Source organism: Simplicispira metamorpha (genome assembly GCF_004341365.1).
Taxonomy (GTDB): domain Bacteria; phylum Pseudomonadota; class Gammaproteobacteria; order Burkholderiales; family Burkholderiaceae_C; genus Simplicispira; species Simplicispira metamorpha.
Genome location: NZ_SLXH01000009.1, coordinates 1 through 57671, shown reverse-complemented (window position 1 = coordinate 57671; position 57671 = coordinate 1). Strand labels below are relative to the sequence as shown.

The 57671-nt window shown below is 59.7% G+C and carries 50 protein-coding genes, 2 tRNA genes and 3 rRNA genes (1 of these 55 running past the window's edge); 13 read left to right on the top strand and 42 right to left on the bottom strand.

All coding sequences use genetic code 11. The features are described from left to right. Window positions 1-561, top strand: partial view of a bifunctional diguanylate cyclase/phosphodiesterase gene (locus EV674_RS06550; RefSeq protein ID WP_119012785.1) — the final stretch only. Its footprint begins 2388 nt before the window's first position; the window shows 561 of its 2949 coding nt (coding positions 2389-2949); its start codon lies beyond the left edge, outside the window; the stop codon is at window positions 559-561. A gap of 81 nt (window positions 562-642) precedes the next feature. Then, a complete protein-coding gene (locus EV674_RS06545) occupies window positions 643-2871 on the top strand; it encodes a sensor domain-containing protein (RefSeq protein ID WP_119012786.1) in 2229 nt (742 codons plus the stop codon). 93 nt (window positions 2872-2964) lie between these two features. Here the strand turns inward: EV674_RS06545 and glmM are convergent, their stop codons facing one another. From glmM to EV674_RS06525, 4 genes are all read right to left on the bottom strand, one after another. Beyond that, the gene (gene glmM / locus EV674_RS06540) at window positions 2965-4299 is read right to left on the bottom strand and encodes a phosphoglucosamine mutase (protein ID WP_119012787.1); all 1335 of its coding nucleotides are present in this window, start codon (window positions 4297-4299) and stop codon (window positions 2965-2967) included. Window positions 4300-4360: 61 nt separating this feature from the next. Then, entirely contained in the window at window positions 4361-5203 is an 843-nt protein-coding gene (folP, locus tag EV674_RS06535; RefSeq protein WP_119012788.1) for a dihydropteroate synthase, read from the bottom strand. A gap of 71 nt (window positions 5204-5274) precedes the next feature. Beyond that, a complete protein-coding gene (ftsH, locus tag EV674_RS06530) occupies window positions 5275-7194 on the bottom strand; it encodes an ATP-dependent zinc metalloprotease FtsH (RefSeq protein ID WP_119012789.1) in 1920 nt (639 codons plus the stop codon). A gap of 155 nt (window positions 7195-7349) precedes the next feature. Next, the gene (locus EV674_RS06525) at window positions 7350-8012 is read right to left on the bottom strand and encodes an RlmE family RNA methyltransferase (protein WP_119012790.1); all 663 of its coding nucleotides are present in this window, start codon (window positions 8010-8012) and stop codon (window positions 7350-7352) included. A 623-nt stretch (window positions 8013-8635) separates the two neighbouring features. On the opposite strand from EV674_RS06525, the gene EV674_RS06520 reads away from it, so the two are divergent. The 9 genes from EV674_RS06520 to EV674_RS06480 all read left to right on the top strand — a co-directional run bounded on the left by EV674_RS06520 (window position 8636) and on the right by EV674_RS06480 (window position 15967). Then, complete coding sequence (locus tag EV674_RS06520; protein ID WP_119012791.1) at window positions 8636-9706, top strand: replication initiation factor domain-containing protein; 1071 nt, start codon at window positions 8636-8638, stop codon at window positions 9704-9706. After that, entirely contained in the window at window positions 9703-10014 is a 312-nt protein-coding gene (locus tag EV674_RS06515; RefSeq protein WP_241524903.1) for a single-stranded DNA-binding protein, read from the top strand. Before EV674_RS06520 ends, EV674_RS06515 begins: the two co-directional genes overlap by 4 nt. 136 nt (window positions 10015-10150) lie before the next feature. After that, a complete protein-coding gene (locus EV674_RS06510; RefSeq protein ID WP_119012792.1) occupies window positions 10151-10348 on the top strand; it encodes a major capsid protein in 198 nt (65 codons plus the stop codon). A 364-nt stretch (window positions 10349-10712) separates the two neighbouring features. After that, the gene (locus tag EV674_RS06505) at window positions 10713-12140 is read left to right on the top strand and encodes a virulence factor TspB C-terminal domain-related protein (protein ID WP_119012793.1); all 1428 of its coding nucleotides are present in this window, start codon (window positions 10713-10715) and stop codon (window positions 12138-12140) included. Further along, window positions 12137-12418, top strand: a complete 282-nt coding sequence (locus tag EV674_RS06500) for a DUF2523 family protein (protein WP_119012794.1) — start codon at window positions 12137-12139, stop codon at window positions 12416-12418. The genes EV674_RS06505 and EV674_RS06500 overlap by 4 nt, the downstream gene beginning before the upstream one ends. Next, the gene (locus tag EV674_RS06495) at window positions 12415-13500 is read left to right on the top strand and encodes a zonular occludens toxin domain-containing protein (protein ID WP_132750388.1); all 1086 of its coding nucleotides are present in this window, start codon (window positions 12415-12417) and stop codon (window positions 13498-13500) included. Before EV674_RS06500 ends, EV674_RS06495 begins: the two co-directional genes overlap by 4 nt. Window positions 13501-14003: 503 nt before the next feature. Further along, window positions 14004-14603 carry a recombinase family protein gene (locus EV674_RS06490; protein WP_119012796.1) on the top strand — a complete coding sequence of 200 codons (600 nt, stop codon included), beginning with the start codon at window positions 14004-14006 and terminating at the stop codon, window positions 14601-14603. A 133-nt stretch (window positions 14604-14736) separates the two neighbouring features. After that, a complete protein-coding gene (locus EV674_RS06485) occupies window positions 14737-15213 on the top strand; it encodes a YhbY family RNA-binding protein (protein ID WP_119012797.1) in 477 nt (158 codons plus the stop codon). Window positions 15214-15217: 4 nt separating this feature from the next. Continuing rightward, window positions 15218-15967: a glycosyltransferase gene (locus tag EV674_RS06480; RefSeq protein ID WP_119012798.1), complete on the top strand. Its 750-nt coding sequence runs from the start codon at window positions 15218-15220 to the stop codon at window positions 15965-15967. Window positions 15968-16013: 46 nt separating this feature from the next. Here the strand turns inward: EV674_RS06480 and EV674_RS06475 are convergent, their stop codons facing one another. The 20 genes from EV674_RS06475 to rpsB all read right to left on the bottom strand — a co-directional run bounded on the left by EV674_RS06475 (window position 16014) and on the right by rpsB (window position 36780). After that, the gene (locus EV674_RS06475) at window positions 16014-16460 is read right to left on the bottom strand and encodes a DUF4149 domain-containing protein (protein WP_119012799.1); all 447 of its coding nucleotides are present in this window, start codon (window positions 16458-16460) and stop codon (window positions 16014-16016) included. Window positions 16461-16483: 23 nt separating this feature from the next. Further along, on the bottom strand, window positions 16484-16960 hold the full coding sequence (greA, locus tag EV674_RS06470) for a transcription elongation factor GreA (RefSeq protein ID WP_119012839.1): 477 nt from the start codon (window positions 16958-16960) through the stop codon (window positions 16484-16486). 157 nt (window positions 16961-17117) lie between these two features. Then, window positions 17118-20363, bottom strand: coding sequence for a carbamoyl-phosphate synthase large subunit (gene carB / locus EV674_RS06465; protein WP_119012800.1), 3246 nt, complete (start codon window positions 20361-20363; stop codon window positions 17118-17120). Further along, the gene (gene carA, locus EV674_RS06460; RefSeq protein WP_119012801.1) at window positions 20363-21538 is read right to left on the bottom strand and encodes a glutamine-hydrolyzing carbamoyl-phosphate synthase small subunit; all 1176 of its coding nucleotides are present in this window, start codon (window positions 21536-21538) and stop codon (window positions 20363-20365) included. The genes carB and carA overlap by 1 nt, the downstream gene beginning before the upstream one ends. Before the next feature lie 197 nt (window positions 21539-21735). Next, window positions 21736-22512, bottom strand: a complete 777-nt coding sequence (locus EV674_RS06455) for a TrmH family RNA methyltransferase (protein ID WP_119012802.1) — start codon at window positions 22510-22512, stop codon at window positions 21736-21738. Then, entirely contained in the window at window positions 22509-23144 is a 636-nt protein-coding gene (rnhB, locus tag EV674_RS06450) for a ribonuclease HII (protein WP_119012803.1), read from the bottom strand. Before rnhB ends, EV674_RS06455 begins: the two co-directional genes overlap by 4 nt. Beyond that, window positions 23116-24276, bottom strand: a complete 1161-nt coding sequence (gene lpxB, locus EV674_RS06445) for a lipid-A-disaccharide synthase (RefSeq protein ID WP_119012804.1) — start codon at window positions 24274-24276, stop codon at window positions 23116-23118. Before lpxB ends, rnhB begins: the two co-directional genes overlap by 29 nt. Window positions 24277-24285: 9 nt before the next feature. Continuing rightward, window positions 24286-25074, bottom strand: a complete 789-nt coding sequence (gene lpxA, locus EV674_RS06440) for an acyl-ACP--UDP-N-acetylglucosamine O-acyltransferase (RefSeq protein WP_119012805.1) — start codon at window positions 25072-25074, stop codon at window positions 24286-24288. Window positions 25075-25095: 21 nt separating this feature from the next. Then, complete coding sequence (gene fabZ, locus EV674_RS06435) at window positions 25096-25536, bottom strand: 3-hydroxyacyl-ACP dehydratase FabZ (RefSeq protein ID WP_119012806.1); 441 nt, start codon at window positions 25534-25536, stop codon at window positions 25096-25098. Beyond that, a complete protein-coding gene (gene lpxD / locus EV674_RS06430; protein ID WP_119012807.1) occupies window positions 25533-26528 on the bottom strand; it encodes a UDP-3-O-(3-hydroxymyristoyl)glucosamine N-acyltransferase in 996 nt (331 codons plus the stop codon). Before lpxD ends, fabZ begins: the two co-directional genes overlap by 4 nt. Window positions 26529-26555: 27 nt before the next feature. Then, window positions 26556-27080, bottom strand: coding sequence for an OmpH/Skp family outer membrane protein (locus EV674_RS06425; RefSeq protein WP_119012808.1), 525 nt, complete (start codon window positions 27078-27080; stop codon window positions 26556-26558). Next, the gene (gene bamA / locus EV674_RS06420; RefSeq protein WP_119012809.1) at window positions 27080-29377 is read right to left on the bottom strand and encodes an outer membrane protein assembly factor BamA; all 2298 of its coding nucleotides are present in this window, start codon (window positions 29375-29377) and stop codon (window positions 27080-27082) included. The genes EV674_RS06425 and bamA overlap by 1 nt, the downstream gene beginning before the upstream one ends. Window positions 29378-29422: 45 nt before the next feature. Then, on the bottom strand, window positions 29423-30784 hold the full coding sequence (gene rseP / locus EV674_RS06415; protein WP_119012840.1) for an RIP metalloprotease RseP: 1362 nt from the start codon (window positions 30782-30784) through the stop codon (window positions 29423-29425). A gap of 14 nt (window positions 30785-30798) precedes the next feature. Continuing rightward, window positions 30799-31980 carry a 1-deoxy-D-xylulose-5-phosphate reductoisomerase gene (ispC, locus tag EV674_RS06410; protein ID WP_119012810.1) on the bottom strand — a complete coding sequence of 394 codons (1182 nt, stop codon included), beginning with the start codon at window positions 31978-31980 and terminating at the stop codon, window positions 30799-30801. After that, window positions 31977-32837 carry a phosphatidate cytidylyltransferase gene (locus tag EV674_RS06405; RefSeq protein WP_119012811.1) on the bottom strand — a complete coding sequence of 287 codons (861 nt, stop codon included), beginning with the start codon at window positions 32835-32837 and terminating at the stop codon, window positions 31977-31979. Before EV674_RS06405 ends, ispC begins: the two co-directional genes overlap by 4 nt. A gap of 9 nt (window positions 32838-32846) precedes the next feature. After that, window positions 32847-33590 carry a polyprenyl diphosphate synthase gene (gene uppS / locus EV674_RS06400; protein WP_119012812.1) on the bottom strand — a complete coding sequence of 248 codons (744 nt, stop codon included), beginning with the start codon at window positions 33588-33590 and terminating at the stop codon, window positions 32847-32849. Between the two features lie 17 nt (window positions 33591-33607). After that, entirely contained in the window at window positions 33608-34165 is a 558-nt protein-coding gene (frr, locus tag EV674_RS06395) for a ribosome recycling factor (protein ID WP_119012813.1), read from the bottom strand. A gap of 63 nt (window positions 34166-34228) precedes the next feature. Continuing rightward, the gene (gene pyrH / locus EV674_RS06390; RefSeq protein ID WP_119012814.1) at window positions 34229-34951 is read right to left on the bottom strand and encodes a UMP kinase; all 723 of its coding nucleotides are present in this window, start codon (window positions 34949-34951) and stop codon (window positions 34229-34231) included. A gap of 53 nt (window positions 34952-35004) precedes the next feature. After that, entirely contained in the window at window positions 35005-35928 is a 924-nt protein-coding gene (tsf, locus tag EV674_RS06385; protein ID WP_119012815.1) for a translation elongation factor Ts, read from the bottom strand. Between the two features lie 96 nt (window positions 35929-36024). After that, window positions 36025-36780, bottom strand: a complete 756-nt coding sequence (gene rpsB / locus EV674_RS06380; RefSeq protein ID WP_119012816.1) for a 30S ribosomal protein S2 — start codon at window positions 36778-36780, stop codon at window positions 36025-36027. Between the two features lie 165 nt (window positions 36781-36945). Here rpsB and EV674_RS06375 point away from each other — a divergent pair, with 165 nt between their 5' ends. Then, a complete protein-coding gene (locus EV674_RS06375; RefSeq protein ID WP_119012817.1) occupies window positions 36946-38316 on the top strand; it encodes an amidase in 1371 nt (456 codons plus the stop codon). Window positions 38317-38366: 50 nt separating this feature from the next. After that, window positions 38367-39251, top strand: a complete 885-nt coding sequence (locus EV674_RS06370) for a M23 family metallopeptidase (protein ID WP_119012818.1) — start codon at window positions 38367-38369, stop codon at window positions 39249-39251. 133 nt (window positions 39252-39384) lie between these two features. Here EV674_RS06370 and EV674_RS06365 read toward each other — a convergent pair whose 3' ends face one another. The 18 genes from EV674_RS06365 to EV674_RS06280 all read right to left on the bottom strand — a co-directional run bounded on the left by EV674_RS06365 (window position 39385) and on the right by EV674_RS06280 (window position 57221). Further along, window positions 39385-39717: a hypothetical protein gene (locus EV674_RS06365; protein WP_119012819.1), complete on the bottom strand. Its 333-nt coding sequence runs from the start codon at window positions 39715-39717 to the stop codon at window positions 39385-39387. 92 nt (window positions 39718-39809) lie between these two features. Then, on the bottom strand, window positions 39810-40766 hold the full coding sequence (locus tag EV674_RS06360; RefSeq protein WP_119012820.1) for a CBASS cGAMP-activated phospholipase: 957 nt from the start codon (window positions 40764-40766) through the stop codon (window positions 39810-39812). A gap of 7 nt (window positions 40767-40773) precedes the next feature. Beyond that, on the bottom strand, window positions 40774-41328 hold the full coding sequence (locus tag EV674_RS06355) for a DUF2242 domain-containing protein (protein ID WP_374761673.1): 555 nt from the start codon (window positions 41326-41328) through the stop codon (window positions 40774-40776). Window positions 41329-41364: 36 nt separating this feature from the next. Further along, window positions 41365-42954 carry a nitrogen regulation protein NR(I) gene (gene ntrC, locus EV674_RS06350; protein WP_119012822.1) on the bottom strand — a complete coding sequence of 530 codons (1590 nt, stop codon included), beginning with the start codon at window positions 42952-42954 and terminating at the stop codon, window positions 41365-41367. A 35-nt stretch (window positions 42955-42989) separates the two neighbouring features. Continuing rightward, window positions 42990-44072, bottom strand: a complete 1083-nt coding sequence (gene glnL / locus EV674_RS06345; RefSeq protein WP_374761675.1) for a nitrogen regulation protein NR(II) — start codon at window positions 44070-44072, stop codon at window positions 42990-42992. Next, the gene (locus EV674_RS06340; protein ID WP_193552680.1) at window positions 44072-44608 is read right to left on the bottom strand and encodes a hypothetical protein; all 537 of its coding nucleotides are present in this window, start codon (window positions 44606-44608) and stop codon (window positions 44072-44074) included. Before EV674_RS06340 ends, glnL begins: the two co-directional genes overlap by 1 nt. 218 nt (window positions 44609-44826) lie before the next feature. Then, entirely contained in the window at window positions 44827-46242 is a 1416-nt protein-coding gene (gene glnA / locus EV674_RS06335) for a type I glutamate--ammonia ligase (protein ID WP_119012824.1), read from the bottom strand. Between the two features lie 167 nt (window positions 46243-46409). Continuing rightward, window positions 46410-47231, bottom strand: a complete 822-nt coding sequence (locus tag EV674_RS06330; RefSeq protein ID WP_119012825.1) for a competence/damage-inducible protein A — start codon at window positions 47229-47231, stop codon at window positions 46410-46412. Next, window positions 47228-48145: an EI24 domain-containing protein gene (locus EV674_RS06325; protein ID WP_241524904.1), complete on the bottom strand. Its 918-nt coding sequence runs from the start codon at window positions 48143-48145 to the stop codon at window positions 47228-47230. The genes EV674_RS06330 and EV674_RS06325 overlap by 4 nt, the downstream gene beginning before the upstream one ends. A gap of 28 nt (window positions 48146-48173) precedes the next feature. Continuing rightward, window positions 48174-49142 (bottom strand): sterol desaturase family protein, encoded by a 969-nt coding sequence (locus tag EV674_RS06320; RefSeq protein ID WP_119012827.1) that lies wholly within the window; start codon window positions 49140-49142, stop codon window positions 48174-48176. 23 nt (window positions 49143-49165) lie between these two features. Further along, window positions 49166-49975, bottom strand: a complete 810-nt coding sequence (locus EV674_RS06315) for a polysaccharide deacetylase family protein (RefSeq protein ID WP_119012828.1) — start codon at window positions 49973-49975, stop codon at window positions 49166-49168. A gap of 13 nt (window positions 49976-49988) precedes the next feature. Continuing rightward, window positions 49989-50951 carry a YncE family protein gene (locus EV674_RS06310; protein WP_119012842.1) on the bottom strand — a complete coding sequence of 321 codons (963 nt, stop codon included), beginning with the start codon at window positions 50949-50951 and terminating at the stop codon, window positions 49989-49991. Window positions 50952-51041: 90 nt separating this feature from the next. Further along, on the bottom strand, window positions 51042-51791 hold the full coding sequence (locus EV674_RS06305; RefSeq protein WP_119012829.1) for a 16S rRNA pseudouridine(516) synthase: 750 nt from the start codon (window positions 51789-51791) through the stop codon (window positions 51042-51044). Window positions 51792-51923: 132 nt separating this feature from the next. Next, window positions 51924-52036: ribosomal RNA gene (gene rrf, locus EV674_RS06300) — 5S ribosomal RNA — on the bottom strand. Window positions 52037-52155: 119 nt separating this feature from the next. Then, window positions 52156-55035 (bottom strand): 23S ribosomal RNA (locus EV674_RS06295). 348 nt (window positions 55036-55383) lie between these two features. Further along, window positions 55384-55459 (bottom strand) — tRNA-Ala (locus EV674_RS06290). A 40-nt stretch (window positions 55460-55499) separates the two neighbouring features. Next, window positions 55500-55576 (bottom strand) — tRNA-Ile (locus EV674_RS06285). A 112-nt stretch (window positions 55577-55688) separates the two neighbouring features. Next, window positions 55689-57221 (bottom strand): 16S ribosomal RNA (locus EV674_RS06280). The 16S, 23S and 5S rRNA genes sit together here with 2 tRNA genes alongside, the layout of an rRNA operon. Window positions 57222-57671 lie beyond the last annotated feature (450 nt).

The following is a 57671-nucleotide window of genomic DNA, read 5'->3' as shown; positions in this document are numbered from 1 at the left end:
GTGCTGCGCACTGCGGCCCGAGATGCCAAGCATTGGCTGGACCAGCAATTGCCATTGCGCACCGTGTCCGTCAATCTCTCGGCCATACAGTTCAGGCATCCCCAACTGCCTGACATGGTGTCGCGCTGCCTTCACGAAGCCAACCTCTGCGCCAGCCACCTGGAGCTGGAACTGACCGAGGGCGCTGCCGTGGACGACCCCGATGCCGCGCTGACCGTGATGCAACAACTGCACGAGCGCGGCGCCCGCCTGTCCATGGACGACTTCGGCACCGGCTATTCATCGTTGAACCAGCTCAAGCGCTTTCCGCTGGGAAAGCTCAAGATTGACCAGTCTTTTGTGCGTGACGTCAGCGTCGATGCCAGCGACCGCGCCATCATCAGCGCCATCATCCGCATGGCCCAGGCCATGGACATGACTACCACCGCAGAAGGCGTAGAGACCGAAGAGCAACTGGCCTTCTTGCTGGAGCAAGGCTGCGATGAAGGCCAAGGTTACCTCTTCAGCCGCCCGGTACCGGCATTGGCCTTCGAAGCCCTCTTGCGCGCTAAAAATGCCTGAAGGTAGCCCCAGCAAGCACCTGCTGATACACTTTGGCACATATTTTTGTGCAGGCCGCATCTTGCTGCCATCATTGGCGACATGTCTTTCTTGTACGACCCACCCATTTTGCAACCCTCTGCTACCTCCTCGGGTGCTGCATTAGAGCGCGCCTTGCGTGAACAGCAAACTCTGCTGGACAGCGCGGGGGCGGGCATTGTTTTCATACGCCAGCGCCTGGTGGTGCGTGCCAACCCGCGCTATGCCGAAATCTTCGGCTACGCCTCCCACCACGATCTGGTGGGGCAAACCAGCGAGAGCTTCTACCCCAACCGCAATGCTTTTCGCGCACTGGGGCGTGCCGCCTATCCGGTGGTGTCCCAAGGCAAAACCTACCGCACCGAGCAGCTCATGCGCCGGCGCGACGGTTCGCTCTTTTGGGGCTGCCTGACTGGCACGCTCATCAACCCGCAGGACACCTCCGAGGGCTCCATCTGGATCATCGACGACATCGACAAGCAAAAGAACGCACAGGTTCAGCTCGATGCCGCCCTGCGGGAAAAACAGGCGCTGCTGGAGAACGCGATGGTCGGCATTGTGTTCCTGCACCAACGCCGCCTGACACACTGCAACCGCCATTTCGAGCAAATGCTGGGCTATGGGCCTGGCGAACTCGCTGGCAGCCTGTCACAGCGCTGGTACTACCACGACACGGACTGGGAAGCGGTCGGTCGCGAGAGCAACGCAGCACTGGCACAAGGACGCAGCTTTGAGGGCGAACTCACGCTGCGCAAAAAAGACGGCACACCCGTGGCCTGCGAAGTGCGCTGCAAAGCCATCCACCCGACCAAGCCCGAAGACGGCACCGTCTGGATCACCCTCGACATCACCGAGCGGCGCCAGGCGCAAGCGGAGCTGGCACGCATACACGGCGAACTCGAACGCCTGGTACAAGAGCGCACCGGCCAGCTGCGCGACACCGTGAACAACCTGCACCGCGAAATCAACGACCGGCGCCAAGACCAGGAACGCATCTACTGGCTGGCGCACTACGACCCGCTCACAGGTTTGCCCAACCGCACGCTGCTGGCCGAACGCAGCCAGAAAGCCATTGAGATGGCCCGGCAAGAGCAGTCGCCATTGGCCGTCATCTTTCTGGACTTGGACCATTTCAAACACGTCAACGATTCCCTGGGCCACCGGGTGGGCGATGCGTTGCTGGTGGCCATTGCCAAACGCCTGCGCGCGGTGGTGCGCGAAAAAGACACGGTTTGCCGCGTCGGTGGTGACGAGTTCATTTTGCTGCTGCCTGGTGCCAATGCCAGAGGTGCCCAACGGGTGGCCACCAAGCTGCTGGAGGCCTCACGCCAGCCCTACCAGATAGACCACCACGAGCTGACCATGGCCCCCTCCATGGGCATTGCGCTGTACCCCGAGGATGGCACCGACTTCGACACCCTGAACCAGGCCGCCGACGTGGCGATGTACCGCGCCAAACTGGTGGGGCGCAACACGTACAGCTTTTTCACCCCCGAAATGCGGGCCCAGTCGGTGCGCGCGCTGCAACTGGAAAACGCCCTGCGCCGCGCTCTGGAGCGCGACCAGTTCACGCTGCACTACCAGCCCCAGGTCTGCATCACCACCGGCCAGCTCACCGGGGTCGAGGCACTGCTGCGCTGGCAGCACCCGGAGCTGGGCCAGGTATCGCCCGCAGAGTTCATTCCGGTGGCCGAAGACTGCGGACAAATCTTGCCGATTGGCGAATGGGTGTTGCGCCAGGCACTGGTACAGCTGCGGGTGTGGCGCAACCAGGGCTTTGCCTTGAAAACCATGGCAGTCAACCTGTCGGCCGTGCAGTTTCGCCAGCCGCAACTGCCCGAAATCATCAAACGCACACTGGCAGAAACCGGCCTGGAACCCGGCTGCCTGGAACTGGAGCTGACCGAAGGGGTGGCCATGGACGACCCACGCGCTGCCATCGCCACCATGGACCAACTACACGCTTGCGGCATTCGGCTGTCCATGGACGACTTTGGCACGGGCTACTCATCGCTCAGCCAGCTCAAGCGCTTTCCGATTTACAAGCTCAAGATCGACCAGTCGTTTGTGCGCGATCTGGACGACGATGCCAACGACCGCGCCATCGTCAGCGCCATCATCCGCATGGCACAGGCCCTGGGCATGCAAACCATCGCCGAAGGGGTGGAAACCATAGGGCAATTGGCCTTTTTGCGTGAACAAGGCTGCACCGAGGCCCAAGGCTATCACTGCGGCAGGCCACAGCCCGCAGCGCAATTGCAGGCGCTGCTGGCAGCCCAGTTGCTGTGCTGAACCAGAGGGCCTCCACAGGCCCTTGATTACATATAAAAATAGCTTCTAACGCCCGCCCAGTGGGCGCTATCAACTATTAAATAAATAGCAAAATCAATCAGCCCGTGCCGCTTCGGCCAGGCGCTCGGCGCAGTCGCTGGCCACGGCGGCGTCGCGCGCTTCCACCATGATGCGCAGCAGCGGCTCGGTGCCACTGGGACGGATCAGCACCCGCCCAGCCTGCCCCAGATCGGCCTCGATCTTCTGGATGGTTTGCGCCAGCCGGGCATTGCCCTTCCAATCCTGGCCGGGGCGCAAGCGCACATTCAGCAGCACCTGCGGAAACAGGGTCAAGTCGGCCAGCAAATGCGCCAGGCTCTGGCCGCTGCGCACGCAGTATTGCAGCACCTGCAACGCACTGACCAGGCCATCGCCGGTGGTGTGCTTGTCCAGCACCAGCAGGTGGCCCGAGCCCTCGCCGCCCAGCACCCAACGGTGGCGCGCCAGCGCTTCGAGCACATGGCGGTCGCCCACCTTGGCGCGCTCCAACTTGACACCGCGTGCGTGCAAAGCCAGTTCCACGGCCATGTTGGTCATCAGCGTGCCCACTACACCGGGCACGTGCTCATCGCGGCCCATGCGGTCGCAGACCATCAGGTAGAGCAGTTCGTCACCGTTATAGAGGCGCCCAGCAGCATCCACCATTTGCAGGCGATCGGCATCGCCATCGAGGGCAATACCGTAATCGGCATGGTTGGCGCGCACAGCGCGCACCAGCGCATCCGGGTGCGTGGCGCCGACCTCATGGTTGATGTTGAGGCCATCGGGCGCACAGCCAATGGCAATTACCTCGGCACCCAGCTCATGGAACACCTTGGGCGCGATGTGGTAGGCCGCACCGTGGGCCGCATCGACCACGATTTTCAGACCCTTGAGCGTGAGGTCGTGGGGAAAGGTGCTTTTGCAGAACTCGATGTAGCGCCCGGCCGCGTCATCGAGGCGGCGTGTCTTGCCCAGCGAGGCCGAATCCACCCAGACTGGCGCCTCATCGAGCGCTGCCTCTACGGCCAGCTCCCAGGCATCGGGCAGCTTGGAGCCCTGGGCATTGAAAAACTTGATGCCGTTGTCCGGGTAGGCGTTGTGGCTGGCGCTGATGACCACACCCAGGCTGGCACGCTGTGCCCGCGTGAGGTAGGCCACGCCAGGCGTGGGCAAGGGGCCCAGCAACAGCACATCGACACCCGCCGAGTTGAAGCCCGACTCCAGCGCGCTCTCCAGCATGTAGCCCGAAATGCGCGTGTCCTTGCCGATCAGCACCATGGGACGCTCTTCGGTGCGCTTCAACACGCGGCCTACGGCGTGCGCCAGGCGCAGGACAAAGTCAGGGGTGATGGGTGCCTGGCCGACGGTGCCGCGAATGCCGTCGGTGCCAAAGTATTTTTGCGTCATGGGATCGGTGGTGGTACTTCAAAAAGGTGCCAATGCAGTCTAGCGCAGGCGATGGCAGGCGTCAGGGTGCAGGCGTCTGGGCCGATGCCATGGCGCGCCACACGGCCAGGGCCTGGGCGGTTTCGCGCACGTCATGCACACGCACCACACGGGCACCGTGCTCTACGGCCAGCAATGCAGCCGCCACACTGGGCTGCAAGCGCTGGCCCACGTCCAGCCCGGTGACGGCGCCCAGCGATGATTTGCGCGACCACCCCGCCAGCACCGGGTAGCCCAGCGCCAGCAACTCGCTTTGGCGGGCCAGCAGGGCAAAGTTCTGCTCCACGGTTTTGCCAAAGCCAATGCCCGGGTCGAGAACAATTCGAGCCTTTTCGACCCCCAAGGCTTGCAGGGCCTGCGCTGAGCGCTCTAAAAATGAGAGCACCTGTGGCAACACACCGCCCGCCATGGGTTGCACCTGCATGGTTTGCGGATCGCCGTGCATGTGCATCAGGCAAACGCCACAGCGCGGGTGTTGCGCCACCACCTGCGCGGCACCAGGCTGGCGCAGCGCCCAGATGTCGTTGACGATGTCCACGCCCAAATCCAGCACCGCCTGCATCACTTCGGGTTTGTAGGTGTCCACCGACACCGGCACGCCCAGGCTGACGGCGCCGCGCACCACGGGCAGCACCCGGGCCAGCTCTTCTTCCAGACCCACGGCGGGGCTGCCCGGGCGGGTGGATTCGCCACCAATATCCAGAATATCGGCACCGTCTTGCAGCAGCTGCTCACACTGGCGCAGCGCGGCGGCGGTGGAAAGATAACGCCCTCCATCGGAGAACGAATCCGGCGTGGCGTTGACGATGCCCATGATCTGCGGACGCGCCAAATCCAGAGTGAAGCGGGAGGTGTGCCAAAGCATGGGCAAGCTTTCAAAAGACAATGGAAAACGGGGCACAAGGCCCCGTCGTGGTGGTGGTCAATCAGTGGGCGTCAGGCCACCGTGGGGGCGGGCTCCGAAGCCACCGCAGGCGTACCGCCACCAGAACCATCGCCACCAGAGGATGGGGTGCGCGGCGTCCAGTCTTTGGGGGGGCGCGGCGCCTTGCCAGCCATGATGTCGTCGAGCTGGTCGGTGTCTATGGTTTCCCACTCCAACAGCGCCTTGGCCATGGCGTGCATCTTGTCGCTGTTTTCTTCGATCAGGCGGCGCGCCAGGGCGTACTGCTCATCGATGATCTTGCGCACCTCGTCATCCACCTTCTTCATGGTGGACTCGCTCATGGTGGTGGTCTTGGTGACCGAGCGGCCCAGGAACACTTCGCCCTCGTTTTCGGCATACACCATGGGGCCCAGGGCATCGGTCATGCCATAGCGCGTCACCATGTCGCGGGCGATGTGCGTGGCACGTTCGAAGTCGTTGCTGGCGCCGGTGGTCATCTGGTGCATGAACACTTCTTCGGCGATGCGACCACCAAACAGCATGCTGATCTGGTTCAGCATGAACTCCTTGTCATAGCTGTAGCGGTCTTGTGAAGGCAGGCTCATGGTCACGCCCAGCGCCCGGCCCCGCGGGATGATAGTGACCTTGTGCACTGGATCGCACTTGGGCAGCAACTTGCCGATCAACGCATGGCCGGACTCGTGGTAGGCGGTGTTGCGGCGCTCTTCTTCGGGCATGACCATGCTCTTGCGCTCGGGGCCCATGAGGATTTTGTCCTTGGCCTTTTCAAAGTCCTGCATCTCCACGGTGCGGGCGTTGCGGCGCGCGGCCATCAAGGCGGCTTCGTTGCACAGGTTGGCCAGGTCAGCACCCGACATGCCGGGCGTACCACGGGCAATGATGCCGGGATTCACGTCCTGACTGACCGGAATTTTGCGCATATGGACGTTGAGGATCTGCTCACGGCCCCGGATGTCGGGCAGCGTGACATACACCTGGCGGTCAAAACGGCCCGGACGCAGCAGCGCGGCATCCAGAATGTCAGGGCGGTTGGTGGCGGCCACCACGATCACACCCAGGTTGGTTTCGAAGCCGTCCATCTCGACCAGCATCTGGTTCAGCGTTTGCTCACGCTCATCGTTGCCACCGCCCAGACCCGCACCGCGCTGGCGCCCCACCGCGTCAATTTCGTCGATGAAGATGATGCAGGGGGCATTTTTCTTGGCATTCTCGAACATGTCGCGCACGCGAGCTGCACCCACGCCAACGAACATTTCGACAAAATCAGAGCCCGAGATGCTGAAGAACGGCACCTTCGCTTCACCCGCGATGGACTTGGCCAGCAAGGTCTTGCCCGTGCCAGGAGGACCTACCAGCAGCAAACCGCGCGGAATGCGACCACCGAGCTTCTGGAACTTCTGCGGGTCTTTCAGAAAATCGACAACTTCCTTGACTTCTTCCTTGGCCTCATCGCAGCCAGCCACATCGGCAAAGGTGACCGTGTTGTTGTTTTCATCGAGCATGCGCGCTTTGCTCTTGCCAAAGCTGAAGGCACCGCCTTTGCCACCGCCCTGCATCTGGCGCATGAAGTACACCCACACGCCAATCAGCAGCAGCATGGGGCCCCAGCTGACCAGCAAGGTCATGAGCAACGAGCCCTCTTCGCGCGGCTTGACGTCAAACTTGACGTTGTTGTTGATCAGGTCGCCCACCAAGCCCCGATCAAGGTAGGTGGCCGTGGTGCGGATTCTGCGGTCATCGTTGGTAACGGCCACGATCTCGGTGCCGCCCTGACCTTCCTGGATGGTGGCACTGCGGATGCGGTTGTTGCGCACCTCGTCCAGAAACTCCGAATAACCGATATGACCCGCAGCAGCGCCAGCACGCGTATCAAACTGCTTGAACACGGTGAAGAGCACCATGGCGATAACGAGCCATACGGCGACTTTTGAAAACCACTGATTATTCAAGCGGGACTCCAGAGAGAGTGCGAAAAGAAGATGACTTAGATATGACCGATTTTAGGCGTTTCAAGCCAAGCGACTGCCGCAATATCCCTTGGCAGCCATGGAAAGAACGCGGTTTTTGTCCGGCAATACGCCAGAAAATCAATCCATCAACAACATCAAACCGTCTTTTTCAGACCGATACCGACCAAAAAGGTTTCAGAGGATTTGTCACGCGACGCCTTGGGCTTGACGGGCTTGACCAGACGGAAAGTGTCTTTGAACAACTGCACCAAAGGCGCGTAGGCGCCGCCATGGAACAGCTTCACCACCAGCGCTCCCTCGGGTTTGAGATGCTGGCTGGCAAAATCCACGGCCAGTTCCACCAGGTGCTCAATGCGCGCTGCATCCGTGGCGCCAATTCCTGACAGGTTGGGCGCCATGTCTGACACCACCACATCAGCCTGACGCCCTTGCATGGCCTCTTCGAGCTGCGCCAACACATCCGGCTCACGAAAATCGCCCTGAATGAACAGCACGCCCTCCACCGGCTCCATGGGCAAAATATCCAGCGAAATAATGGTGCCATTGAGCGTACCGGAAGCTGCCCCCTGGGGCGACAGGCGGCGGCGTACATACTGGCTCCAGGCACCGGGCGTACTGCCCAAATCCACCACGATCTGTCCAGGCCGGATCAATCCGAACTGTTCATCAATCTCTTTGAGCTTGTAGGCAGCACGGGCGCGAAACCCTTCCAGTTTGGCCAATTTGACGTAGGTGTCGTTGACATGGTCGTTCAACCAGGCCTTGTTGACCTTCTTGCTTTGGGTTTTGACTTTCATCACTGGTTCCGGTGGTGTTTGTTCTAAGGGAAAAGCCTGCAGCATCGCCAACAGCCCGGCCTTTGCCTGGGCTTCGTGCTCTACATCGTCTCTCAACGAATCAGCTATTCCTTGAATCAGGATATGCCGGGCTTCTTCGTGCATGCCTGCAGCCGCTGCAATTTCTGCGTGTTTTTGGTAGCTGCATGGGCGACCTTTCTTAAAGCCGCTCAGGTTTTGCTCTGGAGTACCTACCAGCTCTGCCAATTTCCGCTGGCTACCTACTTTTTCAACTGCTCTTTCTATAGTTTCTACGATATTCATAGAAAAACCCTATCTTACAAACTAATCATTGGTGATACATTTCGGCGCTAAGCATCTGTGATTAGTTATCACGATTGCTAATTTTCCCACAGGAGCGTCCAAATGTCCCTTTGCCCTTGCCCATCCCCTGCACACCAACGCCCCGGTGATAGTTTGGACGCTCCCGCTGCGGCGGTGCAGGGGGTGGACACCACATCCCTCAACCCCCCAAATCTGGGGTGGTGTACTCATTGCGATTGGTCTGGCTGCAGCGACGAATTCGACGCTGATCAGGGTGGCCTGTGCCCTCAGTGTTTCTCGTACTGCAAGGAGCAAGCGTGATGAATATCAACGGCCAATCCGGCGCAGGAATGATCGACTCCCCCCCATGGGGCGGGGGTGGTTGGCGTCTGCGCCGCGAAGGCGCTTCCCGGCTCCCTTCCACCCGTCCTGTAACACGGGTGGAAAGTTCTACCCCCGTCGCCCAAACCAAGCGCGTTGCCAAACTGGATTGGATGAATGTCACTTTTGACCATCCCCCGATGAGTTTCCATGGCCTTTTGCAGTTTCTTGGCGATGTCATGGCGGGCCCACTGTCTACAAAGCTCGATGGCGGTTTGTTTGGCTTCACCGAGCGGCACCGGCTCACGCTCACGGTGCCCGACGGCTCGCGCATCGAAGTCGGCGCAATCGCCATGGGCGGCGAATCTCAAAAGGGCCGTTGGCTGCTGCAGCTCACCGGCAAAGGCTGCGCCCTCGTCACCGACTGGCCCAGCCTGCAGGCACTGCTGGAGGGCTTCAACGCCACGCTCTCGCGCGTGGACCTTGCAGTGGACTTTCTCGACGGTGAATACACCGTGGACGACGCCGTAGGCCTCTACGAAGACGGCGCATTTATCAACCGCGGGCGAAACCCTGAATTTGACGCACAGGGCGCCTGGAACCAAGGCGGAAAGAAGGGCAGAACTGTGTACATCGGCAAACTCAAAAACGGCAAAAGCCTCTGCGTCTACGAAAAAGGCAAGCAGCTCAACGACCTCGACAGTAACTGGAACCGCTTCGAGGTGCGCCTGGGCAACCGTGACCGCGTCATCCCGCTGGACGTGCTCACGAACCCAGACCAGTACTTCGTCGGCGCGTACCCCGCGTTGGCCGGCTTGCTTGAAGCCGCAGCCGAAGAAATTCCCACCGTCCACACCGAAGCCAAGACCAGCGTGGCGCACCTGCTCCACCACATGCGGCGTTGCTATGGCAAAGCCATTCACCAAACGCTCAGCCTGACCGAGTGCAGCACCGCTGACCTGGTCGAAGAAATGCGCGTGATCGGAATTCCCAAAAGAGTAGACCCCGCCAGCGCTTTTGCTGGTCTCGCATGGCCCGAGCTACAGGCCCAAATCAGGAGTTACGCATGAACGCCCCCGCATCGCTTGCAGCCGTAAAGCCGGCCAACATGACATTTCACGCTGTCGGCCGCATTGAGCACGTCGCCAAATTCCAGGACAGCATCACGACGCTCATCAAGACGCCGGCTCCGGATGTCTACAGCCACCCTTCCACCATCTCCGTGCGCAGCAAATCGCGCCTCGGTATGGTGGGCGACGAAGTCTCTGTGACCTGCCGCGTCGGTGGCGTGCCGCGCACCTTTAAGCGCACCGACAAGGACACCGGCGAAATCACCATGGCCCGCACCGCCGACCACTATTTCAACGTGGTCGAGTGATAACGCCCGCACGCCGGCATAAGCGCGACGCCAGGAGCGCATAGGCCGGTGAGCGGGCCGCTTCAGCGGTTAGCCCATGGTGCACGTGGGCTAAGCGGTGCAGCGCGTTGCCGCATCACAACCCAAAGGAGTTCCCATGAAGAAGTTCAAGCAAGCCATCAAATACGGTGCCGGCGCGGCGCTGCTCGTTGGTGGCGCAGCTCACGCCGCAGTTCCTGCGGAAATCACCACGGCCATTTCTTCTATGCGGGAAGACGGCGTGACTGTGGCCACTGCGTTCGTTGTCGCTGCCATTGCTGTTGCCGCCATCAAGTTCCTGCGTACGGCCAAGTAAATGGGCTACCAGGTCGGCACCACCTGTTATGGCAGCGCATCTGATGCGCTTTCTGCTACAGCATCGTCCCAAGTGGGCAGCGTTGTCTTGCATGGTGGTGCCACCTTCGTTATTGGTGTCGATGCAGTTTCTTCTACGTCGATCACCTACCGCCTGACACCTCTTGCGGGCGGTCAGGCTATCCAGTCCGTCGTACAGCTCTCCCCGCAGCCCTGCGGGCTGCTTGAGTGGCAAGACGGCTTATCTCTCGGCTGGGGAGTCGCTACCGCCTGGATAGTCACGGCTGCCGTGATGCACCTTCGAAGGGCGGCACACCAATGACCCCCGAATTCCTGATTGTTTTTGTCGCTGTCGTGGGGATCGCATGGATCGTCTCGCAAAATTGGTAGCTGCGTTTGCATGTCTGTTTGCGTTGTGTTCCGCTCACGCCGGTTATGCCCAGCTTGCAACCCCTGAACGCTTCGGCGGCGCATATCCGAATTTCACATTCGCTCCCTCTGCAAATGATGCCAAGTTCGGCAATATTGCATTTCAGCCAAATGCCTTAAAAGTACCCGTACCCGGTACACCTACTATCATGCCTGCCGCCTACCGTTTCGCGGCCAATGCCCCCCGTGTCGCTGCCGGTGTCATCTTCATGCACCCCGCACTGCGCACTGCTGCCGGGATTGCCGCATGGCTCGGCGTCGCCAAAATCGTCTGGGATGAGGTCGAAAAAAAGTGGAAAAGAGCGGCCGATTCAGACGGCCAGGGCGGTGTTTCTACATCTGACGGTTTTGAGTATTCCCACGATCTCGTTCAGTGGTTCTCGTCTGGCTCCCAAGCCTGTCAATCTTATGCGTCTACCCCTGGACTTTTTGGCAAGAACGTGAAGCTCACTGGTACGCGCTTTTACCTTGATCGCTACAACACCCCTTTCTGCGCTATCACACTTGTGCTTACTGAGGATTACAACGGCTCAAAAGCAGGCGAAACTTATACAAATCACATCGGCATTCATCGCAGGCAGGGCGCTTGCCCTACCGGTTGGTACGTTACACCCGCAGGCTGCGTTCAGACGCCGCCTCCGCAGGAATTGGGCCGAGACCAGTTTGAAGATGCTTTGCTCAAGCCGGATAAACAGCCAGGCTGGCCCCGCGTCCCCGCTGATTGGCCTATGCCTGAGTCCGTGCCGTGGGAGCTTCCGTTTCCCACACCTCTGCCTGTGCAGCCGCCCATGATCAATCCCGCGCCCTCGACAAACCCGAACCCTCTGCACAATCCGAAGTTTGTCCCCACGGGCGACCCCGTAGCAAATCCCCGCTACGACCCCAACGCAGCCCCCAGTCCGCAAAATCAGCCCTACATTCAGCCAGGCATCAGGGTTCAGCCATCCCCGACGCCGACTGAGCCTTGGCGTGTCGATTTGCAGCCCGTCAACCGTCCTACTGACAGCACTGACCCAAAGCCCGACCCCGGCACGGATCCAGGCGATAACGACAAGCCAAAGCCCGATGAGGAGCAGAGCCTGTGCGAAAAGCATCCAGACATATTGGCATGTCAAAAACTTGATGATCCAGGCGATAAAGATTTACAAAGCTCAGAAAAACCCATCAGTATTACCCCTGATAGTGGCTGGGGCGCAGATAACGCCACGTGCCCGGCACCCAGGCATTTGATGGTGCAGGGGCGCGATATCCCGATTCCGTTTGATCTGTTCTGCACTTGGGCGCAGGGCATACGGCCAATTATTCTTGCCATGGCTTGGCTATCTGCGGCGTTCATCTTGCTTGGCGCTCGGGATGAGTCATGACCGGTTTTGGCACTTTCCTTGCCGCGATTGCAGGATCAGTCGTGAAGCGCGCCCTGGCTGCACTCGGCTTCGGCTTAGTCAGCTATGCAGCTATGACTGCCGCGCTGAATGCCGCACTTACTGCAGCCAAGCAGGCATGGGCGGGGCTGTCTGGCTTTCCTGAGGCGCTGGCTATTGTCCAGATTGCCGGCGTCAATACCTACGCCAGCATCATTGCCGGTGCACTGGTGGCACGGGTCGCCCTGCAGAGCCTTAAAAAGCTGGAGCTTGTGAAGTGATTTCCCTGTTCACCGGCATGCCGGGCGCCGGCAAGACTGCCGCCATGATCGATCTGGTGCGCGACATTGCGAAGGATCGCCCGCTGTTTGTCCATTTCGACCCTTCCGAGCGGCTGCGCCCCGAACAGAAGCTGCTGTCTGAAACTCTCAAGCTCCCGCACACGCAGGTCAACGCATCGACTTGGCACGAAGAGGTGCCCGACGGCGGTATTTTGATCATCGACGAGGCCCAAGGCTGCTGGCGTCCGCGGGGACCGTCTGCGAAGGTGCCCGAAGCTATTGCTGCCTTGGAGACCCACCGTCATGCTGGCGTGGACATCTTCATCACCACCCAGGCTCCCCGGCTGATTGATGCAAACGTGCGCGGCTTGGTGGGGCGCCATGTGCACATCCGTGACACCGGCTGGCTCGGTCGCTGGTGGTACGAATGGCCCGAGACAAATGAGTCCTTGACCTGGAAGACCTGTCCCGTCAAAAAGCGCTACAAGCTGCCCAAGCAGATTTTTGACCTGTACGGCAGTGCGAATGTGCATACCACGCCCGTGCGCATGGCTCCCAAGACCCTGGTGCTTATAGCCGTGCTTCTGGTCTGTTTGGCCGCGCTTGTGTTCATGATCGTGCGCTCGGTTAACCGCTATACATCGCCCGACCAGGTTAAAGAACCTGCTCCGGTCTCAGCACCTGCCCCTGCCGCAGTCCGGGCAGATCTTCGAGCTCAGATCCCTACCTCTGTGCCTGACGAGCGCGTCGACTTCATGCCTCGCTTGTCAGACAGGCCATGGACTGCTCCTGCCTACGACCACCTGCGCCAGGTGATCCGCATGCCAGTCATCACGGGCGCTGTTTGCGTCAATGAGCACTGCGTTTGCTATCACGGCCAGGAGCGGCTCGATGTTGGTAGCGATCAGTGTCGGCATTGGGCGGTGTACCGTCCGTTTAATCCCTATGTTGGGGAGCGCGATTCGATCGGCGGTAAGGTCGAGGCGAGTAGGTCGTCTGCACCGGATCAAACGCTGCCTGTTCACGGCGAGACCTCAGCCGCAGCGCAGGCCTTCGGGGTTGGCCACGCCTTACCGTTCTGATACGCATCAGTACATAGAGCAGCATTGCCGCTGCCATGAAGATCAATGCACTTGTTTTCATGGGCGCTAGCTTATCTGAAGCGGGTCCAAGGGCGCAGCCCTAAGGGTCAGCTTTTCCCGCGCACCTGCCCTCATCAGACTGGCCCCTAGGGCCAGACCTCCCCCAAGGCTTACCGCGCGCCTGCGGCAGCTTCTTCACTTAGCTGGAACCCATGCAGCCTTTCACTGCCCACGCACCTGCACCAGCTAACTACGCGAAGCCCAGCGACAGACCGACACAGTCCTGATCACGTGCTTGAAAAACAAACGGCTGTTCTGCGAAACAGCGACGACTTAATTCCAGCGAGTCACATGCAAGTGATGCTGCCGATCTAGCAGTTTTTTGCTCTTGCCATGTGCGTCTTTTAATCGTCGTTCCTTTTGCTACGGCCCTTGCTCCCATCGTCATATCGTTGGGCTTCGTTTGCAGTTCTCGGACTTTACCGAGTCTTTGGAGGGGTTCTATGCTTATTGGCTATGCGCGAGTTTCAACGCGAGATCAGGAGACACATTTACAGCTCGATGCGTTGAAAAAAGCAGGGGTCGAGGTGGTTTACCAAGAGAAGGCCAGCGCTGTGAGCGTGCGCCCTGAGCTGCAGCGCGTGCTGTCCACGCTGAAGGCTGGTGACGTCCTGGTCGTCTACAAAATGGATCGGGTTGCGCGATCGCTGAAAGACTTACTCAGTATTCTGGAGAGCGTATCAGCGTCTGGTGCGGCGATTCGATCATTGACTGAGCCCCTGGATACCTCTGTGCCGGTCGGCATTTTCATGGTGCAGGTGCTGGGTGCTGTTGCCCAGTTGGAGCGGTCAATCATTCGGGAGCGCACGGTTGCCGGCCAAGTGTCAGCAATCAAGCGCGGCGTTCAGTTTGGCCGGCCTAAACTGCTCTCTCCAGAGCGTGAGGCAGAGCTGCTCGCCCTGGTGGATTCCGGCGTAAATCAATCTGCGGCAGCGCGTGAATTCGGTGTGAGCTTGATCGTTGTGCGCCGCTTGGTCGATGAACGCAACGGGCGAAAAAATACCGGGCGGTACCCGGTATTGCGTAAGTACCTGGATCTTTGACATCGGATTCTACTGTTGACTTTCATACACGTCCATTGTCTCTCGACAATCGGCCTGACCGATTGCATCGAAGGCTCATTTCGCAAAGCGAAATGAAAGTGCCTTGCTCCGGGCCGCAGACATAATACGGCCCATGCCTCAAATTGAACTGACTCCGGCCGAGCGCCGGGAACAACGCGCTGCCGCCCACCACCTTGCCCCCGTCGTGCTGATTGGCGGCGATGGCCTGACCCCTGGCGTGCGCAAGGAAGTGGACGCTGCCCTCAACGCCCACGGTCTCATCAAGGTGCGCGTCTTCAACGACGACCGCGCCGCCCGCGAACTGATGTACCAGGAACTGGCTGCCGAATTGAACGCTGCCCCCGTACAGCACATTGGCAAGCTGCTGGTACTGTGGCGCCCACAGCCCGACAAGGAACGTGCCGTCGATGAAGACCGCATGCCAGGCCCCAAGGACGTCAAGGTGCTGAAATACAGCAAACGCGGCGGCCAGCGTCCCGAAATCAAAACCCTGCGTGTGCTGGGCAACCAGCGCCTGACACCGGGTGGACAGATCAAACGCGCCAAGAAACGCAAGCCCACTTCCGTCAAGAAACGCCAAGCCGACTGACCCCATGGCCCAGACAGCTACCGTGGCGCAGCAGCGCCATGTGATCTGCATGAAATGGGGCCGCAAATACGGCCCCGAGTACGTCAACCGCCTCTATGCCATGGTGCGCCGCCACCTCAGTGGCGACTTTCATTTCGTCTGCCTGACTGACGACAGCACCGGCATCCGCCCAGAGGTGCAGTGCCTACCTATTCCCCCCCTGGACTTGCCTGCGGGCATTCCCGAGCGCGGCTGGAACAAGCTGGCCACCTTCAGCGCCGACCTGCACGGGCTGCGCGGCACTGCGCTGTTTCTGGACGTGGACGTGGTGATCACCGGCAGCCTGGATGATTTTTTCACCCAGCCTGGTGCATTTCTCATCATCCACGACTACAAACGGCCTTGGCGCATCACCGGAAACTCTTCGGTGTACCGCTTCGAACTGGGCGCGCACCCGGACGTGCTGGAATACTTTCGCGGCCACTTTGACACCATCCGCCGACAGTTTCGCAACGAGCAGGCCTATTTGTCGGATTTTCTCCACCGGCAAGGCAAGCTGGCGTACTGGCCCACAGCCTGGTGCCCCAGCTTCAAATACCACGGCATACCGCCTTGGCCCAGCAACTACTGGAAGGCCCCTTTTGTGCCGCCCGGCGCCCGGATTGTGATTTTTCACGGCGAATGCAACCCGCCCGATGCCTTGGCTGGACGGCGCAACCGGCGTTTTCGCTTTATCCAGCCCGCCACCTGGGTGGCAGAGCACTGGCACGAGTAACGCCCGCGCCTGCATCTAGCCCCCCGCTATCTCCCAGACGGCGGCGCTACGGTGCAGTGCCCCCGGTGGGCGCGGCAGGCGCCTCAGGTCGGGGCAGCGTGCGCCACAGCACTACCAGCGCGCAGCACCACTGAACCAGGTAGAGCACCGTGCCCAGGGTATGCCACAGGCGCAGATCCTGCCGGGCCACGATGCGTGGTGCCACGCCAAACTGTGACACCAGCGCCAGCAGCAATCCACCCACTATAAAAATAATAGCTGCTCGCGCCCATGGATAGGGCGTTACAGACCCCTTTGGCCTTGAAATCATGAGCAGCACCATGCAGCAGGCCACCGACACCCAGGTTTGCGCGGCAAACAGCCGGGCGGCCATCCCGCCCGCCAGCGCAGGGCTGGGCAAATGTGCAAACAACAAGGGCACGACCAGAAACCCGATCGTCGTCAAGCTACCCCACCACAGGGCAGCCACCAGCACGGGCAAGCGCAGCGTCATGGTATTCAAGGCGTGCGCAGCGCTCAGACGTAGCTGACGCCCACGATTTCATAGCGGCGGATGCCACCGGGCGCCTGCACCTCGGCGGTATCGCCCTCTTCCTTGCCGATGAGCGCGCGGGCGATCGGGCTGCTGATGTTGATCAACCCCAGCTTGAGGTCAGCCTCGTCTTCGCCCACGATCTGGTAGGTGACGGCATCGCCAGACTCTTCATCTTCCAGCGCCACAGTGGCGCCAAACACCACACGGCCTTCGGCATCGATGCTGCTGGGGTCAATGATCTGCGCAGCCGACAGTTTGCCCTCGACCTCTTGGATACGGCCTTCGATAAAGCCTTGGCGGTCTTTGGCAGCTTCGTACTCGGCGTTTTCGCTCAGGTCGCCCTGGGCACGGGCCTCGGCAATGGCCGCAATCACCGCTGGGCGGTCAACAGTTTTGAGACGGTGCAGCTCCGTTTTGAGCTTTTCAGCACCGCGCTTGGTAATCGGAATGGTGGCCATTTTTTCAGTCTCCACAAACTTCATGCACCGCGCAGGGCACGGCAAAATCCGCGTCGGGCACCCTCACGTGCCATTGCGACGCCCCAAAAGCAAACCGCCGCACGTTGCCGCGCGGCGGTGTTGATTCAGGCAGCAATTATGCCGCCTTTGGCATGGCTCAGGCCACGAGTTGGGCGTGCATTTCCTGTACGGAAATCACATCCAGCTGCTCCATGTGCTGCATACCTTCGACAGCCGCTTCCGCACCAAAAATGGTGGTGAAGGTGGTCACCCGCGCCAGCAACGAGCTGGTACGGATGGCACGCGAGTCAGCGATGGCATTGCGGCGCTCTTCCACCGTGTTGATGACCATGACAATCTCGTTGTTCTTGATCATGTCCACGATGTGCGGACGGCCTTCCGTCACCTTGTTGACCACCTTGACGGGCACGCCAGCGGCCTCAATGGCAGCGGCAGTGCCTTTGGTAGCGACCAGCTCAAAGCCCAGGGCCACGAGCTGGCGGGCGATGTCCACGGCACGCGCCTTGTCGGCGTTCTTCACCGTCAGGAACACCTTTCCCGAGGTGGGCAGCTTGGTACCGGCGCCGAGCTGGCTCTTGACGAAGGCTTCACCGAAAGTTTTACCCACACCCATCACTTCACCGGTGGACTTCATCTCGGGGCCGAGAATGGTGTCCACGCCGGGGAACTTGACGAAGGGGAACACGGCCTCTTTCACGCTGAAATACGGCGGTGTGACTTCCTTGGTGATGCCTTGCGATGCCAGCGTCTGCCCGGCCATGCAGCGTGCAGCCACTTTGGCCAGCTGGATGCCCGTGGCCTTGCTGACAAACGGCACCGTGCGCGAGGCACGCGGGTTTACTTCGAGCACGTAAATCACGTCCTGGCCGTCCACCTCTTGAATGGCGAACTGCACGTTCATCAGGCCCACCACCGACAGGCCCTCGGCCATGGCCGCCGTCTGGCGCTTGATCTCATCGACCGTAGCCTTGGACAGGTAGTACGGCGGCAGGGAGCAGGCCGAGTCGCCGCTGTGCACGCCAGCCTGCTCGATGTGCTCCATCACGCCACCGATGAAGGTGACGCCAGCCGAATCGCGCACGCAGTCCACATCGCACTCGATGGCGTTGGAGAGAAAGCGGTCCAGCAGCACGGGCGAGTCGTTGCTCACCTTCACGGCTTCGCGCATGTAGCGCTCCAGGTCGCGCTGCTCGTGGACGATTTCCATCGCGCGGCCCCCCAGCACATAGCTGGGGCGCACCACCAAGGGGTAGCCCAGGGCAGCGGCTTTTTCCAGCGCATCGGCTTCGGTACGGGCGGTGGCGTTGGGCGGCTGCTTGAGGTTCAGGTCATGCAGCAGCTTTTGGAAACGCTCGCGGTCTTCGGCAGCATCGATCATGTCGGGGCTGGTGCCGATGATTGGCACGCCTTCGGCCTCTAGGCCCAGCGCCAGCTTCAGCGGGGTCTGGCCGCCGTACTGCACGATGACGCCCACGGGCTTTTCCTTGTCCACGATTTCCAGCACATCTTCCAGCGTGACCGGCTCGAAATACAGGCGGTCCGAGGTGTCGTAGTCGGTGGACACCGTTTCAGGGTTGCAGTTGACCATGATGGTTTCGTAACCGTCTTCGCGCATGGCCAAAGCGGCGTGCACGCAGCAGTAGTCAAACTCGATACCCTGGCCAATGCGGTTGGGGCCACCGCCCAGCACCATGATCTTTTTCTTGTCGGTGGGTTCGGCTTCGCACTCGTCCTCATAGGTCGAATACAGGTAGGCCGTATCGGTAGCAAACTCGGCAGCGCAGGTGTCCACGCGCTTGTACACGGGGCGCACGTTCAGGGCGCGGCGCTGGTCGCGCACGGCCTTTTCAGTGGTTTTGAGCAGCTTGGCCAGGCGGCGATCCGAAAAGCCCTTTTGCTTGAGCGTGCGCAGCGTGGTGGCATCCAGTGCCGCCAGTGCGCCCTCGCCTTTCTCGGCGGCGAGTTGGTCAATGTCCAGCTCAATCTTCACGATCTGCTCGATCTGCACCAGGAACCAGCGGTCGATTTTGGTCAGCTCGAATACTTCGTCCACCGACAGGCCCATGGCAAACGCATCACCCACGTACCAGATGCGCTCAGGGCCGGGTTCGCCCAGCTCGCGCTCCAGCACTTCGCGGTCTTGCGTTTTTTCGTTCATGCCGTCCACGCCCACTTCCAGGCCGCGCAGGGCTTTCTGGAAGGATTCCTGGAAGGTACGGCCCATGGCCATGACCTCACCGACCGACTTCATCTGCGTGGTCAGGCGGCTGTCGGCGGTGGGGAACTTCTCAAAGGCAAAACGCGGAATCTTGGTGACCACGTAGTCAATGGAAGGCTCGAACGACGCGGGCGTGGCACCACCCGTGATGTCGTTGCGCAGCTCGTCCAGCGTATAGCCCACGGCCAGTTTGGCCGCCACCTTGGCAATCGGGAAACCCGTGGCCTTGGAAGCCAGCGCCGAGGAGCGCGAGACGCGCGGGTTCATCTCGATCACGACCATGCGGCCGTCCTTGGGGTTGATCGAGAACTGCACGTTGGAGCCGCCCGTGTCCACACCGATCTCGCGCAGCACCGCCAGGCTGGCATTGCGCATGACCTGGTATTCCTTGTCGGTCAGGGTCTGCGCAGGAGCCACAGTGATCGAGTCACCGGTGTGTACGCCCATGGGGTCGAGGTTTTCGATCGAGCAGATGATGATGCAGTTGTCCGCCTTGTCGCGCACCACTTCCATCTCGTACTCTTTCCAGCCCAGCAGCGACTCTTCGATCAGCAGCTCGTTGGTGGGCGAGGCCTCCAGGCCGCGCTTGCAGATGGTTTCAAACTCTTCGGGGTTGTAGGCAATGCCGCCGCCCGTGCCGCCCAGCGTGAAGCTGGGGCGGATCACGGTGGGAAAACCCATTTCCTTTTGCACGGCCCAGGCTTCGTCCATGCTGTGGGCAATGCCAGAGCGCGCCGAGCCCAGACCAATTTTGGTCATGGCATCTTTGAACTTCAGGCGGTCTTCGGCCTTGTCGATGGCCTCGGGCGTGGCACCGATCAGTTCCACCTTGTACTTGTCGAGCACGCCGTGGTGCCACAGGTCGAGCGCGCAATTCAGCGCAGTCTGGCCGCCCATGGTGGGCAAGATGGCATCGGGGCGCTCTTTGGCGATGATCTTCTCGACCGTCTGCCAGGTGATGGGCTCGATGTAGGTGACGTCGGCGGTGGCCGGGTCGGTCATGATCGTGGCAGGGTTGCTGTTGATCAGGATGACCTTGTAGCCCTCTTCGCGCAGCGCCTTGCAGGCTTGCACGCCCGAGTAGTCGAACTCGCAGGCCTGGCCAATGATGATGGGGCCCGCGCCGATGATGAGGACGCTTTTGATGTCTGTGCGCTTTGGCATTATTTCTTCTCCTGGGCCGTGGCCATCAGGGCCGTGAAGCGGTCAAACAGGTAGGCAATGTCGTGCGGGCCGGGTGATGCTTCAGGGTGGCCCTGAAAGCTGAACGCGGGTTGGTCGGTGTGGGCCAGGCCCTGCAACGTGCCATCAAACAGGCTCACGTGCGTGGCGCGCAGGTGGGCGGGCAGCGAGTCTTTGTCTACCGCAAAACCGTGGTTCTGGCTGGTGATGCTGACGCGCCCCGTGTCCAGGTCTTTGACCGGGTGATTGGCACCGTGGTGGCCATGGCCCATCTTGAAGGTCTTGGCACCAGCGGCCAGCGCCATGATCTGGTGGCCCAGACAAATACCGAAAGTGGGAATGCCCGTGGCCACTAGCTCGCGTGCAGCGGCGATGGCGTAGTCGCAAGGCTGCGGGTCGCCGGGGCCGTTGGACAGGAAGACGCCGTCGGGTTGCAATGCCAGCACCTGCGCCGCAGGTGTTTGCGCGGGCACCACGGTGACTTTGCAGCCACGCTCGGCCAGCATGCGCAGGATGTTGAACTTGATGCCGAAGTCGTAAGCCACCACGTGAAAACGCGGTGCAACTTGTTCGCCGTAGCCGCTGCCCAGCTTCCACTCGGTCTGGTTCCAGACGTAGGACTGCTGCGTGGACACCACCTTGGCCAAGTCCAGGCCCACCATGGCGGGCGCCGTGCGCGCAGCCGCCAGGGCCTGGTCGATATGCGCTTGCGACACGGCCTGGCCCGCAGGCAGGCCCAGGATGCAGCCGTTTTGCGCCCCTTTGGCACGCAGCAGGCGCGTGAGCTGGCGGGTGTCGATGTTGGCAATGGCCACCGTGTTCTCGCGCACCAGGTACTGCGAGAGCGTTTCAGTGGAGCGGAAGTTGCTGGCGAGCAAGGGCAGGTCTTTGATGATCAAACCTGCGGCATGGACTTTATGGGCTTCGACGTCCTCGGTATTGACCCCATAGTTGCCAATGTGCGGATACGTGAGCGTCACGATCTGCTGGCAGTAGCTGGGGTCAGTGAGGACTTCCTGGTAGCCGGTCATGGCGGTGTTGAACACCACCTCGCCGACGGTGGTGCCGGTGGCACCAATCGAATTGCCGATAAAGACCGTGCCGTCTGCGAGCGCCAGAATGGCGGGCGGGAAATTTCCCTGTAGAGACAAAAGCACTGGGTTCTCCGGGTTGGTTACGGTTACGCCCAGCGGAGCAAGAGAGAAGTCTCTTGCAAAAGCTTTTGTGGGATTAGGCTTGAAGCTGCGCTAGGCGTATGAGGGTGCGGGAAAGCCGCCCATTATAGCCAGCGGCAGCCGCCTGGCGCCGCCTTCACCCGGGAAAACCCGGGTTCCCAGTGGGACTGCGCTGGCTCTCAAACGGTGCTGATGGCGCTGGCGTGCAGACAAATCGCCGCCGCCGCCGCCACGTTGAGCGACTCCTCGCCCCCTGGCTGGCCAATGCGCACCGCCCGCTGTGCGCGCGCGGCCACGGCCTGGCCCACGCCCTGCCCTTCGTGGCCCATGGCCCAGGCGCAAGGCCAGGGCAGGCGCTGCTGCTGGATCAAATCGCCTTGGTGCGAGCTGGTGACGATGAGCGGTACTTGCAGGGCATCGAGCAGCGCGGGCTCGGCGGACTCGATCAGGCGCAGGCCAAAGTGCGCGCCCATGCCCGCGCGCAGCACCTTGGGCGCCCACAGCGCTGCCGTGCCTTTGAGCGCCAGCACCTGGCCAAAGCCAAAAGCCGCCGCGCTGCGCAAAATCGACCCCACATTGCCCGCGTCCTGCACCCGGTCGAGCACCACCGTGGCCGCATCGGGCAGCAGCGCAGGCGGCGCGGGCAGTTCCACCACGTAGCCCATTTGCGCGGGCGACTCCAGACCGCTGATATCGGCGAACAGCGCATCGGCCAGAACTATGATTTTGATAGCTGTTTGCGCATACTCGGCGGGCGCCTGAGGCCAAAAAGACTCTGAAAAAACAGCCACTGCGGGCACCAGGCCACGCGCCAGCGCAGCGCGGCACAGGTGGTCGCCCTCCAGCCACACCCGGCCCTGCTTGCGGTAGGCCGTGCTGTCTTGGGCCAGACGGCGCAGGTCTTTGACGAAAGCGTTGTCGCGCGACTGGATATGGGTGATGGGGGCAGATGTCATGCGGGGCTCTCGTGCCGGTGTAAAAGCTGCGCCACGGGCGCGAAGGTGCTGCGGTGCAGTGGGCTGGCGCCGTGCGCGCGCAGTGCGGCCAGGTGGGCTGCCGTGCCGTAGCCCTTGTGCCCGGCAAAACCGTATTCAGGGTACTGGGCATGCACCTGCGCGCACCAGCGGTCGCGGTGCACCTTGGCCAGGATGGAGGCCGCCGAAATGGCGGGCACCAGCGCATCGCCCTTGACAATGGCTTCGGCGGGCACATCGATCACGGGCAGCCGGTTGCCATCGACCAGCACCATCACCGGCTTGAGTCGCAGGCCCAGCACCGCGCGGCGCATGGCCAGGAGCGTGGCTTGCAGGATGTTGAGGCGGTCAATTTCTTCGACGCTGGCTTCGGCAATGCTGCAACACAGCGCTTTGGCACGGATTTCATCGAACAGCGCCTCGCGCCGGGCGGCGGTGAGTTTTTTGGAGTCGGCCAGACCGGCAATCGGGTGCAGGTCGTCGAGGATGACGGCAGCGGCCACCACCGGCCCGGCCAGCGGGCCCCGGCCCGCCTCGTCCACTCCAGCGACCAGACCCGGTGGGTGCCATTGCAGGCAGTGCTGTTCAGGCAGTGAGAACTTTGCGGATCGCATCGGCGGCCAATTGGGGGGTGTTGCGCCGCAGGCTGTGGTGCAGCGCGGCAAAGCGCTGGTGCAGCGCGGAAATACGTTCAGGCTGGTGCTGTCGGGCAGCAAACCAGTCAAGCACAGCGGCGCTCAGGGCCTGCGGCGTGGCGGCATCCTGGAGCAGTTCGGGCACGACGAAATCGCCGCACAGGATATTGGGCAGTCCCACCCAGGGTTGCAATTGCTTGCGCCGCATCAGGCGCCAGCTCCAGGGGTGCATGCGGTAGCTGATGACCATGGGGCGCTTGAACAGCGCAGCCTCCAGCGTGGCCGTGCCACTGGCAATCAGCGTCACGTCGCAGGCGGCCAGCACGGTGTGCGACTGCCCGACCACGATGGTCAGGGCATCGCCCAGGCCGCAGTCGTGCGCCATGCGCTTGAGGCGCTCATGCAATGCGGGCACCGCAGGGACTATCATTTTGATAGCTGGAAGCGCGCGCCGAATAAGGGCTGCAGCCTGAAAAAATCCTGGTGCGATGTACTGCACCTCGGCAGAACGGCTGCCCGGCAAAATGGCCAGCACCGGCTCGCCCTCGGCCAGGCCCAGGCGGGCGCGGGCGGCTGTGCGGTCAGGCTCCAAAGGAATCACGCCCGCCAGCGGGTGGCCAACGTAAGTGGCGGCAATGCCGTGGCCTGCCAGCAGCTCGGGCTCGAACGGGAAGATGCACAGCACATGGTCGGCTGCGCGGCGTATCTTCTCGATGCGCTCGGCGCGCCAGGCCCAGATGGACGGGCAGACGAAATGCACGGTCTTGACGCCCGCAGCGCGCAAATCCATTTCCAGGCCCAGGTTGAAGTCGGGCGCATCGACGCCGATGAACACGTCGGGCTTGCTTTGCAGCAGGCGCGCACGCAGGCGCTTGCGGATCAGGATGATTTCGGCCAGGCGGCGCAGCAACTCAAAGCTGTAGCCGTGCACGGCCAGCTTTTCGCTGGGCCACCAGGCGTCAAAGCCGCGCTGCGCCATCTGGGCGCCGCCAATGCCGCCGCTGGGCAGGCCCGGCCACAGGTCTTGCAGGCCATCGAGCAGCAAGCCCGCGAGCAGATCGCCCGAGGTCTCGCCCGCCACCATCGCGACGCGGGGGGTGTGGTTTGGCATGGTGCGCTCTCAGCGGGCAATGCCGCGCGCTGAGGTATCGAGAAACGCCAGCAGCTGCGCGATGTCTGCCGCTGCCTCGGGGTGGGCGGCGGGCAGCGCAGCGATGGCGCTGTGCGCGGCCTCCAGCGTCAGGCCCTGGCGGTAGAGCAAGCGGTGCATTTGCTTGATGGCGGCCAGGCGCTCTGGCGAGAAACCGCGCCGGCGCAGCCCTTCCAGATTGAGCCCACGCACAGCCAGCGGGTTGCCATCGACCATCATGAACGGTGGCACATCCTGCGAGATATGGCTGGCAAACCCGGCCATCACATGCGCGCCCACTTTGGTGAACTGGTGTATGCCCGTGAGGCCACCGATGATGGCGTAGTCATCGACCTGCACATGGCCTGCCAGCGTAGCGTTGTTGGCCAAAATGGTCTGGTTGCCCACCACGCAGTCGTGGGCAATATGCACATAGGCCATGACCCAGTTGTCGTCACCGATGCGGGTCACGCTCTGGTCTTGCACGGTGCCAGTGTTGAAGGTGCAGAACTCGCGGATGGTGTTGCGATCGCCAATGACCAGCCGGGTCGGCTCGCCAGCGTATTTTTTGTCTTGCGGGGCAGCGCCCAGCGAAGCGAACTGAAAAATGCGGTTGTCGCGGCCAATGGTGGTGTGGCCTTCGATCACGCAATGGGCGCCGACGGTGGTGCCTGCACCCAGCACCACGTGCGGGCCAATCACGGCATAAGGGCCGATGGTGACACTGGCGTCGATCTGCGCAGCGGCATCAACCAAGGCGGTAGGGTGAATAGTGCTCACAGCGAAACCCGCAGGCAAATATCAGGCCACGGTGCGCATGGTGCACATGATGTCGGCCTCGCAGGCCACGTTGCCATCGACGCGCGCCACACACTTGAACTTGTAGATGCCGCCCTTGATGCGGTCCAGCTCCACGTCCAGAATGAGTTGGTCACCGGGCTCCACGGGGCGCTTGAAACGGGCGTTGTCGATGCCAACAAAGTAGAACACCGTGTTGGAATCAGGTGCCTCGCCCATCATGTCAAACGACAGCAGGCCTGCCGCCTGCGCCAGTGCTTCAACGATGAGCACGCCAGGCATCACCGGACGGGCTGGAAAATGGCCGGTAAAAAAAGGCTCGTTGACCGAGACGTTCTTCAGCGCCTGGATGCGCTTTCCTCTGTCAATCTCTACCACCCGGTCTACCAGCAAGAAAGGGTAGCGGTGGGGCAGAAGCTTGAGAATTTGGTAGATGTCCATCATCGGGGTCGGTCAATCGGTGTTGTTTGTTGTTGTGATTCGAGCGCCTTGATGCGCTCACGCAGGCGGTACAGCTGCTTGAGCGTGGCCGCGTTTTTTTCCCACTTGGGATTGTCGTCCATGGGGAATATGCCCGTGTAGTGGCCTGGCCGGGCAATGGAATGCGAAACCACTGTGGCCACAGAGACATGCACATGGTCAGCCAACGTCAGGTGCCCCAGGATGTTGGCCGCGCCGCCAATGGTGCAGTGCGCCCCGATGGTGGTGCTGCCAGCCACCCCGGCACAGCCCGCCATGGCGGTGTGACGCCCAATGCGCACGTTGTGGCCGATCTGGATCAGGTTATCGAGCTTGACGCCATCTTCAATCACGGTATCTTGCAGTGCTCCACGGTCAATGCAGGTATTGGCCCCAATTTCCACATCGTCACCAATGCGCACCGCACCCAGCTGCTCTATCTTGACCCACGCACCGCCGTGCGGCGCAAAACCAAAGCCATCGGCGCCAATCACCACGCCAGCGTGCAGGATGCAGCGCTGGCCGATGCGGCAGTCTTCACCCACCGTCACGCGCGACTTGAGCACGGTATCGGCGCCAATGTGCGCGCCGCGCTCGACCACGCACAACGGGCCAATCGATGCCGAAGGGTGGACGATGGCGGAGCTGTCCACCACCGCGCTCGGGTGGATGCCGACAGCCACCGCAGGGCGGTGGTGCTGCTTCCAGAGCTGCGTGGCCCGTGCGAAATACAGGTAGGGGTCATCGGCCACGATGCAGGCACCACGGGCGCGCGCGACCTCAGCCAAGGCAGGCGCCACAATGACACAGGCCGCCCGGGAGGCGGCCAGTTGCGGCTGGTAGCGTGGATTGCTCAGGAAACTCAGCTCCCGAGGGCCCGCCGCCTCAAGCGGCGCTAGCCGGTCAATGGGCAGCTCGGGATCTCCCTCCAGCTGCCCCCCCAGTACCGCAATGAATTGTGCAAGGTGCAGGCTCACGCGCAGTCCAACCAGGCTTGCAGGGGCTTACTTGGCTGGCGCAGCATTCAGCGCCTTGATCACCTTGTCAGTGATGTCGTGCTTGGGGTTGATGTACACCGCCTGATCCAGGATCACGTCGTACTTTTCCTGTTCGGCCAGCTGCTTGACCACTTTGTTGGCACGCTCCAGCACGGCGGCCAATTCTTCGTTCTTGCGCGCGTTCAGGTCTTCCTGGAATTCACGGCGCTTGCGCTGAAAGTCACGGTCTTGGTCCACTAGCTGGCGCTGGCGAATGGTGCGCTGGCTTTCGGCCATGGTGGGTGCCTCGCGCTCGAACTTTTCGCTGGCAGTTTTGAGGTTGTTACCTTGATCAATCAGCTCTTTGTCGCGGCGGGAAAACTCCTGCTCCAGACGTGTCTGCGCCGCTTTGGCGGTACTGGCTTCGCGGAAGATGCGGTCCGTATTGATAAAGCCAGCCTTGAATTCTTCAGCCTGGGCATGCACCGGGACAGCCGCAACCAAAGAGCCCATCAGCAGGGCCAGGGACAAATGGCGAGAAAGTGATTTCATTAGAAAGACGTTCCAATTTGGAATTGCAGTTTCTGGATTCTATCGCCCGCGAACTTGCGCACCGGGTGGGCGTATGCCAAGCGCAGCGGCCCCAAGGGAGAAATCCAGCTCAGACCCAGTCCGACGGATGCACGCATCTCGCCAAACCGGACTTTTTCTTCATCGCCGTACACATTGCCCACGTCAACAAACGTGAACATGCGCAGCGTGCGGTCATTACCTGCACCGGGGAAAGGCGTAATCAACTCTGCATTGAGGGTGACTTTTTTCGGCCCGCCCAAAGAAGCGCCGGTGACATCGCGTGGGCCCAGTGTGCCTTGGTCAAAGCCACGTACGGAACCCAGACCGCCGGAGTAAAAGTTCTTGAATACGGGGAATGGGCGACCATTCATGCCTTTACCCAACCCCACCTCGCCGTTGAAGGCCAGCGTGAACTTTTTATTGAGCGGCACGTACTGTTGGTACTGGTAGTTGGCGCGAACGTAGCGGGCATCGCCCGCCACAGACCACTCGGAGTTCAGCCGTTGGTAGCGGCCCGAGTTGGGGGCCAATGCGCTGTCACGGTCATCGCGCGTCCAACCGACCGTCAGTGGCACAGAAGTGCTGGTGTAACCAAAGCGATCGGCGTACGCGAGATAGGCAGCGGGGATATTGGTACCCGGCTTGATCTGGCTGCGCTCCAGGCCACCACCAAAAAACACCGTGTCAGTTTCACTGAACGGGATACCAAAGCGCATGCTGGCGCCTGTGGTGACCAGCTCGTAGTTTCCGCCTTGGTCTTCATAAGGTTTGTCGGTGCGGTAGTAAAGATCAAACGTGCGCGAAATACCGTCAGCAGTGAAGTACGGGTTGGTTGTACTGAACACGAAAGTGCGTTTGTACTTGCTGGTGTTGACATCAATGCCCAAGTAGTTGCCTGAGCCAAAAACGTTTTCCTGCTTGACCGCAAAAGACAGCGAGACTTTCTCGGCACTCGAGAACCCTGCCCCCAATTGCAGCGAGCCCGTGGGCTTTTCATTCACGCTCACGACCACATCCACTTGGTCTGGCGCACCAGGCACCTCCTGGGTTTCGATATTGACATCGGTGAAATACCCTAGCCGGTCTACGCGATCGCGGGAGAGGCGGATTTTTTCACCGTCGTACCAAGATGCCTCGAACTGGCGGAATTCCCGACGCACAACTTCATCGCGGGTGCGGTTGTTGCCTGCCACCTGGATACGGCGCACATAGGCACGGCGCGAGGGCTCTGCCTGCAACACCAGAGCCACGCGGTTATTCGTGCGATCAATCTCTGGCACTGCTTCGACACGGGCGAAAGCAAAACCGAAGTTACCAAAATGCTCAGAAAAAGCCTTGGTAGTTTGTGCCACCTGATCTGCGTTGTACGGCTCGCCGGGACGGATGGTGACCAGCGACTTGAACTCGTCCTCGCGCTCCAGGTAATTGCCCTCCAGCTTGACACCAGACACTACATAGGGATCGCCCTCGGTCACATTGATGGCAATAGAGATGTCTTGCTTGTCTGGAGAAATGGCAACCTGCGTCGAATCGATACGGAATTCAAGGTAACCGCGCTGTAGGTAGTAAGAACGCAGGGCTTCCAGATCGGCATTGAGCTTGGCACGCGAATAGCGATCGGACTTGGTGTACCAACTCAGCCAGCCGCCGGTGTCCTGGTCAAACAAATCCCGCAGGCTCGATTCACTGAAGGCCTTGTTGCCAACGATACGGATGTCCTTGATGCGGGCAGGCTCCCCCTCTACTACCGTGAAAGTCAGGTTGACCCGGTTACGTTCCACGGGCGTCACGGTGGTTACCACCTCAGCGCCGTAGAAACTCTTGTTGATGTACTGGCGTTTGAGCTCTTGCTCGGCCCGATCCGCCAGGGCTTTGTCGTAGGGGCGGCCGTCGGTCAGTCCCACATCGCGCATGCTTTTGCGCAGCGCTTCTTTGTCGAACTCTCGGGTGCCGGCAAAGTTCACGTCAGCAATGGTGGGACGCTCCTGCACCACCACGACCAACACATCGCCGTTAGCCTCCAGGCGCACATCCGTGAACAAGCCCAGTCCGAAAAGTGCGCGAATGGCTGCAGCGCCTTTTTCATCGTTGTACTCTTCGCCCACACGCAGCGGCATGGAGGCAAAGACGGTGCCGGGCTCCACGCGCTGCAACCCCTCCACGCGAATGTCCTGCACTTTGAAAGGTTCCAGTGCCCATGCTGCCTGGGCCGCAAAAATCATGGCGGCAACAGCCGATGCGGTGCGCACGCCAAAGCGGTGGATGTGTGTTTTCATGAATGAAGCAGGTGCCGCCACTGCCATGCCATGGCGGACATAAGGTTAGCCCAGGAGCCGGGTGATATCGTTGAACAAGGCGATGGACATCATGAGCAGCAGCACCGCGACGCCGCCGCGCTGCAAACGCTCCATCCAGGCATCGGACACGCCTCTGCCGGTGATGCCCTCCCAAAGATAATACATCAGGTGCCCACCATCTAAAACGGGCAAAGGCAGCAGGTTCAGCACCCCCAAACTCACGCTGATCAGCGCCAAAAATCCCAGGTACTGCGCCAGTCCCATGCTGGCAGAACGCCCGGCATAGTCAGCAATCGTGAGCGGCCCGCTGAGATTTTTCAGTGACGCCTCGCCGATCACCATGCGGCCCATCATGCGCAGGGTCAGAATTGATACATCCCAAGTGCGCACCGCACCAGCCCACAAACCCTCGAGCATGCCGTACTGCACAGTAGCGAGCTGTGGCGGTGCGCCCACGTAGGCGCCAATGCGCCCGGTGACGCCAGCGCTGTCACGCACTACATCCGGGGTGACCTCGAGCGTGAGCGTCTGCCCGGCGCGGTCAATGCGCCAGGCTTGTGCCAGTGGCTGCGTTCCACGCACAGAGGCCCGAATCAGTTCGCGCAGCTGCTGTCCATCCACCACATCGACTTTGCCAATGCCCAGCACCAGGTCACCGTCACGCAAACCAGCGCGCTGACCAGCCCCCCCTTCAGTCAAGGCGCCAATGAGCGGCCGAGTCCAGGGCGCCACGATGCCAACTTTGCGCAGCAATTGCGCATCGGCTTCCTGGGTATCGATTTGTTCCAGCGGCAATACCACCGTGCGCAGTGCTGCACCGGGCTTGGGCTCCAACTCCAATTGCACGGGGGTGGATTCGAGGGCACCGCGTGTGAGCATCCAGCGCAAGTCCTCGAACGAGCGCACGGGACGCAATTCGTCCGATCCCAGGGCGGCGTTGCGCACCAGTTCACCACCACGCAATCCTGCGGCCTGTGCTACCGATCCGGGCACCGGGCTGGCCAGATAAGCCACGGGCTCCTCTACCCCGCTCCAGTTGACAGTGGCATACAACACCACCGCCAGCAGCAAATTGGCTACCGGGCCCGCCGCCACGATGGCCGCGCGCGCACGCAAGGGTTGGGTATTGAAAGCGAGGTGGCGCTCCTCGGAGGCTACGGGTGCTTCACGCTCGTCCAGCATGCGCACATAGCCGCCCAACGGGAATGCCGCCAGCACGAACTCTGTTCCAGACGCTTTGGAGCGCCAGCGCAGCAGTGGTTTGCCAAAGCCCACCGAAAAGCGCAGCACCTTGACGCCAAAGGCCACGGCGACCCGGTAATGGCCGTACTCATGCACAGCAATCAACACGCCCAACGCCACCACAAAAGCCAGGATCGTGAGCATGGTTGCCTCCAATATCAAGCAGCTGCCAGCCGCACAACGACAGCCTGCGCAGCGCGGCGCGCCTGGGCGTCCAGCGCCAGCAAATCGTCCAGCGTGGCGGGCTGCTGCGGCGACACGGCCTCCAGCGTGGCCAGGTTGACGCGGTGGATATGGTCAAAGCGCAGTTGGCGCGAGAGGAAAGCATCCACGGCCACCTCATTGGCGGCATTGAGCACCGTGGTCGTGCCCTCGGGCGCACGCAAGGCCTGCCAAGACAGGTGCAACCCCGGAAAGCGCGCGGCATCGGCCTCTTCAAAAGCAAGCCCCAACAGGCTGGAAAAATCCAGCACCGCTGCACCGCTGTCAATGCGCTCAGGCCACGCCAAACCGCAGGCAATGGGCACGCGCATGTCGGGCGTACCCAACTGGGCCAGTACCGAAGCGTCCTTGAACTGCACCATCGAGTGGATGATTTGCTGCGGATGGATGACCACCTTGATCTGCTCCGGCGCCAGATTGAAAAGCCAACGCGCCTCGATCACCTCCAAGGCCTTGTTCATCATCGTGGCCGAATCCACCGATATCTTGCGCCCCATGGCAAAGTTGGGATGCGCGCAGGCTTGGTCAGGGGTAATGGCCGCCAAAGTGGCAGGATCGCGCTGGCGAAACGGCCCACCGGAAGCGGTGAGCAAAATACTGTCCACGCGCTGCGCCCAAGTGCCGGGATCTTCGGGCAAGCACTGGAAAATGGCCGAGTGCTCACTGTCGATGGGCAGCAGGGTGCAACCGCCTTCTTGCACCGTCTGCATGAACAACGCGCCCCCCACCACCAGTGCCTCTTTGTTGGCCAGCAACAGGCGCTTGCCCGCACGGGCCGCCGCCAGGCAAGGTGCCAAGCCAGCGGCGCCCACGATAGCCCCCATGACCGCATCGACCTCAGGGTGAGACGCTATCAATTCAAGAGCTTTTGGCGCTTGCAGAACGTGGGTTTGAAGGCCATTTGCCTTGATTTTTTCAGCCAGCAACTGGGCATGGGGAGCGCTGGCCATAACGGCATAGCGCGGCTGAAACTGCGCGCACTGCGCCAGCATGGCATCGACCTGCGTGGCAGCGCTGAGTGCAAACACTTCAAAGCGCTGGGGATGGCGCGCCACCACATCGAGGGTGCTGGTGCCAATCGAGCCAGTCGAGCCCAGAACCGTGAGCCGTTGTTTCATGAATTTGTGTGTACCAAAGAGTAAAACATCATCGCCAGGGGCAAGGTGGGCAGCAGGGCATCCACGCGGTCGAGCACGCCACCGTGCCCAGGCAGCAAAGCGCTGCTGTCTTTGGCGCCCGCAGCACGCTTGACCAGGGATTCGACCAGATCACCCACCACGCTCATGGCCGTCATGAACAACATGGCAGGAAGCAACCACCAGCCACCATGGCTTGCCAGGCGGGTGAACAGGCTGGCCACGGGTGCTTGCCAGGCGGCATCTGCCACTACCCAGACCAGCGCCAGCACCAGAACCCCCACGCCCCCGCCCCACACGCCTTCCCAGCTCTTGCCGGGGCTGATGGAAGGCGCCAGCCGGTTTTTAGTGAAGCGCAGGCCGAAAGCACGGCCCGCAAAATACGCCGCAATGTCAGCCACCCAGACCAGCGCCAGTGCCGACAGCAAAAAGTTGATGCCCACCATGCGCGCCTGCACCGCAGCCAGCCAAGCCAGCCACAACACCAACAACCCGCCCAGGAGCCGCAGCAGTACTGGTACACGCGGCCACCCCGACACGCCTGCATACAGCATGGCCGCACTGCCCAACACCCACAACACACCGCCGACCAGCCACAGCCCGGTCAGCGGCTGCAACAACCAGCCCGATTGCCAGGCTAGCGCGCACAAGGCCACACAGACGATACCTGCTGCTACCGATGGCCCCATGCCATAACCATTCAGACGCGCCCATTCCCAAGCGCTGGCAGCCATCAACAACAGCACGACCACAGCAAATGGCACCACTGACGGGTAAAACAGTGCAGGCAAAAGAATGGCCAACAACACCAAGGCCGTGATTACACGCTGCTTCAGCATGGCGCCCTTTCAAGCGTGCAGCGGCTGAGAAGGCGCTGCCAGGATTTGCTCTGAAGTTTTCCCGAAGCGCCGCTGGCGTGAGCTGTAGTCGGCAATCGCCTCGTCCAGTGCCGCTTCGTCAAAATCGGGCCACAACTTGTCGCTGAAAAAAAGTTCGGAATACGCAGCCTGCCATAGCAGAAAATTGCTCAGCCGCATCTCACCACCCGTGCGGATCAACAAATCCGGATCAGGTACGGCAGACAAGGACATGGCAGCATTCAGGCTGGCTTCCGTGATGGACTCACCGCGCGCGGCCAGTGCGGCAGCCGCCTGGGCAATGTCCCAGCGCCCACCGTAGTTGAAACACACGTTGAGCACCAGACGGGTGTTGTGCGCGGTGGCTGCTTCGGCCTGTTCCAGACCGCTGCGCACCTTGGCAGACAATGCAGCCCGATCGCCCACAAAGCGCACACATACGCCATCCTTGCGCAGTTGCGGCACTTCGCGCGACAGGGCCAAAGCCAGCAGTTCCAGCAGGCCACTGACTTCATCGACCGGGCGATTCCAGTTCTCGGACGAAAAAGCGAACACCGTCAATACAGCCACACCGCGCTGGGCGCAGGCCTGCGTACAACGGCGCAGCGCATTGACACCCTGCTTGTGTCCAGCCAAACGGGGCAGAAAGCGCCGCTGCGCCCAGCGGCCATTGCCATCCATGACGATGGCGATGTGGCGTGGTGCCTGGAGCAAGGGGGCTAGAGCGGTGGACACAGAAAATGCGCCCGACCTCACACCGCCATGATTTCTTGCTCTTTGGCCGCCACCAGCGCATCGATCTCGGCAATATGCCGGTCGGTAATCTTCTGGATTTCGGCTTCGGAGCGCTTTTGGTCGTCTTCGGATGCCAGCTTGTCTTTGACCAGCTTTTTGACGCCTTCGTTGGCATCGCGGCGCAGGTTGCGCACAGCCACCTTGGCCGACTCGCCTTCGTTGCGCGCCAGCTTGGTCATTTCCTTGCGGCGCTCTTCGCTCATGGGAGGCATGGGAACGCGGATCAGATCACCCATGGAAGCGGGATTGAGACCCAAATCGCTTTCACGGATGGCTTTTTCGATCTTGGCGCCCATGTTCTTTTCCCAGGGCTGCACGCTGACGGTGCGCGCATCAATGAGCGAGACGTTGGCCACCTGGCTCAGTGGCACCATGGAGCCGTAGTAATCCACATGCACAGTATCGAGCAGTGCCGGACTAGCACGGCCCGTGCGAATTTTCAGCAGATTGTTCTTGAAGGCCACAATGGACTGATCCATCTTGGCTTCTGTGTTTTTCTTGATATCGGCAGTCATGTTTTTTCCTCGGGTGAAAAGCTGGTGGCTGCGCCGCGCAAGGCGCCGCAGTCATGCAGCCTGTCAAGCGTAAACCAGCGTGCCTTCATCTTCGCCCATGACCACACGCTTGAGTGCGCCTGGCTTGATGATGGAAAACACCTTCACGGGCAGTTTCTGGTCGCGACACAGGGCAAATGCTGTCGCATCCATGATGCCCAGATTGCGCACCATGGCCTCATCAAAAGTCAACTTGGTATAGCGCGTGGCAGTCGGGTCTTTGTGCGGATCTGCGGAGTACACACCATCCACTTTGGTGGCCTTGAGCACCAGCTCAGCACCAATTTCAGCACCACGCAAGGCGGCTGCGGTGTCGGTAGTGAAAAACGGATTACCCGTACCCGCAGCAAAAACCACTACCTTGCCTTCTTCAAGGTATTGCAATGCTTTAGGACGCACATAGGGCTCGACCACTTGATCAATCGAAATGGCCGACATCACACGTGCGGTCAAACCTTGCTTGTTCATGGCATCGGCCAGCGCCAATGCGTTCATGACCGTGGCCAACATGCCCATGTAGTCGGCAGTAGCGCGATCCATACCGACCGCACCACCGGCCACACCACGAAAAATATTGCCACCACCAATTACCACCGCCACTTCGACACCCATACGGGTGACTTCAGCAACTTCTTGCACCATACGCTCAATCGTGGTGCGGTTGATACCAAAAGCATCGTCCCCCATCAACGCCTCACCAGACAGCTTGAGCAAAATACGCTTGTAGGCTGGTGTAGCGATGGACATGGGGGATTCTCCGTAAATCAAATGCAGTAAATGGTGGCAGTAGGCGTCAATGATCAGGCAGCAGCCTTGGCAGCAGCCACTTGGGCAGCCACTTCAGCAGCGAAGTCATCAACCTTCTTCTCAATGCCTTCGCCCACAACGTAGAGCGTGAAGCCCTTGACGGTGGTACCAGCGGCCTTGAGCATTTGCTCAACGGTTTGCTTGTCGTTCTTCACGAAAGGCTGGTTGAACAGCGACACTTCCTTCAGGTACTTTTGCACGCCGCCTTCAATGCGCTTGGCAACGATTTCGTCCGATTGCACAGGCTTGCCAGCTGCCTCAGCAGCCTTCTTGTCTTCTTCGGCCTTGGCAGCTGCCACCGAACGCTCTTTTTCGATCAGTTCAGCGGGCACGTCAGCGCTGGTCAGCGCCACGGGCTTCATGGCAGCAATGTGCATGGCCACATCTTTGGCAGCGGCTTCATCGCCGTCAAACTCGACCACGACGCCAATGCGCGTGCCGTGCAGGTAGCTCGCCAGCTTGTTGGTGCCAGCAAAATACTTGAAGCGGCGGAACGACATGTTCTCGCCGATCTTGCCGATCAGGCCCTTGCGCACGTCTTCCAGCGTAGGGCCAAAACCGTCTTGTTCGTAGGGCAAAGCACCCAGGGCAGCCACATCCGCAGGATTGTTCGCAGCTACCAGCTTCGCAGCCGCCTGCACCAAAGCGATGAAGCTATCGTTCTTGGTAACGAAATCGGTTTCGCAGTTGACTTCCACCAGCGCGCCGGTAGTGCCGTTGATGGCGCTGGCCACCACACCTTCAGCTGTCACGCGCGAAGCGGCCTTGCCCGCCTTGCTGCCCAGTTTGACGCGCAGCAGTTCTTCTGCCTTGTCCATGTTGCCTTCGGCTTCGGTCAAGGCCTTCTTGCACTCCATCATAGGAGCATCGGTCTTAGCGCGCAGTTCAGCCACCATGCTTGCGGTAATTGCAGCCATTTGTTTTCTCCGTATTCAGTTCAATCGATTCAAGATAAAAAAAGGGGGCCAAAAGAGCCCCGCTTTTTACCGCGACAAACGCGCAGCAAGGACTGCTCAGGCAGCAGTTTCTTGCACTTCCACAAATTCGTCTGTACCTTCGTTGGCCACCACTGCACGGGCCACTTCGTCGATCGCGTTGGCGCGACCTTCGATGATGGCGTCAGCGATGACACGGGCGTAGAGATCAACGGCCTTGGCCGAATCATCGTTACCGGGAATGACGTAACCGATGCCTTCAGGAGAGTGGTTGGTATCAACCACACCCACCAGCGGAATGCCCAGCTTACGTGCTTCAGCGATGGCGATCTTGTGGAAGCCCACATCGATCACAAAAATGGCATCAGGCAGCGCAGCCATATCTTGGATACCGCCGATGTCTTTTTCGAGCTTCTCGATCTCACGGGTGAACATGAGTTGCTCTTTCTTGCTCAGAGACTCCAAGCCAGCTTCTTGCTGCGCCTTCATATCCTTGAGACGCTTGATCGAAGTCTTGACAGTCTTGAAGTTGGTCAGCATGCCGCCCAACCAGCGCTGGTTGACATAAGGCACGCCAGCGCGGGCAGCTTCAGCGGCGATGGTGTCACGGGCTTGGCGCTTGGTACCCACCATCAGGATGGTGCCGCCGTTGGCAGCCAGTTGCTTGGCAAACTTGGCTGCATCCTGGAGCATCGGCAGCGATTTTTCCAGGTTGATAATGTGGATTTTGTTGCGGTGACCGAAGATGAACGGAGCCATCTTGGGGTTCCAGAAGCGGGTTTGGTGACCAAAGTGGACACCGGCTTCCAGCATTTCGCGCATGGTAACGGACATAATATTTTCCAAAGGTTGGGTCTAAAATTCAGCCCGTCATTTGCCCTCCTGATTCGGAAGACAACACCTTGATAGGGCTGGTTTGCGATTTATCTTGCCACTACGACCACAGTTCGCAAGGCAAACTGCTCACTGGTCGGCAAAACCGCGAGATTCTAGCACACCATGACCCAAGACCTCGGCACCACGCGCCGCCTGATCCAGGCAGGCCGCACCAGCGCTACCGACGAAATTGAGCGCTGCATCGCGGCAGCCCAGTCTGATGCCTGCGCCCACGCTTTCACCCGCACAGACTTTGCTACAGCCCGCCAGCGCGCCAGCCAGCCCGGCGCACAGCACCTGCCACTGGCCGGACTGGCGGTGTCTATCAAAGACCTGTTCGATGTACGTGGTCAACCCACGGCAGCGGGCTCTGTGGTGCTGGCAGACGCCCCCGCCGCTGCCCACGATTGCGCCGCCGTAGCCCGGCTGCGCGCGGCGGGCGCCAGCATTCTGGGGCGCACCCATATGGTGGAGTTCGCGTTTTCTGGTGTCGGTACCAATCCGCACTTCAGCACACCTGTCGCCTGGGATGCACGCTTTGGCACCCTGCCCGGCCCAGCGCGCGTACCCGGCGGCTCGTCCTCCGGCGCGGGCGTATCGGTGGCCACGGGCGCTGCCTTCATCGGCCTGGGCTCCGACACCGGCGGCTCTATCCGTATTCCTGCCGCGCTCAATGGCATTGTGGGCTTTAAAAGCACAGCGCGGCTGGTGCCGGCCTCGGGCGTGGTGCCGCTGTCGCGCACGCTCGATACCGTAGGTGCGCTGACACGTTCAGTGTCCGACGCCATCGTGGCGCATGAGATTCTGGCCGCGCGACGTGTCACCCGCAGCCCGGCGCCTCTGTCGGCCTGGCGTCTGGCCGTGCCGCAAACCCTGTTTCTGGAGGGCATGGACGCCACCGTGGCCCAGGCTTTTGCGCGCACGCTGCAAACGCTGCGTAGCGCAGGCGCGCACATCGAAGAAATCACTCTGCCTGAGGTAGCGGAGGCCTTGCAAATCAACGCTACCGGTGGCTTTTCCGCCGCCGAAAGCTACGCTTGGCACCGGCACTTGCTGGCACAGCATGGCCACCGCTACGACCCGCGCGTGCGCAGCCGGATTGAGCGGGGCGCCGCCATGAGCGCAGCCGACTACATTGATCTGCTGGACGCACGCCAGCGCTGGAGCGAGCGCATGCAGGCCGCCATCGACGGGTTTGACGCCCTGCTCTCGCCCACCGTTCCCATCGTGGCGCCCACCATCGCCAGCGTGGCGCCCGCCGACGGACAAGACCCGGCGCAAGACGCCGCGCGCGATACCGCTTTTGCCCAGGCCAACAGCCTGTTGCTGCGCAATACCAGCCCCATCAATTTTCTCGATGGCTGCGGGCTGTCGCTGCCTTGCCACCAAGCGGGCGAGTTGCCGGTGGGCCTGATGGTCTGGCACGGCCCGTTGCGCGACGATGCCGTGCTGAACATCAGCCTGCGTGCCGAAGCGGCGCTGGCCATGCCCTGATAGCCATCGCCACTGCCACAGCCCCCACCACATTCACCGCCCGTACCTTGATGACGACTGCACTTTTTGCTGACTCGGCGCCGCTGCAACGGCGCACCGCCCTGCTCGGCACCCTGGGCTTGCTGGCGTTGCCCACACAGCACCTGGCCGCGGCCAATCTGCCCGCGCCCGACTCCGACCCGTGGCCCCACGCCCTGCCCGTGCCAGGCGGTGTGGTGCGGTTGTCGCTGGGCCCAGGCGCTGTGCGGCCACAAGCCCGCGCAGGTGATGTGCCACTGCTGGTGCTGGGCGACGCCATCGAATGGACGGCGCTGGTCGGCATTGCCCTGGCTGCAGCGCCAGGCCAGGCGCACATCACCGTGCAGCACGGCACCCAGGCACCGCAGCAGCTGACTTACACCGTAGCACCCAAACGCTACCAGGAGCAGCGCTTGCAGGTGGCACCGCGCACCGTCGATTTATCCCCCGAGAACCAAGCCCGCTATGAACGCGAGCGCGACCACCAGGCGGTGGTGATGGCCACTTTCTCGGAGCCGCTGCCACAGCAGTTGCGCATGCGAGTGCCCACGCCGGGGCGGCGCTCCAGCTCGTTCGGGCTGCGGCGGGTGTTCAACGGGCAGGCGCGCAATCCGCACAGCGGCATGGACATTGCCGCAGCCACGGGCACGCCGGTGGTGGCGCCGCTGCCGGGGCGGGTGATCGACACGGGCGACTATTTCTTCAACGGCCAGACGGTGTGGCTGGACCACGGTGGCGGGCTGCTGAGCATGGTCTGCCACCTCAGCGCCATCGATGTGCAGGTAGGCGATGCCCTGCACACCGGCCAGCGCCTGGGTGCAGTGGGCGCTACGGGCCGCGCCACCGGGCCGCACCTGCACTGGGGCGTGATGCTCAACCGCGCGATGGTTGATCCAGCCCTGTTTCTGCCTACCTGAGCAATGGCAGCGGTTCAACTACCGCTCTATGGCCCGCATTGGCCGGCCATTTTGCTTTCAATTTGATAGCTGCTAGCGCTTACCCAGCAAGGGCTATAGCCACTTTTTACCTGTATTTTAGACAGGCAAGGCGTCAGCTGCTGCCCCGCTCGCTGGCGGCGCGGGCCTGGGCATTCAATTCGGCGGCACGCTGGCTGGCCATTTGCTCGCTGTTCTGGCGCGTCTGCGCCTGCTCGGCGGTGCGGCGGGCATCCTCACGCTCGGCATTGGCGGCCAGTTCCAAGGCGCGCGGGCTGAAGGTGACGGTGGTTTCATTGCGTGTGCTGGGGGCGGGTGCAGATGCAGCCGCCTGCTCGTTGCTGCGCCGGTTGGCCGCTGCCACCGCAGCACGCTCTTGGGCACCAGCGTTGACAGCAGCGCTGGTGTAACGGCTGGCGGCGTCCTGGTTCAAGGTAATGGTGCTCATGGGATTCAACCTCCGTGCAAATGAAATGTGCAGGCACCATGGTGTTGCAAGCACCAGCAAAAGTAAAGGTGCGCCGCACCCGATTGCCAGCGCTACAGAAAATCCAGCAACCACTGGGCATCGGTCTGCACCAGGGTCTGGCGCCCCAGGGCCGACAAGGTGTGTGCCGCCTCTGGCGTGGCAATGTCTATGCCCAACCCGGCCCGGGCAGGCCAGGGGGCGTCCAGGCGCAGGTAGCGCTCTTGCAGGCGGTCTTCCATGACGGCCTGCACATGCTGCTGCTGCACGGCAATCATGGTGAGGATCAGGCGCCCGTCGGTCAGCCAGCCCACGGCGCCCGCGTCGGCCTCGACCTGGCTGGCGGGCTGGTAGCCCATGGTGGCGGTGCCCACCGAGAGCATGCGCACCCGGGCGGGCTTGGCCCCCATGAAAAGCTCGGCCTCGTGCAACGCCACCTGGTCGGGCGCCACGGCAAACAGGCCACCATCGGCATACAGCCGGTCGCCCACGGCCACGCACGGAAAATACGCCGGCGCCGCGCAGGTGGCCAAGGTCACGTCCACCGCGCTCAGCCCCCCATCACCCAGCGATGCCTGCGCATGCGGCGTCTTGAAAATCTTGGTCACGCTGCGCCGCACGTCCACCGCTGGCACCACCACCGCGTGCAGTGCATCGCCCAGGGTTTTGTCACCGAAGTGCTGCGTCAGCTCGCGGCGCAGGGCCTCGCCACTGTATTTGGGGCCCAGCACCGAGCGGGTCATGTCGAAAAGGCGGCTCACCGCACTGCCAGGCAGGCGCCGCGATGAAAAAACCTCCTGCCCTCGCTGCACAAACAGCTCCACGATGCGGGCCATGGGCACTTCAAACGCCAACGCCATCGCCAGCAAGCCGCCCACCGAAGTACCGGCGATCAGGTCAAAACGCCGCCCCAGTGGCTCGCCCACGCGCTGCTCCAGTTCAGCCAGCACCACGGCAGTGTACAGGCCCAGATAGCCACCGCCACTGAGGGCCAGAATCCGAAATTCGCTGGATGGCTTTTTGGCTGGCATCGCGCCGCTACTCCAGCGCTAGCAGATAGCGCTTGACCAGATCAAAGAAGCTTTCGTAGAACTGGTCGGAGGCAATGGTCTCGCTGCCCACCTTCACCAGCGACTCGCCGCCCGACATGAACGGCAGCGATACCGACCCCACCCCGCCCACGCCCAGGCTGGCGGAGTTGTTGGTTTTCTTCAGGGTGTAGCGGTCTTGCAGGGCGGTGACAAAGCCCAGGCTGACCTTGCCGTCGCCGCTTTCAGGCACGCACACCACGCGAATCATCATTTGCAGGTGGGACTCGGCATCGGGCTGGAAGTTTTTCTTGCCCTCGATCAGCTCGGCCGTGGTGGTGTTGACGATGTAACCCTGGCTGAGCAGGGCACGCCGTGCGGCTTCGCAGGTCTGGTGGGGCGTGGCGTCAAAGAGGCGCGAGTAGGTGGCGACGGAGCCAAAGCTTTCCTGCGGCGCAAACGCCTTGCCGGCGCTGGTGCATCCGGCTATGAGCACCAGCCCGGCGCACCCCAGTGTGGTCAGGATGGCGCGGCACATGAAACGGATCGAAGGTGTGGAAGTCATTCAAAATGATAGCTGCTTGCGCTTAACCGGTAAGCGCTAGAGGCTGTTTTTATCATCATCCTGAACGTCCAGCCCCAACTCCTGTATTTTGCGCGTAATGGTGTTGCGCCCTATGCCCAGGCGCTGTGCGGCCTCCATGCGCCGCCCGTGGGTGGCCGCCAAAGCGGTGCGGATCAGGCGCGATTCGAAACGGCGCGTGAGCGTATCCCACACGGCCTCCTGGCCAGTGCCCAGCAGGGTCTGTGCCTGGGCTGCGAGCGCGTCTTCCCAGGTGTCGGCAGGCGCTGCGCCTTCTCTCTGGGGACTGAGCACGGCATCCAGCGTGGTGCTGCGCAGCGGTGCGCGGACAGGGACAACAGCGGCATCGGGCGGCACGGCGGCATCGGCGGGCGGCGGCTCGGGCGCAGCCGGGGCGCTGCCCGGCAAAGCCTGCGGGGCGCAAGGCGCAGGAACGGCCAGCACTTCGGGCGGCAAATCCTGCACTGAAATCACCTGCGCCGGGGCCATCACCGTGAGCCAGTGGCAGATGTTCTCCAACTGGCGCACGTTGCCCGGAAAACCAAACTGCGCCAGCCGTGCCAGCGCCGCATCGGCAATGCGCTTGGGCTCCACACCGAGCTGGCGGGCGCTTTGCTGCAAAAAGTGGCGCGTGAGCATGGGCACGTCTTCGGGCCGCTCGCGCAGCGCAGGCAGGCGCAAGCGGATGACGTTGAGGCGGTGGAACAGGTCTTCGCGAAAGGCGCCGTCTTGCACGCGGCGCTCCAGGTCTTGGTGGGTGGCGGCAATCACGCGCACATGGGCTTTGACGGCGCTGTGGCCACCCACGCGGTAAAAATGGCCATCCGAGAGCACCCGCAGCAAGCGCGTTTGCAGGTCAAAGGGCATGTCGCCGATTTCATCGAGGAACAAGGTGCCGCCCTCGGCCTGCTCAAAGCGGCCCCGGCGCTGGGTCTGCGCGCCCGTAAAAGCACCACGCTCATGGCCAAACAGCTCGGATTCGAGCAGGTCTTTGGGAATGGCCGCGGTGTTGATGGCCACAAACGGCCCCCCCGCGCAAGGCGAATGCTTGTGCAGCGCGCGCGCCACCAGCTCTTTGCCCGAGCCTGACTCGCCCGTGATCAACACCGTGACCTGGCTTTGGCTCAGGCGGCCAATGGCACGGAACACGTCCTGCATGGCACTGGCCTGACCGAGCATTTCGGCGGTGGCCGCGGGACTGTCTTGGGCCACGTCCTCGCGCTGGCTTTCCTGGACTGCACGGTGGATCAGTTCCACGGCCTTGGGCAGGTCAAAGGGTTTGGGCAGGTACTCAAAAGCACCGCGCTGAAAAGCCGACACCGCGCTATCGAGGTCAGAGTACGCCGTCATGATGATGACGGGCAGGCCCGGCTGTAGCGCATGCACTTTTTCCAGCAGTTGCAGGCCGGTACCACCGGGCATGCGGATGTCACTGACCAGCACCTGCGGCGCGGGTTGGTCACTGGTTCCAGCGCCCAATTCGGTCAGTGCGTCCAGCACTTCGCGCGGGTTGGTAAAGCTGCGCGTGGGCAGGTGTTCCCGCGCCAGCGCTTTTTCCAGCACAAAGCGGATCGAGGGGTCGTCATCTACTATCCAGATCGGCTTCATGTGCTGTGTTCTCGCTGGTGGTGGTGTGTGGGTCCTCAGGGCAAAGGAATCAGGATGCGGAAGTCGGTGCGCCCTGGCACGCTGTCGCACTCAATCATTCCATGGTGGCGCTGGACAAAAGTTTGTGCCAGCGTCAACCCCAGACCCGATCCGCCGTCGCGCCCCGACACCAATGGGTAAAAAATCCGCTCCCGAATGGCATCAGGCACGCCCGGCCCGTTGTCGATGACATGCAATTCCAATGCCAGCTTGTAGCGCTCACGCCCCACCGTGACCTGCCGGGCCACGCGGGTACGCAAGGTGATGCGGGCATCGCCCTGGGCGATGCGGGGCGCCAGGGCCTGGGCGGCGTTTTGCACCACGTTGAGCAATGCCTGGATCAGCTGGGCGCGATCGCCGCGAAATTCGGGAATGGAGATGTCGTAATCCTGCGCAATCGACAAGCCCTGGGGGTACTCCACCAGAATCAGCGAGCGCACGCGCTCACAGACCTCGTGGATGTTCACGTCACCCACCAGATGGGGATGGCGGTGCGGCGCCAGCAGCCGGTCCACCAGGCTTTGCAGGCGATCGGCCTCATGGATGATGACCTGGGTGTATTCGACCAGGTCAGGGCTTTGCAAATCCATTTCCAGCAACTGTGCGGCGCCGCGAATACCACCCAGCGGATTTTTGATTTCGTGTGCCAGATTGCGGATCAGCTCTTTGTGCGCCTGCGCCTGTTCACGCAGCCGCTCTTCACGGTCTTGGCGCGCCTGCTGCTCCAAGGGCCACATCTCCACCAGCATCTGCCCTGACAACTCTGCGGCGGTCACACTCACATGCACCAGCACGGGATCCTGGTGCAAGCGCTTGAGACTGCCTTCAAAGCGCAGGGCCGCAAAATCCCGGCTGCGGGCGCCTTGCAGTGCGGTGTGCAGCAGCGCCGGATCGGTAAAGAACTGGGCAAAACCCACGCCTTCGAGAGTGCGCCGCGACAGGCCCAGCACGTTCTCCAGCGCAGCGTTGGCAAATTGCACCGCACCATCGCTTTGCAATACGGCCACCAACAATGACAACAAATCCAGCGCCTGAAAGCGGCTGGCCGTGTGCGATGCAGTATCTGGGGTCACGTGGATTATTTGCCGCTGTTGGCCGCGCCGTGGCGGCCCAGTTCGCGCTGAATGCCAGCGATGTCGCCTTCTGCACGGGCGATGCTGGCTTTGAGTTCTGCGGTGCGCTCCATGTAGCGCTGGGGATTGCGCAAATCGAGCGCATTGCGTTCAGGCGCGCCGTTGTTGTATTCCTTGTTCAACTCGGCCAGGCGGCTCTCTGCCTTGCGCAACTCGGACTCCAAGATGGCGCGCGCATCGGCATCGCGGGCGCGCTGGTCACTGTCGTTCATGCGCGATGCGGCTGGGGGCGTTGCTGATCCGGCGGGGCGGTTGCTGGCCTGTGCAGGCGCAGACGCTGGAGCTGGTGCACGAGGCGCGCTGCCTTGCAGCACAGTCACATTGCCGCCTTCAACGAGTTTGCAGCCGCGCTCGCGGGCTTGGCTGGCGTTGTTGGTGTACTCATTGCCACAGCGGTAAATACGGTCTTGCGACCAAGCCATAGGTGCCACAAAGACACTGCACAGGATGGTGGACAGCAGGGTAGTGAGAGTTTTTGTCATACGTTTTCCTCGCATGGCACATGCAGGGGTTGCGCCAGAGTATCGCCCAAACACCATGCAGCACCAATTTTTGGACGGCACCTTACCGCCGAAATGCTGCATGGGACACCACCACACACCGCAGGTTCCCAGCGCATGCCGACACCTCGGGTCTGCATGAAAAAAGGCGGTGCAAGCACCGCCTTGAACACTGTGCAGGGCCCTGCCGGGCCCACGCATCAGATGGAGTAATACATGTCGTATTCAACCGGGTGAACGGCCATGCGGAAACGCGTCACTTCAGACATCTTCAGCTCAATGTAGGCGTCGATCATGTTGTCGGAGAACACACCACCCTTGGTCAGGAACGCGCGGTCCTTGTCCAGTGCTTCGAGGGCTTGGTCCAGGCTGTGGCACACGGTGGGCACCAGCTTGTCTTCCTCGGGCGGCAGGTGGTAGAGGTCTTTGGTGGCGGCTTCGCCGGGGTGGATCTTGTTTTCCACGCCATCCAGACCCGCCATCAGCAAGGCAGCAAAGCCCAGGTAGGGGTTCATCAGTGGATCGGGGAAGCGCGCTTCGACGCGGCGGCCCTTGGGGTTGGACACGTAGGGGATACGGATCGAGGCCGAGCGGTTCTTGGCCGAGTAGGCCAGCTTCACCGGGGCTTCGAAGTGCGGCACGAGGCGCTTGTAGCTGTTGGTTCCAGGGTTGGTGATGGCGTTCAGGGCACGCGCATGCTTGATGATGCCGCCGATGTAGTACAGGGCGTAATCCGACAAGCCGGCATAGCCGTCACCGGCGAACAGGTTTTTGCCGTCCTTCCAGACCGACTGGTGCACGTGCATGCCCGAGCCGTTGTCGCCTGCGTAGGGCTTGGGCATGAAGGTGGCGGTCTTGCCGTAGGCATTGGCCACGTTGTGGATCACGTACTTTTGCAACATGGTCCAGTCGGCACGCTCCACCAGGGTGCTGAAACGTGTGCCGATTTCATTCTGACCAGCGCCGGCCACTTCGTGGTGGAACACTTCGACCGGGATGCCCAGGGATTCGAGGATCAGGGCCATCTCGGCACGCATGTCGTGCGTGCTGTCCACTGGGGGCACCGGAAAGTAGCCGCCTTTGGTGGTGGGACGGTGACCGCGGTTGCCGCCTTCGAGTTTGCTGCCCGTATTCCAGGGGGCTTCGTACTCTTCGATTTCATAGCTCACGTGGCCGGGTTCATTGGTCCAGCGCACGCCGTCGAAGATGAAGAATTCGGGCTCAGGGCCGAAGAAAGCCGTATCGCCCAGGCCGGATGCCTTGAGGTAAGCCTCGGCACGCTTGGCGATGGAACGTGGGTCGCGGTCATAGGCCTTGCCGTCGCTGGGCTCAATCACGTCGCAGGTCAAGACCAGCGTAGGCTCTTCAAAGAAGGGATCGATGTTGGCAGAGTTCGGGTCGGGGATGAGCTGCATGTCCGACGCTTCGATGCCCTTCCAGCCAGCGATCGACGAACCGTCAAACGCATGGCCCGACGAGAATTTGTCTTCATCGAAATGCGACACCGGCACCGTGGTGTGGTGCTGTTTGCCAAGGGTATCGGTAAAACGGAAGTCCACGAACTTGATTTCGTTTTCCTTCACCATCTTCATCACGTCTGCAACGGTCTGGGCCATCAGGTTCTCCTGGAAAAAACGCTTGTTGAAAAAGAAGTATGCCGGGTGAAAAGCAGATTACATGCCAACCCTGCGGACACTGCACAGCGAGAGATGCACCATAAGTTCACGCCTAACGCTGCGGATAGATGCACCACAAAGGTGCAACAAAAGAGAAAAATGACACGTCAAAGATTGCGCACTAATTCGGGGCCTACTTTTGCACCAATAGAGTGCAATCCTGCACGCAAGTCAACCCATGCGGCAGGAACCACCGCCGCAGGGCCTTTGACACCCAATTCAATATGGCGTCCGTGCACAGGGTGATCGACGCTGGGTAAGCTGAAAACCCGCACAGGTGCGTGCTCACGTTCAATCCGCTCCATCAACGGCGTGAGTGTGGCTTCCATACCACCCAGTACCAGCACGGAGTGCTCTATCTGCGGCGCACGGTGGAACAAGTGCGGGTACTGCTGATCCAGCACCCATTCGATCATCGGCCATGCCATGACGGGAAAGCCGGGCACAAAATGCACGGCACCGCCACTACCAGCGCTGCAACTGAAGCCCGGTATCTTGTTGTAAGGATTGGGAATGATGTGTGCCCCCACTGGAAAAACACCCATATTCAACCGATGCACGTTGTCGGCACGCTCAGGTTCGTAGGGCGTTCCTTGCTCGCGCGCCATATCCTGCATGCGCTCACGAATCAACACTTCAGCCTGGGGATGCAATTGCAGCTGCACGCCCAACGCCCGTGCAGCGCACTGGCGGGTATGGTCATCCGGTGTGGCACCGATCCCACCCGTCGAGAAAATGATGTCCCCCGACGCGAAGGCACGCTGCAACGTGGCAGTAATGCGCTCAGGGTCATCGCCCACATAGTCGGCGTAAGACAGCGCCAGACCGCGTGCAGCTAAAAGCTCAATGAACTTGGGCAAGTGCTTGTCAACGCGTTTGCCAGAGAGGATTTCATCGCCAACGATGATGAGTCCAAATTTTTGCGTCATGGCGCGGCTTTTTCAGGTGGAGGTAAATTGGTAACAGAGGGTGTATTGTGGTCGGTAAGTACGCTATCTGGCGTGCGCTCAGAGGGATCAATCACGACGCGGGTGTCGGTTTCCGCACGCAGCAAAGCCAGTGCAGAAAGGCAGAAGTGTGCAAACCACAAAGAAGAAAACGCAAACACCAGGGTGTAAATCCAGATAGCCAACGGAATCAGGATAAAGAACGCCGCCGCAAAAACCACACCGGAAGCCCACACAATGGCTGGCGCAGCACCCAAATAACCACAAAAAATCCCAATCAGAAGCAAACTCCAGCGATGGCGCAAAAACAGCGCTTTGCGCTCGGCAGAGCTGGCGTGCTCTGCCAATGCATCAAAAGCCATTACGCGGTAGGTAAGCCATCCCCAAATAAGCGGCGGGAGCACCAGAACCAACGGCGGAATCAACCACAAAGGAACCGACACCACCAAGGCGAGCAATGCCAGTGCAGTTGAACCCAGCGACCACCCCAAGCTCCACAACAAAGAGCCGCCTTTTTTGCGCTCCAGAGTGGCAAAGCGGCGCTGGGCCACCAAAGCAACCAGGGCAGGCGTCATCAACACAGCCACCACCAGCAATGCCACCAGCACGATCAGAGGGGTGATGAAAGCGACCACTATCAGCGGTGCAACGAAAGATGTGGCATCCGCAATGCCAAAGCGCTGTAGCCAATTCCAAAAGCTACTCATCAGACCGGGCGCCTGTAGCAATGCCTGCGCATATTGCACTGCGGCATCCCAGTAAAAATAACCCAGCCCCAAAGCCAAAATGGCCATCAACAGCAAGGGCAGCAGCGACAGCATGATTACGCGTGGATGCACACAATACGCCATCGCACGCCAAAATGAATCCAGCAAAAGGGCCATGGGTTCAAGCATACCTTTTGTCAACGAATGCAGGGGGGTGCTACGCCCGCCCGGCCAACCGCAATAAGCCGCGCCACTGCTGCGCCCAAAAACCCTGGCCGTAATCACGCACTCGGCCATCAGGGCCCGGCTCTATCTGGTCGTACACCCCCGTAGGGTCAAAACGCCGCTCAAAATTGGCGGTACCAAACAGCATGTCCCACCATGGCAAGAGCACGCCAAAATTGCTGCTCCCTACGGTTTTCGGAGTCAAGGCATGGCCCGCATACAACGCATGGTGCAGTCGATGGAACCGGGGGCTGATCCACAAGCGCTCACCCACAGGGCCGAACCACAGCCGCAAGTTGGCATGCTGGAAACTCTCACTCAACTGCGTCAGGGCCACGATGGCAACAAACTGCCCAGGTGCCACACCAATCAACTGCGCTACCAGCACAATGATGCTGTCACGCAAAATATCGTCCAGCAGATGGTTACGGTTGTCGCTCCATACCGTCAACTGGCGCTGAGAATGGTGCAACGCATGCAGACGCCACCACCATTCGAAGCGATGCTGACCACGGTGAATCCAATAATCCAGCAGATCAAAAACCGCCAGGTACAACAGCAGACTGACCCAAGGAATATCAGTAATACCCGGCCAGATGCTGTCGAGCTGGAAAGTCGTGATGCCGCCGACGCTGAGCGCGCCAAAAAACGTGTCCCACAATGGATCCAACGCCAAAAACAGCCCCACACGGAATATCCCCAGCCGGTGCAGCAGCGTGTAAATGATGTCAGTGCGTACCGCGCCGCGGTCTGTAATCGCTTCCACAGGCCGCCAACGCTGTAGCGGTACCAGCAAGCCAACGATGACAACCAATTGCAGCAGCCCGACCAGCAGCCACCCCGTGGCACGGTAGCCATCCTCCAGAAAATTGGCCATGCCACCGGCAAACAGCAGCGGCTGCACCACGGCTTCAAAAAGCCATTGCTGCGCTGCATCAAACCCTGTTGCCAACCAATCCATCGCGTCGTCCTTGCCCCAAGAATTCAGGATTTTCCTGCCTGCCACCCAGCATACCGGGGGTGCTCGCGCAACGTGCGAAAGCAAAACCCACGCTCTTTCAGCCCCACGATAAGCGGCTCCAGAACCGCCGGTGCCCACGGGTCTTTGCGCGACCAAATGCCCAGGTGGGCAAGCAAAATATCGCCGCTGCGAATGTTTTTGAAGGCTTCTTGCAGCAATGCCTGGTTGCTGAACTGCTCACTGGGTAGCTCATCGCCCAAAAATCCGGCAGGTGACCATCCCACATGGGCATAACCGCACGCTTGCGCCGCAGCAAGCAACCGTGCTGACGTTTTGCCGCCGGGCGCACGAAACAGCGGCAAAGGCACCTGCCCCGTCAATGCCTGCAAACGGCGCGCAGATTGCGTAATCTCATCACAGTACTGCGCCGCGCTGAGAATGAACTCCTGGCCCGCCCGGGGCCCAGCCGAAGGGCGCACGCGGAATGCAGGTGCCGTTGGTGTGCCTGCATCAGCACGCCAATAGGTATGGTTCCAGGTGTGCGAAGCAAAGGCATGGCCTTCTGCTGCACGATCACGCCACCAAGCAGACCAATAACTGCCCAAGCTGCCGTCGCCTTGCTGAGTTGGCTCATTGGCAGCAAAAAAAGTCACAACGACCTGCTGACGGGCCAGCACCTGGGCCACCAAATGCGCGATACCCATATGCCCGGTATCCAGCGTGAGATACACCGGTTTTTCACAACTAAATTGGGCTCTAACGCCCGCTGGATAAGCGCCAACAGCTATCAATACAGAAGCATAAAAAAGCCGCCATCTGGCACCTGAAATCATGTGGAGCACCGCTCTAACGGGGCGCGTGGTTAAGCGTCCAAACACCATGGGGCGACTTTCCAACTTTCACTTGGCGTACCACTTGGCGCGTGTGTGTATCGATCACGGTCAATTTCCGTGCCCAGCGTGAACTCAGGTAAATCCAACGCCCATCCGCAGAGACGTCCATGCAATCGGGGCCACCGGGGGCTGGGTATTGCGCTGTCACTTCCAGGGCTTTCATGTCAATCTTGCTGATGGTATTGGCCACGCGGTTGCTGACATAAAGATGCCGCCCATCACCAGCGGCTCGAAACGCATGGGCACCCTCACCCGTCTTGATAATTTGGAGACTGCGTGGCACTTGGGCAGAAATATCAAAAACTTCCACACCATCACTGCCCGTCAGCCCGACAAAAAGTCGACGCCCATCCCCATTGCCATACACATCCGCTGGAGTCGCCCCTGTGCGAATGCGCCACAAAATGGTTTGGCTTGCGATGTCCATAGCTACCAACTCGTTGCTATCCTGCATCGTGGCATAAACACGGCGGCTGGCGCTATCGATCCATAAATGGCTGGGTGTGCGACCCGTGGCAACCCGCCGCACCAACGTCAGCTCCTTGCCATCCCAGCGATAAAAATCCACATGGTCCAGCCGGTTGCCTGCGGTGATCAGCCACTTCATATCCGGTGTGAAGCGCAAATGATAAGGATCAATAATGCCACGCACCGTGCGCTGAATCTGCGCTGTGCGCGGATCCACAAAAGTCAGCGAGTCCCCCAAAGCGTTGGCAATAATGAGGGATTTTTCATCGGGTGTGAGGTAGAGGTGATGTGGCTCTTTCCCTGTAGGAATACGCGATGTTTCCACCCAACTCGACGGATCAATCACACTGACGTTGGCATCCAGTGAATTGAGCACAAACACAGGCGGCTGCGCAGCAAAGGCGACCCCACCAAAAACCACGCTCCCCACAACCGCAATGCGGAGCATGCCGTGCATCAGAAATTTCACAAACAGCTTTCAAAACATGCAACGAGTTTAGCCGTGGGCTTGCATGAAATGCCTAAAGCGTTCTATTTTTCAGGCTACGGCCTGTAATTTTTGTAGATCTTCTGTAGTCAACCAACGCCACTGACCAGGGGCGAGATCAGCAGGAAGCTCTAACGCACCAATCCGGGATCGGTGCAATGCTTCAACACGGTTACCGACTGCTGCAAGCATTCGCTTGACTTGATGGTACTTACCTTCAGTCAGTGTCAAATCCAAGCGATATTCATCCGTCAAAACGCAAGCTGCTGCACGTACAGGCTTTGGATCATCGTCAAGCACTACACCGGCCAAAAGTTGCTCTACCTGCACAGATGTCACAGGGTGCTTGGCAGTGACTTGATAAACCTTGGGAACATGTTTTTTAGGAGAACTCATTCGATGGATGAATTGACCATCATCACTGAGCAACAAAAGACCCGTAGTATCTTGATCCAATCGCCCCACTGCTTGTACACCTTGGATCGCACTTTTGGTTGGTCGGTTTCTTAAAGGAGAAGGCAGCAAAGTGTAAATACTGGGATATGTTGATGGCTTTTGGGAACATTCTGTTCCCGCAGGTTTATGAAGCACGACATAAGCCTGAGAAAAGCATTCCCAATCTATCCCCTGAACACGAAATTTGAAACCCTCAAGAGAGAAATCAGCCGTTGAATTGGTACAAACCACAGGAAAATTATTCCCATCGACATCGTAAATCTCGACCCAACCTTGTTGTACCAATCCAGCACAAACACGACGGGTACCGAATCCCTGAGAATAAAGAATATCTTGTAGTTGCATATACGGCTCCACGAAGAAGAGACAAGCTTCAGACTTTGTCTTTCTAGTTTTTTATATATTTTCTACCCCCCCAAAACCGAACCCCCCCGTGACCTGTTTGTGAGGTTACGGGGGGGTTTGGAGGCTATTGGTGCCTGACGATGACCTACTTTCACACGGGAACCCGCACTATCATCGGCGCGAAGTCGTTTCACTGTCCTGTTCGGGATGGGAAGGAGTGGTACCGACTTGCTATGGTCATCAGGCGTAACTTGTTGCTGGGCAGTTTTTTGGACTGCCTAGCGAATTCATAGAGTATGGAATCAGATTGTTTTTGATTGCGCTATTGGCATAACAGACCTTGATCATTGGAGATCAAAGTTATAGGGTCAAGCCGCACGAGCAATTAGTACTGGTTAGCTGAACGCATTACTGCGCTTACACACCCAGCCTATCAACGTCCTGGTCTAGAACGACTCTTCAGGGGGGTCAAGCCCCCGGCAGATCTCATCTTGAAACGAGTTTCCCGCTTAGATGCTTTCAGCGGTTATCTCTTCCACACTTAGCTACCCTGCGATGCCACTGGCGTGACAACAGGTACACCAGAGGTGTGTCCACTCCGGTCCTCTCGTACTAGGAGCAGGCTTCCTCAAATCTGCAGCGCCCACGGAAGATAGGGACCAAACTGTCTCACGACGTTTTAAACCCAGCTCACGTACCTCTTTAAATGGCGAACAGCCATACCCTTGGGACCGGCTACAGCCCCAGGATGAGATGAGCCGACATCGAGGTGCCAAACACCGCCGTCGATATGAACTCTTGGGCGGTATCAGCCTGTTATCCCCAGAGTACCTTTTATCCGTTGAGCGATGGCCCTTCCATACAGAACCACCGGATCACTATGTCCTGCTTTCGCATCTGCTCGACTTGTCAGTCTCGCAGTTAAGCACGCTTATGCCATTGCACTATCGTCACGATGTCCGACCGTAACTAGCGTACCTTCGAACTCCTCCGTTACGCTTTGGGAGGAGACCGCCCCAGTCAAACTGCCTACCATGCACTGTTCCCGATCCCGATAAGGGACCTGGGTTAGAACCTCAAACGCACCAGGGTGGTATTTCAACGTTGGCTCCATGTGATCTAGCGACCACACTTCAAAGCCTCCCACCTATCCTACACAGATCCGTTCAAAGTCCAATACAAAGCTACAGTAAAGGTTCATGGGGTCTTTCCGTCTTTCCGCGGGGAGATTGCATCATCACAAACATTTCAACTTCGCTGAGTCTCAGGAGGAGACAGTGTGGCCATCGTTACGCCATTCGTGCAGGTCGGAACTTACCCGACAAGGAATTTCGCTACCTTAGGACCGTTATAGTTACGGCCGCCGTTTACTGGGACTTCAATCAAGAGCTTGCACCCCATCATTTAATCTTCCAGCACCGGGCAGGCGTCACACCCTATACGTCCACTTTCGTGTTTGCAGAGTGCTGTGTTTTTATTAAACAGTCGCAGCCACCGATTTTTTGCAACCCCTTTTGGCTTGCCTTGTACAGGTTCACCTAATTGGGGCATACCTTCTCCCGAAGTTACGGTATCAATTTGCCGAGTTCCTTCTCCTGAGTTCTCTCAAGCGCCTTAGAATACTCATCTCGCGCACCAGTGTCGGTTTGCGGTACGGTCGTCAATAGCTGAAGCTTAGTGGCTTTTCCTGGAAGCAGGGTATCACTCACTTCGTCTGCAAGCAGACTCGTTATCACCCCTCATCTAAGCCCGGCGGATTTGCCTACCGAGCACGACTACAGGCTTGAACCAACATATCCAACAGTTGGCTGAGCTAACCTTCTCCGTCCCCACATCGCACTATTGATCGGTACAGGAATATTGACCTGTTTCCCATCAGCTACGCATCTCTGCCTCGCCTTAGGGGCCGACTCACTCTACGCCGATGAACGTTGCGTAGAAAACCTTGCGCTTACGGCGAGGGGGCTTTTCACCCCCTTTAACGCTACTCATGTCAGCATTCGCACTTCTGATACCTCCAGCATCCGTTACCAGACACCTTCACAGGCCTACAGAACGCTCTCCTACCACGTGCAATAAATTGCACATCCGCAGCTTCGGTAACTGGCTTAGCCCCGTTACATCTTCCGCGCAGGACGACTCGATCAGTGAGCTATTACGCTTTCTTTAAATGATGGCTGCTTCTAAGCCAACATCCTGACTGTTTTAGCCTTCCCACTTCGTTTCCCACTTAGCCAATTTTAGGGACCTTAGCTGGCGGTCTGGGTTGTTTCCCTCTTGAGTCCGGACGTTAGCACCCGGTGCTCTGTCTCCCAAGCTGTACTCGTCGGTATTCGGAGTTTGCATAGGTTTGGTAAGTCGCCATGACCCCCTAGCCTAAACAGTGCTCTACCCCCGACGGTAATACTTGAGGCACTACCTAAATAGTTTTCGGAGAGAACCAGCTATTTCCAAGTTTGTTTAGCCTTTCGCCCCTATCCACAGCTCATCCCCTAGTTTTGCAACACTAGTGGGTTCGGACCTCCAGTACCTGTTACGGCACCTTCATCCTGGCCATGGATAGATCACTTGGTTTCGGGTCTACACCCAGCGACTATGTTCGCCCTATTCGGACTCGATTTCTCTACGGCTTCCCTATTCGGTTAACCTTGCCACTGAATGTAAGTCGCTGACCCATTATACAAAAGGTACGCAGTCACCCCTTTCGAGGCTCCTACTTTTTGTAAGCATGCGGTTTCAGGATCTATTTCACTCCCCTCCCGGGGTTCTTTTCGCCTTTCCCTCACGGTACTGGTTCACTATCGGTCGATGATGAGTATTTAGCCTTGGAGGATGGTCCCCCCATATTCAGACAAGGTTTCTCGTGCCCCGCCCTACTTTTCTGCAGCCTAGTACCACACGTCGGTTTTCGCATACAGGGCTATCACCTGCTATGGCTGGGCTTTCCATCCCATTTTGCTAACCGTCGTGCTATCACTGCAAGGCTTCTCCGATTTCGCTCGCCACTACTTTCGGAATCTCGGTTGATGTCTTTTCCTCGAGCTACTGAGATGTTTCAGTTCACCCGGTTCGCTTCGTACACCTATGTATTCAGTGTGCGATACCCCTAAGGGTGGGTTTCCCCATTCAGAAATCTCCGGATCAAAGCTTATTTGCCAGCTCCCCGAAGCTTATCGCAGGCTATCACGTCTTTCGTCGCCTATCATCGCCAAGGCATCCACCACATGCTCTTAGTCACTTGACCCTATAACTTTGACGTCTCTTGCGAAACATCTCCATTTTCTTTCAAGGACTTGCAAGGTCTTTCACCTTGCGCGTTATGCCGTAATCAACTAAACCCTTTCGGGCCTTCATCGTATTACTTTTGAATTTCCAAGCTAAGCTTGAATATTCGTTTTGACGCAATCAAAAATTTCATGTTGCTGATGGCACGGTCTGCAGGTTTTATCCTTGCAGTTTCCATCAGCAACTCTGATTCGACTCTATGAATTTTTAAAGAACAGCCGATTGATCGAACAATATCGATCAACAACAAAGTAGCCTTTTTCAAAGCCACTTTGGTGTTGAATCACGTATAAACCAAATACTTGGTTGGTGGAGGATGACGGGATCGAACCGACGACCCCCTGCTTGCAAAGCAGGTGCTCTCCCAGCTGAGCTAATCCCCCAGGAATCGCATTGTCGTGTCGAAATTTGACCTGTAACACTTGGTGGGTCTGGTTGGTCTCGAACCAACGACCCCTGCGTTATCAACACAGTGCTCTAACCAACTGAGCTACAGACCCAAGCGGGTCTCTGCAAATAACAACAAGAATTTTTAATCTTGCAGTTGCTTTACAGCGACTTCTTCCAACAACCGATAAGTGTGGGCGTTCAAACTAGATTGCAGTTTTCCAGAAAGGAGGTGATCCAGCCGCACCTTCCGATACGGCTACCTTGTTACGACTTCACCCCAGTCACGAACCCTGCCGTGGTAATCGCCCTCCTTGCGGTTAGGCTAACTACTTCTGGCAGAACCCGCTCCCATGGTGTGACGGGCGGTGTGTACAAGACCCGGGAACGTATTCACCGTGACATTCTGATCCACGATTACTAGCGATTCCGACTTCACGCAGTCGAGTTGCAGACTGCGATCCGGACTACGACTGGCTTTATGGGATTAGCTCCCCCTCGCGGGTTGGCAACCCTTTGTACCAGCCATTGTATGACGTGTGTAGCCCCACCTATAAGGGCCATGAGGACTTGACGTCATCCCCACCTTCCTCCGGTTTGTCACCGGCAGTCCCATTAGAGTGCTCAACTAAATGTAGCAACTAATGGCAAGGGTTGCGCTCGTTGCGGGACTTAACCCAACATCTCACGACACGAGCTGACGACAGCCATGCAGCACCTGTGTTACGGCTCTCTTTCGAGCACAATCGCGTCTCTGCGATCTTCCGTACATGTCAAAGGTGGGTAAGGTTTTTCGCGTTGCATCGAATTAAACCACATCATCCACCGCTTGTGCGGGTCCCCGTCAATTCCTTTGAGTTTTAACCTTGCGGCCGTACTCCCCAGGCGGTCAACTTCACGCGTTAGCTTCGTTACTGAGAAAGTGAATTCCCAACAACCAGTTGACATAGTTTAGGGCGTGGACTACCAGGGTATCTAATCCTGTTTGCTCCCCACGCTTTCGTGCATGAGCGTCAGTGCAGGCCCAGGGGATTGCCTTCGCCATCGGTGTTCCTCCGCATATCTACGCATTTCACTGCTACACGCGGAATTCCATCCCCCTCTGCCGCACTCCAGCGATGCAGTCACTAATGCAGTTCCCAGGTTGAGCCCGGGGATTTCACATCTGTCTTACATCACCGCCTGCGCACGCTTTACGCCCAGTAATTCCGATTAACGCTTGCACCCTACGTATTACCGCGGCTGCTGGCACGTAGTTAGCCGGTGCTTATTCTTACGGTACCGTCATGAACCCCAGGTATTAACCAGAGTCTTTTCGTTCCGTACAAAAGCAGTTTACAACCCGAAGGCCTTCATCCTGCACGCGGCATTGCTGGATCAGGCTTTCGCCCATTGTCCAAAATTCCCCACTGCTGCCTCCCGTAGGAGTCTGGGCCGTGTCTCAGTCCCAGTGTGGCTGGTCGTCCTCTCAGACCAGCTACAGATCGTCGGCTTGGTAAGCTTTTATCCCACCAACTACCTAATCTGCCATCGGCCGCTCCGTCCGCGCGAGGTCTTGCGATCCCCCGCTTTCATCCGTAGATCGTATGCGGTATTAGCACAGCTTTCGCTGCGTTATCCCCCACGATCGGGCACGTTCCGATGTATTACTCACCCGTTCGCCACTCGTCAGCATCCGAAGACCTGTTACCGTTCGACTTGCATGTGTAAGGCATGCCGCCAGCGTTCAATCTGAGCCAGGATCAAACTCTACAGTTCGATCTTGTTAAATTTATACTCTTCCGAGTTAACTCATAAAGAAATCGAAGTGAACTTCACTTCTCCATGAGCGTTTGTAGTGCAAGCACTAGTTCCAAAGAACTTGGCAATCCACGTCCAAACGCCCACGCTTATCGGCTGTATATTTTTAAAGTACCAACAGAACAGATTTAACTCTTATTCCACTAAGGTCGCTGCGATCAGCGAAGCCTTGAATTATAACAGGTCTTTTTATTTCCTGTCAACACTGAGGGTTATTTAAACTTCTCAGCATTCTCACCAAACAGAACACTGCAAGCAGCAATCTTATCTAGCGAAGCCTTGTATTCTACACCGCTTTTCAGCAACTAAACACAAAACCCAGAAAACTTTTTCAACCACCTTCGCCACCCAAACAACACCGGAAAAACCAAAGCACCGGGTAGCGAAGCCCTCTACTGTAACACAGAA

Coding starts and splice junctions, on each gene's coding strand:
- bamA (WP_119012809.1), bottom strand. CDS start 29,377: ATGAAAACACACATCCACCGCTTTGGCGTGCGCACCGCATCGGCTGTT.
- greA (WP_119012839.1), bottom strand. CDS start 16,960: ATGGCCACCATTCCGATTACCAAGCGCGGTGCTGAAAAGCTCAAAACG.
- EV674_RS06490 (WP_119012796.1), top strand. CDS start 14,004: ATGCTTATTGGCTATGCGCGAGTTTCAACGCGAGATCAGGAGACACAT.
- EV674_RS06310 (WP_119012842.1), bottom strand. CDS start 50,951: ATGCTCCGCATTGCGGTTGTGGGGAGCGTGGTTTTTGGTGGGGTCGCC.
- EV674_RS06405 (WP_119012811.1), bottom strand. CDS start 32,837: ATGCTGAAGCAGCGTGTAATCACGGCCTTGGTGTTGTTGGCCATTCTT.
- EV674_RS06475 (WP_119012799.1), bottom strand. CDS start 16,460: ATGACGCTGCGCTTGCCCGTGCTGGTGGCTGCCCTGTGGTGGGGTAGC.
- frr (WP_119012813.1), bottom strand. CDS start 34,165: ATGACTGCCGATATCAAGAAAAACACAGAAGCCAAGATGGATCAGTCC.
- EV674_RS06370 (WP_119012818.1), top strand. CDS start 38,367: ATGACGACTGCACTTTTTGCTGACTCGGCGCCGCTGCAACGGCGCACC.
- rseP (WP_119012840.1), bottom strand. CDS start 30,784: ATGCTCACGATCCTGGCTTTTGTGGTGGCGTTGGGCGTGTTGATTGCT.
- glmM (WP_119012787.1), bottom strand. CDS start 4,299: ATGACGCAAAAATACTTTGGCACCGACGGCATTCGCGGCACCGTCGGC.
- lpxB (WP_119012804.1), bottom strand. CDS start 24,276: ATGCCAAACCACACCCCCCGCGTCGCGATGGTGGCGGGCGAGACCTCG.
- ispC (WP_119012810.1), bottom strand. CDS start 31,980: ATGAAACAACGGCTCACGGTTCTGGGCTCGACTGGCTCGATTGGCACC.
- pyrH (WP_119012814.1), bottom strand. CDS start 34,951: ATGTCCATCGCTACACCAGCCTACAAGCGTATTTTGCTCAAGCTGTCT.
- carB (WP_119012800.1), bottom strand. CDS start 20,363: ATGCCAAAGCGCACAGACATCAAAAGCGTCCTCATCATCGGCGCGGGC.
- EV674_RS06425 (WP_119012808.1), bottom strand. CDS start 27,080: ATGAAATCACTTTCTCGCCATTTGTCCCTGGCCCTGCTGATGGGCTCT.
- ntrC (WP_119012822.1), bottom strand. CDS start 42,954: ATGAAGCCGATCTGGATAGTAGATGACGACCCCTCGATCCGCTTTGTG.
- fabZ (WP_119012806.1), bottom strand. CDS start 25,536: ATGATGGACATCTACCAAATTCTCAAGCTTCTGCCCCACCGCTACCCT.
- EV674_RS06355 (WP_374761673.1), bottom strand. CDS start 41,328: ATGACTTCCACACCTTCGATCCGTTTCATGTGCCGCGCCATCCTGACC.
- EV674_RS06485 (WP_119012797.1), top strand. CDS start 14,737: ATGCCTCAAATTGAACTGACTCCGGCCGAGCGCCGGGAACAACGCGCT.
- EV674_RS06520 (WP_119012791.1), top strand. CDS start 8,636: ATGAATATCAACGGCCAATCCGGCGCAGGAATGATCGACTCCCCCCCA.
- EV674_RS06480 (WP_119012798.1), top strand. CDS start 15,218: ATGGCCCAGACAGCTACCGTGGCGCAGCAGCGCCATGTGATCTGCATG.
- EV674_RS06305 (WP_119012829.1), bottom strand. CDS start 51,791: ATGCAACTACAAGATATTCTTTATTCTCAGGGATTCGGTACCCGTCGT.
- EV674_RS06360 (WP_119012820.1), bottom strand. CDS start 40,766: ATGCCAGCCAAAAAGCCATCCAGCGAATTTCGGATTCTGGCCCTCAGT.
- EV674_RS06455 (WP_119012802.1), bottom strand. CDS start 22,512: ATGACATCTGCCCCCATCACCCATATCCAGTCGCGCGACAACGCTTTC.
- EV674_RS06375 (WP_119012817.1), top strand. CDS start 36,946: ATGACCCAAGACCTCGGCACCACGCGCCGCCTGATCCAGGCAGGCCGC.
- EV674_RS06510 (WP_119012792.1), top strand. CDS start 10,151: ATGAAGAAGTTCAAGCAAGCCATCAAATACGGTGCCGGCGCGGCGCTG.
- rnhB (WP_119012803.1), bottom strand. CDS start 23,144: ATGCGATCCGCAAAGTTCTCACTGCCTGAACAGCACTGCCTGCAATGG.
- EV674_RS06515 (WP_241524903.1), top strand. CDS start 9,703: ATGAACGCCCCCGCATCGCTTGCAGCCGTAAAGCCGGCCAACATGACA.
- EV674_RS06315 (WP_119012828.1), bottom strand. CDS start 49,975: ATGATTTCAGGTGCCAGATGGCGGCTTTTTTATGCTTCTGTATTGATA.
- EV674_RS06320 (WP_119012827.1), bottom strand. CDS start 49,142: ATGGATTGGTTGGCAACAGGGTTTGATGCAGCGCAGCAATGGCTTTTT.
- tsf (WP_119012815.1), bottom strand. CDS start 35,928: ATGGCTGCAATTACCGCAAGCATGGTGGCTGAACTGCGCGCTAAGACC.
- EV674_RS06500 (WP_119012794.1), top strand. CDS start 12,137: ATGACCGGTTTTGGCACTTTCCTTGCCGCGATTGCAGGATCAGTCGTG.
- EV674_RS06325 (WP_241524904.1), bottom strand. CDS start 48,145: ATGCTTGAACCCATGGCCCTTTTGCTGGATTCATTTTGGCGTGCGATG.
- EV674_RS06330 (WP_119012825.1), bottom strand. CDS start 47,231: ATGACGCAAAAATTTGGACTCATCATCGTTGGCGATGAAATCCTCTCT.
- EV674_RS06340 (WP_193552680.1), bottom strand. CDS start 44,608: ATGACAAAAACTCTCACTACCCTGCTGTCCACCATCCTGTGCAGTGTC.
- rpsB (WP_119012816.1), bottom strand. CDS start 36,780: ATGTCCGTTACCATGCGCGAAATGCTGGAAGCCGGTGTCCACTTTGGT.
- EV674_RS06525 (WP_119012790.1), bottom strand. CDS start 8,012: ATGAAAGTCAAAACCCAAAGCAAGAAGGTCAACAAGGCCTGGTTGAAC.
- glnA (WP_119012824.1), bottom strand. CDS start 46,242: ATGGCCCAGACCGTTGCAGACGTGATGAAGATGGTGAAGGAAAACGAA.
- EV674_RS06505 (WP_119012793.1), top strand. CDS start 10,713: ATGGATCGTCTCGCAAAATTGGTAGCTGCGTTTGCATGTCTGTTTGCG.
- EV674_RS06545 (WP_119012786.1), top strand. CDS start 643: ATGTCTTTCTTGTACGACCCACCCATTTTGCAACCCTCTGCTACCTCC.
- EV674_RS06365 (WP_119012819.1), bottom strand. CDS start 39,717: ATGAGCACCATTACCTTGAACCAGGACGCCGCCAGCCGTTACACCAGC.
- folP (WP_119012788.1), bottom strand. CDS start 5,203: ATGCTTTGGCACACCTCCCGCTTCACTCTGGATTTGGCGCGTCCGCAG.